The following is a 56,368-nucleotide window of genomic DNA, read 5'->3' on the forward strand; positions in this document are numbered from 1 at the left end:
CCATCGAAACACTGCGCGCCAATCTGCGCGGGTTGATCAGCGAATTGAACTATATGTCGGCCGAGCACGACAAGGGCGACATTGACGTTGCCGTCCGCGCCGACAAGTTCAAGGGCGATTTTGCCACTGTGGCGCAGGGCATCAATGGCATGGTCGCCGGCCATATCGCGGTGAAGAAAAAGGCCATGGCCTGCGTCAAGGCGTTCGGCGAAGGCGATTTCGACGCCCCGCTGGAACAGTTCCCCGGCAAAAAGGCCTTCATCAACGACACCATCGAAACACTGCGCGCCAATCTGCGCGGGATCACCGGCGAGATCAGCCGCCTCATCAGCGCATCGACCGAAGGGCAGTTGAGCGTACGCGGCGACTCAGAACGTTTTGTCGGCGATTTCAGCGAGTTGATTTCCGGCATCAACGGCATGCTGGACGCGATCCTGCTGCCCATCGCCGAGGGCAACCGGGTGCTGGATTTGGCAAGCACCGGCAATCTGACCGAAAGGGTGGAAATCACCTGTCATGGCGACCATCAGCGGATGAAGGATGCGGTCAACCGCCTGATCGACAATCTGCGCAGTTTTGCCAAGGATGTGGGGCAGGCCGCCGATCAAGTCGCGGCAGGCAGCAGCCAGATGGCGTCGAGTTCGGAACAACTGTCGCAAGGCGCCAATGAACAGGCCGCCAGCACCGAAGAGGCCAGCGCCTCGATGGAGCAGATGGCAGCGAACATCAAGCAGAACGCCGACAATGCCGCCCAGACCGAAAAGATCGCCCGCCAGTCGGCCAAGAACGCCGAAATGTCCGGTGATGCCGTGAACAAGGCGGTGGCCGCGATGGGCACCATCGCCGCCAAGATCGGCATCGTGCAGGAAATCGCCCGCCAAACCGACCTGTTGGCACTGAATGCCGCCGTCGAGGCAGCCCGCGCCGGCGAGCACGGCAAGGGCTTTGCCGTGGTGGCCAGCGAAGTACGCAAGCTGGCCGAACGCAGTCAGACCGCCGCCGCCGAGATCGTCGCCGTGTCTTCCGACACGGTAAAGGCCGCCGAACAGGCTGGCGACATGCTCTCGAGCCTGGTGCCTGACATCCGCCGCACCGCCGAACTGGTATCGGAAATCAGCGCCGCATGTCGCGAACAGGACATCGGCGCGGGGCAGATCAATCAGGCGATCCAGCAACTGGACAAGGTCACGCAACAGAACGCTGGCGCCTCGGTGGAAATTTCATCGACCTCCGAAGAACTGTCCTCGCAGGCAGACACGCTGCAAAGCGCGGTCGCGTTCTTCCGCGTCGACGCCAACGCCAGCGGCGCCCCGGTAGCACGTACCGCCCCTGCCCGCAGTCCGCGCAGCTTTGCCGTCGCCCGCACCCGCAAGCCAAAGGCCAATTCGGTGGCGCATCAACAGGAACGTGTGCGCGGCTTCGCTCTGGATCTGATCAACGGTGGCGAGGACGCCGAGGACGCAGAATTCAGCCGCAGCGCCTGATACAGCCCGCAAACGACACAAGGGAGGACCGCCAAACCCGGCGCGTCCTCCCTTGTCATATCTGCCCCACAGAGCAGCCTCAGCGCCTATTACGCCGATAGCGACCGACGCGTCCGCCCGTCCGCGCCCGCATATCAACGATGATGTGAGGAAAATGGGGCGACTGAAGGGGTTCGAACCCTCGACCTCCGGTACCACAAAGCGAGGGTGTACCTCGCACATGCCGCATTTCCGGGGGTTTGGCCCTCCAAACCGGCGCTCCAATTCGCAGGGAACGTGCCTGTTGCACGGTATACCCAGTTCAAGTGAACCTAGGAGCGCCGGTTCTTTTCCAGCTTAGGCGGTGCTTGTCCCTCTGACATACAGTTCGGTCACGTGCCCCGAGCACAATCACCACGCCAGCCGCAGTCAGACCGGACACGTCAAGCTGGTACAAGTGACCACACGGCCCAAGCCCAGCCGACAAGAGCGCAATGGCAGCACACTGATCGGGGTGGTTGGATCAGGGCTAGCAATGATATACGACGCAAGCTTATTGCGAGAGAGCACGACTGAACCAAGTTGCGCGTGCACCAAAACGGAGAAGGTCATTGAGGATTAGGGACGGACTGACTGCGGTGTTGTCTGGGTATCGAGCGGCCTTACAATCTACATTCGGGGGCCACCCCCTGGCAGCACTACTCCGCAACGATCTTCCCCAAGCGATTAGCGCCTATCTACCAACCCACGAGGCACTGCTAAAGGTTGAAGGAAGCGCAGGCGTCGGCAACTGGGCTAAGGGACCGTGGGTAGCAATTCTTAACCGCCTTATCACGGAAACCCCGCAGCGTAAGTTCTATCCGGTCTACCTATTCGCCGAGGACATGAGCGGGGTGTACCTCAGCCTTAATCAAGGGATGACAGAAGTTCGCGAGCTCTACCGCGTCAACCCGAAGAGCGCCCTCAGGACTAGAGCGCTTAACTACCGCGACATGCTGGGCAGTTCGATTGCACCGTTCACCGTGACGGAAATCAACCTGGCCCCCGCGCGGAGTGCAAATCCCACGGCATACTATGAAGCTGGAAACATTTGTTCGGCGTACTACCCTGCCAACGCACTACCCAGCGAAGAGCGCTTGGTCGCGGACCTAATCCGCATGGTTGCGCTATACGAATCTCTCATTGCCACAGGCACCGGGGACGATGGGGCCGAATCTGACACGGAGTTGTTCTTTGAGGGGGGCAGCGAAGCCCGCCGAACCCACTTACGTGTCGAACGCAACAGCAGACTGGCAAAGGCCGTAAAGCAACGCAAGGGCTGCCGTTGCGAGGTCTGCCAGCTTGATTTCCGGGAGACCTATGGGGCGTTAGGAGCGGGGTACATTGAGGCCCACCACCTTGTCCCGCTCGCTCAACTATCCGATGTCGGTAGGCATCTTGACCCGGTGAAAGACTTCGCTGTGCTATGTGCCAACTGCCATCGTATGGCCCATAAGCTAACAGACCCCTCAGACATCGCCGCATTGAAGGTAGCGTACAAAGCCAAGGAATAGCGACCTGAAATCGCCATACCGTCACGCGGGGCGACCCTTGCGACTAGGCACGTGCGTATCCCCCCATACCGCCCCTACCCCGCCCGCTAGCGGGTAACACCCGGGTGGAGGGGCGGCACAAAGCCTACCTGCGTTACAGCCTATGGCGTTGATACCTTGTCACTTACGCAGCGTTTACCCCACGGGGCCTAATGTCGCGGTATGTCCAGCGAGCAAGACCCCACAGCCAGCCGCAATCAGGCACCCCGCCTCCAATTGGTGCATTCCGCCACCCGGCCACCGCAGGCGCGCAAGGGGCGTACAGGGAAGACCTTGATTGCGGCGGCTGGCATCGGCCTAGCGGTCGGCACGTTGAGCCTTGCTCTGCCCATTGCGCCCCCTCAGACGCGCGCTCAGGGCGACCACAAGCGCAGCGCCGCCCAACCCCTTGCTGCCACCGACGACGCGCTCAGCGCCAAGTATGGCCCCATGGGACTGCATACACCCGAAGACACCACCTATGCGGCCACCGCCGGGGAAACGTCAGACGATGTTGTCTTTTGGCCGTCCTGCTCCTCGGCGCGGGCTGCGGGTGCGGCCCCCATCTACAGCGGCCAGCCGGGCTATCGCCCACCCTTGGACCGAGACGGCGACGGAGTGGCCTGCGAGCCAGTTCCAGGCCAATAGCCGCTAACGCTGGGCCGCTTCAGCCTGCCGGGTTGGACGCGACAAGCTCCCTTAGCTGCTCCAGCGTCAGCCAAGGTTTGGCAGTATGCACCATGCGATGGCAGTTGGAGCACAGCAACGCCAAGTCATCCACCGTCGTCTCGTCGCCTTCGACCATGGCATGAACCGGGTTCGTGTGATGGGCTTCGATGTACCCCGTACCGCGCTCCCCATAGATCGCCTGAAAGTCAAAGCCACAGGCTTCACAAGCCAGCGTGCCATGCTGTTTCAGCGCGCTGGCCTTGCGCAGAGCGACAACCTTCGGGTCGCGCTCAAGGGTACGGTGGTAACGATAGCTGACCTTACCTTCCTTCGCCTTATAGCCCAGCACCTCGTCCAATTCGTCCCCGGACATCGTCGCAAGTGCGCTTTGGCGGATCGCCTCAACAGCCACCGCCAAATCTTGGCGCTTACCGTAGAACTCGTCCCACAGCGCACGGTCCAGCTTGCTTGCGCCCTTAAGCCCTGCGCCGCCCTTACTGGTCCATGCCGGGTCAAGGCTGCGGAAATTCATCATCTTCATCTTTACCCCGTTGGGGTTGCGGAAGGTCTCTGTCCCGGCATCCGAGGCCAATTGCCGGAGCAGCGCAGACATCTCTACCACATCCGGGTGGTCCGCGCCCGGGTCACGCCCGCCATGGCGATGATACAGGTCCAGCACCAAGAGTGCCTGCTCTCGGGTCCAAGGCGGGTTGGCCTGCGCCTTCTTGCTAGGCTGGTCCGCGAAACCAAAGCCGAGCCGTTCGAGCAATGACACAACCGTTGCTGTCCCGCCGGTGAACTCTCCTGAGGTTAGGGGTTTGGGCTTCCCGGGTAGGTAACCAAAGGCAGCGCCAACAATGGCCTTGCTGTCATAGGGGCGGCCCTCATACCATAGGGTGTACTTCTTGGCCGGGCCAAAGCCATACTTGTCGAGAAACGCATCACGCCCCAGAGCGTCAAACTCCGCCATCGCGGCCAGTACAGCGGGTCTAGTTACGCGCTGTATGCTCCGTTCGTCTGACACATTTGCCCCCTGTCAGATGCCTCTCAAAGACACCCACCCTCTTGTACCACAAGAGAAAAGCGTGACCTGATAACGCTATACAGTCAAGCACCGGCACCCCTACAACTGGGCGAGCGCGTATTCCCCCGTTACCTGTCCCGCCCTTCTCGCTGGGGCGTAGCACCCCGATAGGGTAGCGGCTGGCCACCTCAGCGGGACACCTCAAACCTGCCGCATAGGCCAGCCGCAAGGCAGCCCCCTCAACAAGATAGCCCCACAGGATCTTACCCTGTGGACACCGCCAAGCGGTTCGGCATCTCTCCCGCCAATGTGAAGCGGTACCGCGCAGACCCGCTGGAGGCGGCCTGCAGGGCAGAGCGAGGGGCGCCTAGGCGACCCGCCAGCCGCACTGTGCGGGCCTCCTGTGGGCTTCTAGCAAGCAACGACAGGCAGGCAGGCGGCAGCGCGTGTATGCGCCAATTCCTTATGGCCCTTAGTCATGGACTAGGGGTTTACCGGGGGAGAACGCCCCCCTCAAATCAACCCGAAATGACGGGATCAAAGCCAACCAAGTCCCTGTAGCTGTCCCGCATAGCCTCCGCCAGTTCCACTCTGGCCGACAAGGGGACAATGAAGCTGTCATGAACAGGCAGAACCGGGACGCCATGGGCCTCCATCCGGGTCAAGACCCCCAGCGCTATGTCACTGTCGAGGCGCTGTAGCGTCATCCCGGCGCCCGTGCCGAAGTGCTCTTGGAATTGATGGAGATGGCCCAGCAGCCGGTCCAGATAGGCTTGGAAGGACAAGCCCTTGGGCAGGACTTGATTGTCGCGCACTTTACCCTTCTTGTCTTTCTTGCCCCCAGCCCGCAGCTTGAGGCGCTTCTCTGGGTCATCCTGCTTGCGGTTGAGCAAGCGGTTAAAGGTCCGCTTGCCGAGGTCGCGGGCACCGGGAAAGTCGAGGCCGGGGACCATGTAAGGATCAACCTCCAGCGCGTACCCGGCCCGGTTGAACAGCAGTCGCGGATGCAGCGAGGCATAGTCCAGTTCGACCGTCTCCTCTCCGTCAAGGTGGATGCGGCTACGGGCCTCTTTGCTCTCGCTCATCCACCAGCCGCCGTAGATGCGCCCACCAAGCCCCCAGCCGCCCTTGAACGAGCGGTAAAGCTGACAGGCAGAGCGATCCCCCTTGAACGCATTGAGCGTCGCGGCCTCCTCTTCGTCAGCCCGGTCATCAACCTGTAGGTCGTGCCCGCCGTCCAAGATCAACATGTCAGTATTGGCCAGCCTCCGGTTGATCGCAATCAGCAGGGCGCGGCTGGCCTCTACATCATCGGGCACCGCAGGCAGATCGCCTGGCGCCTCCTTCATGCGGATGATGGCGCTATCTGGCAGGGCGAAGGACCGACAGGTAATGCCCGCCGCGTCAAACCAATGCTGAAGCTTAGCGCTGCTCCGGATGCGGGTGTTCCTGCCATAGGCACCACCCCTTTCATCTTCCCGCCGATGATAGCCGTCCCATAGCTCAATCAGCCCTTCACGGTTGAGGTAGTCGCGCAGCGCGCGCATTGTCTCGACCTGCATCCCCGTGCCTGCATAGGCCGAATTGTTGAAGCCTACCCCGACCAACCGCTCAGGGTCGTATGTATTCAGGTAAGCAGCGGCAAGGTTGGCGATCAGCGCCTCGACCGTATCGTGATAGCGGGTTTCGTCAGCAGCCTTGCGTGCACGCTCACGCACTTCGCCATGACGAAGTGCCTTGACGATCTCGGCCACCAGCGCCTTACCTTCACGGGTACCGAAGCGCCGCTGAGGGATCAGAGGGAACGAGTTCTCCAACTCCTTGGCGGTAAGGGTTGGGCGGCCAACCTTCTCTTTACTCATCAGTGGCTTGCTGAATGTCGATTGGTTCCGAACGGGGCCATCAGTCATGCCACCGGCCTACAAAGCAAGTCCTTTCCATTTCGCTACCTATTAGGGGAAGGGCGCGAGTTGCGCCGCCCCGCCCGTGTCCATCCGCCAGCCGGGGACATGGGGCGAATTTTGCCCGAAAGGAACCTGTGACACCGCCAGCCGCCCGGCCTCATGGCCCACAATCTGACCCCCGCTTTCAGCTCCATCAGCGCCAGCCACGCGCCGACAAGCTGGACCGCCGCCAGCGCCTTCTATGCAAGGCAGACCAAGCCTATCAGGAAGCCCTGCGCCGCCGCGTCAGCAACGCAGACCGCTTCGCCGCCTTCATGGCAGGTACGCCATCCTACCTCGATTTCGACCGTCCCTGCCCGACCTGTGAAGGCGTGCGCCGCCGCACCCGTGACCGATCCTGCTACGCCTGCCACCTGCGCCGGAGCCAAGCCAACTTCGCCCGCATGAAGGCCGGGATCGCCCCCATCGTCGCCCGCAACTGGGCCAGCCACCTTGACCTGTTACGCCGCCAGAAGGCCGAACGAGAGGGCCAAGGCATCACCCGCACCTTTGGCTCCACCATCGCCACATACTGGCCCACAGGGCGTCTGGAGGTGCGCTTCCCGGATGGCTCCAGCACGCCTGACCTCGCCAAAGCGATGTCCGCCCCAGCCGTCTGGAAAGCCGCCCAGCAGATGCCAGACCTGCGCGCCGCGCTGCAATGGGCGGGGTGGTGCTGACAGCGCCCAGCGGTGGCCAGCCGCACTCAACGGCATAAATTCAACCTTTTCCTGCGCCGCAGCAAACACCCACTGCCACCGTCATGCATCCCCCCTCAGGGTCGCCTAAGAAGCGGTACGCGGCAAAGAAATCCCTCTCGACAGCTCCCGCCGCCCGGTGATCCTATACGCGTGCACGTGCGTGTGTGAGGCCAGCCCTCACCAGCCCGTCGCACACTGACAACTGTGAGGAGCAACAATGCCCGAACCATACTCGATAGGAAAGCTCACCCGGAAGCGCGCCGACGGGACCGATTATTGGTCCTACTGCATCATCTGGTGGAACGAGCGTAAGCGCCAGCGTATCTCACTGGGGACCACCGACCGTTTGACCGCCGAGGCCAAAGCCAGACAAGCATGGTGCACCCTGCGCCCCGCGCTGGACCTCAACACGGTCGGCGCGGTGGTCAACGCTTATCTCGGCACGGACGACGCACCGCGCCCGGTACCAGACCGCAAGCGCAAGGCGGAGGCTTGGCAAGCAGCCCAAACGTACTGGGCGAACATGGCCATAGACGCGATCGACGAGAGCAGCAGCCTTGCTTACCCTGCGTGGCGGCAGCGCTCGGCCAATACCGTTAGGCAGGAGCTATCACTGGTACGAACGGCGCTGAACTGGGCTGCGGGTCAGAAGCTGACACCCTCCGCCCCCAAGGTTACCCTCCCCCCGATGCCCGAAAGCAAGGTGGAGCATCTAACAAAGGCACAGTTCCGCGCCTTCCTTGCTGGCTGCGCAACCCCGCATGTCCGACTGTTCGCCATGCTGGCTGTGACCACTGGTGGCCGCAAGTCAGCGATCCTTGAGGCTAAATGGACGCAGGTGGACTTCGAGCGGGCGCTGTTCTCGCTGAACCCCGAGGGGCGCAGACAGAACAGCAAGTACCGTGCGACCGTGCCGCTCAACGAGTTGATCCTGCCTGCCCTGCGCGATGCGCATAAGGTCGCCACCACCGGCTACATCATCGAGCATAAGGGTGAACCCCTTGCCGACATCAAGAAGGGTATCGGCGCGGCAGCAAGGCGTAGCGGCTTGAAGGTGCACCCGCACATGTTCCGGCACAGCGCAGCGGTGTGGATGGCAGAGGACAGGGTACCGATGCCCGAGATCGCGTCCTTCCTTGGACACCGCGACATCAACGTGACAACCCGCGTGTACGCCCGCTATCACCCCGACTACCTGCGCACAGCATCACAAAGCCTGTCGTGGTAGGCCGGTAGCGGCGCTCCACATCAGGGCACGAAACGGGTCGAGTTTGAGGTTTGACGGGCGGGTCAGGTTCACTTGAACCGACGAGCGCCGTTCTTTTCAGCGCTAAGCCCTTGAAAATAATGGGGCGACTGAAGGGGTTCGAACCCTCGACCTCCGGTACCACAAACCGGCGCTCTAACCAACTGAGCTACAGTCGCCACAAGCCACATGGGGCTGCGTTTCCATCCGGCTCTGACCGTTCTGGAAGAAGCGGCCCGCCGTTGGAGGCGCGCCTTTGCACCAGATTGGCCCGGAAGAAAAGAGAATTTTTTCCACAGGGACCGATTTTTTCGCCCTGCCTGTTCAGGCGGCGAAAGGCGTGGGTGGCAGGTGCCGCCATCCACGCCCCGAAAGCCTCAGGCTCAGCCCTTCTTCAGGCTGAGACCGCCAAAGCGCTTGTTGAACTGCGCAACGCGGCCGCCCTGATCCATCAGACGGGCGTTACCGCCGGTCCAGGCCGGGTGGCTGGTGGGATCGATGTCCAGCGCCAGCACATCGCCTTCCTTGCCCCAGGTCGAGCGGGTCTGGAAGGTGGTGCCGTCAGTCATCTGCACAGTGATGAAGTGGTAGTCGGGGTGGAGATTGGCCTTCATGGCTTTCACTTTCGCTAATGGCCGGTTCCGACCGGCCCGAATGGGAAGCGGCGCCCATAGCTGCGCGCCGCCGCTTTGTCCAGTGTTTTGCGCCGTTTTCGGGCGCTGGCGATCAGGCCTCGGGCGGGTCGGCGACCATGGCGGTGAAGTTCACCTCGCAGGCCACCTTGTCGCCCAGCATCGCCTTGCCCCAGAACTTGCAGACGCGGGCGCGCTTTTGCACAAAACCCACATGCAGGTCCAGCAGGCAGCCTGGTTCGACCGGCGTGCGGAACTTGGCATCCTCGATCGCCATGAAATAAACCAGCTTGCCCGAACCGGCCAGTTCCAGCGTTTCGATCGCAAGGATCGCGGCGGCTTGCGCCATCGCCTCGATGATCAGCACGCCCGGCATGATCGGGCGACCGGGGAAATGGCCCTGAAAGAACTGCTCGTTGAAGGTCACCGCCTTCACCGCGTGGATCTTCTCGCCCAGTTCAAGCGAAGCCACACGGTCAACCAGCAACAGGGGATAACGATGAGGCAGCGCCGTCAGGATCTTGCGGATGTCATAGGCCACGGGCGCGGCCGTGGTCACACTGTCGGAACTCATCACTTATCCCCTGTTACGCAGTTACTTAACGGCCAGCTTCGCCACCGGCGGCAGGCGCCGGAGCCGGCGCGGGCGCGCCACCCTGTTCACGCACAGCGCGCGGCACCCAACCAGCGGGCGGCACCAACTGCGCCGAAGGTACCAGCGCGTTCAGCTCGTTCAGGATCAGCTGGTTCAGGTTATACGCGCCGGTCGAGGCGACCACCGCATCCGGGCCCAGCAGCAGCGTCACGCCGGACTTGGTCATCGCGGCCTGAATGGCAGCGTCGCGCTTGTCCATAATCTGCTCGATCACATAGGCTTCCGACAAGGTGACCGGCTCAATGATCTTCTGCAGTTCGGCCTGACCCTGCTCCTTCAGCTGCTGGATCTGGGTGGCCTGCGCCTGCAACAGCGGCGCGGCGACGCCAGCCTGACGGTCCTTGACGAACTTGTCGATCAGGCCCTTGAGCTGGGCGTTCAGCGCGGCTTCGCGGGCCTTGGCCTGGTCGATCTGCGCCTTGTAGGTCACTTCGCGCTGGGCCTGAGCGGTCTTGAACGCCAGCGAGTTGACGACGACAGCGTCAAAATTGGCAACGGCGATGCCGTTCACGCCACCGGTCGCAGTGGGAGCCGCCGCCGCCGGCTTGGGCGCGGCGGGGGCAGCCATGGCGGTGTGCGACACGCCAGCGGCCAGCGCGACGATAGCGAAAGTCTTCAGGAAGCTTTTCATCAGAACTGGGTTCCCACGTTGAAAGTGAAGGTCTTGGTATCGTCGCCCTCCTCATGCAGCAGCGCATGGGCAAGGTCGATGCGGAACGGCCCGAAAGGCGAGTTCCAGTTGAAACCCACGCCGATCGACACGCGCGGACGCGGACTATCGCCGTAGTAATATTCCTTGAACGGGCTGATATAGCTGCCGATGGCCGTGTTGGCCGCGCCCGTCGAGGTGTTGGTGGCGTTGGTCGTCGTGGTCGTCGTGCCATCGCTGTTGGTCTGGGTGTACAGCGCGTTGCCATTGCCATCGCGCGAGGCGACAAAGATGCTGGAGGTGTAGTCCTGCACCTTTGGCTTGGCCACGCCCCACACCGCGCCGACATCCAGGAACACCGAGGGACGGATGCCCATTTCCTTGGCGCCGGAGCCCAGCGGGATCTCCATTTCGGCATGCGCCATGTAGTAATACCGGCCGCCGATCGCGTCCTCGGTCCACTGGCTCTTGTCGCTCGATGGGACCAGCGTGCCGGTGCTGTCCGACACATACGGCTTGCGCACGACGCGCGGCCCGATGCCCCGGATGTCAAAACCGCGCATCTGCGGTTCGCCCAACTGGAAACGGTCGGTCAGGAAGACGTCATCCACGCCCTCGATGTTGCGGCGGCTCAACGCCTTGATCGCGCCCGCCTCGGCCGAGACCGAGAAGATGAAGCCCTTACCCAACGGCCAATATTGCGACCCATTGGCGCGCAGGCGTGCATAGGACACGTCACCGCCAAGCCCCGCGAAATCGACGCCAATCGAGCCCATCCGGCCACGGGTCGGGCGCACGCGGCTGTCAACGTTCTCATAAATCAACGAGCCGCCGACGATCGAGGACAGGCGGCGACCTTCGGCGTCGCACAGATAGCGACCCGCCAGCAGCGAGTTACACGCGTAATTGCCGTTGGAATCGGTCGAATAGAACTGACTCTTGGACAGCGAAACGTCATCGTAGTTCAGCGTATAGCGCCCTACTACCGACATATATTCCGTCAGCGGCAGACCAACGCGCACCTGAAAACCGGTCGTCGCCTGACTATACAGCGTGTTCGAGCTGCTGCTGTAGTAATTGTAGTTGCTATAGTCCTTGCGGTAGATGTCGACGCCCATCGACACCGCCTTGTCGAACATATACGGCTCGGTAAAGCTGAGCACCACGCTCTTGGAATAGCGCGAGATCGAGCCTGACAGGCCGACCGTCTGGCCACGCCCGCGGAAGTTGTTCTGCTTGACCGACGCCTGGAAAATGAAGCTTTCAAGGCTGGAGTAACCGGCCGACAGCTGCAATTCGCCGGTCGGACGTTCCTCGACATTGGCCTCCAGCACGATGCGGTCGCGCGCGCTGCCGTTCACCTGCTTGATGTCAAACTTTTCCTGGAAATAGCCCAGGCTCTTGATGCGGTTGGTCGAACGCTTAACCTGGATCGAGTTGAACGCGTCCCCCTCGGCCAAACGGAATTCGCGGCGCACGACCTTGTCCTGCGTCAGCGTGTTGCCATTGACGTCGATCCGCTCGACATAGACGCGCGGCACCTCGACCAGATTGAAGACGATGCCCATCGTCAGCGTCTTGGGGTCGCGGTTGTACTGCGGACGCACGTCTGCGTTGGGATAGCCGAAAGCGCCAACGGTCTCGTTCAGCTTGTCGATCGTGTCCTCGACCTGCTTGGCGTTGAACCACTGGCCCTTCTTCATCGGCAGCGCCTTGGTCAGCACCGCCCCGTCAAAGTCGCGCAACTGGCTGGTGACGCTCACATCGTTGAACTTGTAGCGCTGCCCTTCCTCGACCACATAGGTGATGATGAAGTCACGCTTGTCCGGGGTCAGTTCGGCCACCGCCGACACAACGCGGAAATCGGCATAGCCCTGCGTCATGTAGAACTGACGCAGCTTCTGCTGGTCAAAGGCCAGCTTGTCCGGGTCATACGAGGTGTTGCCACGGAAGAAGTGCAGCGGCCGCGCGGTCTTGGTCATCATCACGGTCGAGAGCGTCTTCATGCCGAAGTGCTCGTTACCGATGATGTTGATCTGGCGGACCTTGGACTTGGGGCCTTCGTGGATTTCAAACACGATGTCGACGCGGTTCTGGTCCAGCCGGACCATCTTGGGCTCGACCGTGGCGCCAAAGCGGCCCTGACGCTTGTACAGCTCGATGATGCGGGCAACATCGGCGCGCACCTTGGAACGGGTAAAGATCTGGCGCGGCGCCAGCTTGATCTCCGGGTTGATCTTGTCTTCCTTGAGGTGCTTGTTGCCCTCAAGAACGATGCGGTTGATCACCGGGTTTTCCTTGATGGTGATCGTCACGAGACCATTCTCGTTGCGGATCTGCGCGTCCGAGAACAGCTCGGTCGCATACAGGTCCTTCAACGCCTGGTCGGCGCCCGCCTCGGTCCAGTTCTGGCCGACGCGCAGCTGGATATAGGACAGGACGGTATCCGCCTCCAGACGCTGCGCACCCTCGATCTTGATCTGCTGGATCACCACAACGGGAGCTGGTGCCACCGCGGGGACAGGCGCGGTCGCGGCAGGCGCGGGCGCGGGCTGCGCCTGGGCGCTGGCGATCTGCGGCACACCGGCCAGAATGGAGGTCCCCATCAGGGCCACTCCCAAAGGCCGAATGCGGCCAACCCCGGTGCTGTGAGCCATATTCCGTCCAATCTTCGACACGGTGTTTCCCATCCTAAGTGGCCCGTAGGCATGCGCCCACGGACAAACCACCCCTGTATTATCGCCCCAAGCCGCGCTGATCCCCCGGAGTTGCCCCACGCCCGCACTGCGTGAACTGCCCCATCAGGCCGCGCCTTGCCGCGTCACTCTACTTTCGCCCTCTGCCCCAAGCGGCGATGCCAATCAAGGCGTCATGCCATTGCCCGTCCACAGTCAGGCCATTGCGCCTATCCGTTCCCTGCCCGCGCCCGTTCAGAACAGGTTGCGCGGCAGGATATCGTTCAACGTCACAAACACCATCAACGCCAGCAGAAACGCCATGCCGGTACGAAAGGCCCATTCCTGACTGCGCGCGTCCAGCGGTTTGCGGCGGACCGCCTCGGCCACGTAAAAGGCCAAGTGCCCACCATCGAGCGCCGGGATTGGCAGCAGGTTGATGAATGCCAAATTAATCGAGATAAGCGCCGTGAAATAGACGAATTCCTGCCACCCCATCGCCAAACGCTGACCGGAATATTTGGCAATCTTGACCGGCCCGCCCAGTTCCTCGACCGAGCGCTTGCCGGTGACGATCTGGCGGATGCCCGTGACCATCGTGCCCATGATGCCAAAGCTTTGGTCAAAAGCGTGGGTGACCGATTCCGCCGCCCCCATCTCGATCCGCTGCACCTGACCGGCCGCAATGCCGATCTGGCCGATGCGCGATTCATTGCCGAATTCATCGCGGATCGTGCGGCTGGCAATCGCCACCTGATAGGTCCGCTCGGCCCCATCGCGCAACACCGTCACCGGCACCGTCTCCCCCGGATAGGGCAGGACATTGGCGCGGATATCCTCAAAGCCCTTGATCGGCGTGCCGTTGATCGCCACGATCTTGTCGCCCACCTGCAACCCTGCCGCATGGGCCGCCGATGGCGTGGCGAAATTGGCGATCACCGGGCTGGCCTCGATCCGGCCATAGACAAAGTTGAACGCGGCAAAGATCGCTACCGCCACAAACAGATTGGTCGCAGGCCCCGCCAGCACGATCAGAAACCGTTGCCACAGCGGCTTGCAATGAAAGCTGCGGCTGCGCTCCCACGCGCTTAATTGCGAATGGTCCGCCCCGACCGAAGCCGGGTTCATGTCGCCGGCAAATTGCACATACCCACCCAGCGGCAGGATCGAGAGCTTCCACCTTGTTCCGCGCCGGTCGGTCCAGCCCGCGATTTCGCGGCCAAACCCGATCGAGAACGCATCGGCATGCACCCCGAACCAGCGCCCCACCCAATAATGCCCCAGCTCGTGCACCAGCACCAGCGGCCCCAGCAACAAGGCAAAGGCCAGCAGCGTCATCAGGATCGAGGGTTGCGCCATAAAGGTCAGGCCATCTCCATCAAGGCCTGCGCATGCAGGCGGGCTTGGGCATCCACGGCATACACATCCTCCAGCGAGGTCGGCGGCGGCGGCGCATAGCGCGCCAGCACCTCCTCGACCATCGCGGCGATGCGGGTAAAGCCGATGCGGTTGTCCAGAAAGGCGGCGACGGCCACCTCATTCGCGGCGTTCAGCACGGCGGGGATGCATCCCCCCGCCTGCGCCGCCTGACGGGCCAGACGGGTTGCGGGAAAACGCTCCTCATCCGGCGCGCGGAAAGTTAGTTCCCCAATCGCGGCCAGATCCAGCTGGCTGGCCAGCGGCGTTTCCATGCGACCGGGATAGGCCAGACAGCTGGCGATCGGCACGCGCATGTCGCTGGGGCCCAGCTGGGCCAGCGTGCTGCCGTCGCGATATTCCACCATCGAATGGATGATCGATTGGGGATGCACGATGATCCGCAACCGCTCCAGCCCCACCGGGAACAGGTGATAGGCCTCGATGAACTCCAGCCCCTTGTTGAACATGGTGGCCGAATCGACGCTGATCTTGGCGCCCATGCTCCAGTTCGGGTGCTTGATCGCCTGCGCCGGAGTGGCGGTGTGCAGCTGTTCCAACGTCCAGTCGCGGAACGGGCCACCACTGGCGGTCAGCGTCACCCAACGCACCTCCTCCACACGCCCGCCCTGCAGGCATTGGAAGATGGCGTTATGTTCGGAATCGACCGGCAACAGCGTGGTGCCATGGCGCGCCACCGCGGCGGTCATCACCTCGCCTGCGGAAACCAGCGCTTCCTTGTTGGCCAGCGCGACCGTCTTGCCCTGCTCGATCGCCGCCATGGTGGGCGCAAGGCCCGCACAGCCGACAATCGCGGCCATCACCAGATCGGCGGGACGCGCGGCCGCCTCAACCAAAGCCTCCGGCCCGGCGGCAGCCTCGATCGCCGTGCCGGCCAACGCCTCACGCAGCGCCGGCAGAGCGGCAGGATCGGCGCAAACGGCGATTTCGGCATCAAATTCACGGGCGAGCGCCGCCAGCGCCGCCGCATTGCCATTGGCCGTCAGGGCCACAACCCGCCATGCCCCGCGATTGCGGCGGATCAGATCCAGCGTGGAGGCGCCAATCGAGCCGGTGGCCCCCAGAACGGAGATGCTCCGCATGAACTTACAGGCCCCTTCCCGCCAAAACCATCAGCCCCAGTACGAACAGCACCGCAAGCAATCCGTCAACCCGGTCAAACAATCCGCCATGCCCCGGAATGAGGCGCGAGCTGTCCTTGACCCCGGCGCGGCGCTTCATCCAGCTTTCAAAAAAATCGCCGATCTGGGCGATGACGGCGATCAGCGGGCCGTACAATACGGCGGGCTGCCAATGGTACACGGGCGTCTCGCCAAAGCCGAACCGGCCCAGCGCCGCTGCTTCCTGCCGATAGGTGACATAGAACATCACCGCCAGCATCGCCGCCGAGCCCAACATGCCACCTGCCAGCCCGCTCCACGTCTTGGACGGACTAATGCGCGGCGCGATCTTGGGCCCGCCAAAGGTGCGCCCGGCGAAATAAGCCCCAATATCCGTACCGATCACCGCCAGCACGATGCCCAGCACCGGCGCGATGCTCCACGCCCGCAGCATCAACAGCATTTCCGCCGCCAGCCCGACATAGACCACAGCAAAAATTAGCCAGAGCAGCCGCGACCACCAGCTTTGCGCGATGGCTTGAGCCAGACGGCTCCATTCCCAGCACACGCCAGCCGACACCAGCAGCACAAAGGCCATCCAGACATAGCCGCCCAGCCACAGCGCCCCGCCCGCCACCGCCACCATGACGATGGCCGAGAGCGTGCGCGCCTTGAGATCAGCGTTCTTTTTGGGCGGCGCACCCACCTGCGCGTCAGCGGCCACCGAAACGGCGCTCCCGCTGGCCAAAGCCGTCGAGCGCATCCATCAGATGCTGCGGGGTGAAATCGGGCCACAACACATCGGTGAACCACATTTCGGCATAGGCGGCCTGCCACAACAGGAAATTCGACAAACGCACCTCACCACTCGTGCGGATCAACAGGTCCAGCGGCGGCAGATCGGCGGTGTCCAGCTCCGCCTCGATCGCCTCGGGCGTGATCGGCCCCTTGGCGGCGGCGGCGGCGGCGGCGCGGGCGATTTCCTGCTGGCTGCCATAGTTCAGCGCGATCGCCAGCGTCATCACCGAATTGCCGGCTGTGCGCGCCATCGCATCTTCCAGCAATTCGACAATATCCGCCGACAACGCCTTGTAATCACCGACAATCTTCAAACGCACACCATTGGCGGCGATCTCGTCGATGTCGCTGACGATGAACCGCTTGAGCAGGCCCATCAGGTCGCTTACCTCCTCGGGCGGGCGGCGCCAATTCTCGCTGGAGAAGGCATAGAGCGTCATCGCCTCCAAGCCATAATCGCGCACGCCGCGCACCAGACGGCGCACCGCCTCTACCCCGCGGCTATGCCCCATGGCGCGGGGCAGGAAACGCTTTTTTGCCCAGCGGCCATTGCCATCCATGATGATGGCCACATGGCGCACACCCGATGACGTACCGCCACCGGGTCCTTTGCTGGCAGGAGCAGCCGCGGCGGTCACTTGCCCAGGATTTCCTTTTCCTTGGCGGCAGCGGCCTCGTCGGCAGCCTTGATCTGCTCGTCGGTCAGCTTCTGCACCTCGGTCTCGCTGCGCTTGCGATCGTCTTCCGAGATCAGCTTCTTGCCCTCGTCAGCCTTGAGCGCTTCCATGCCGTCACGGCGCACATTGCGGATCGCGATGCGGGCGCTTTCGGCATATTTGCTGGCCAGCTTTGCCAGTTCCTTGCGGCGCTCCTCGGTCAGGTCGGGGATCGGCAGACGGATGGTCTGGCCATCAACGATCGGGTTCAGGCCCAGCCCCGCCGAGCGGATCGCCTTTTCCACCGGAGTGACAGTGCTCTTGTCCCAGACGGTCACGGTCAGCATGCGCGGTTCGGGCGCGGCGACCGTGGCACAAGCGTTGAGCGGCATGTGGCTGCCGTAAACCTCAACCGTGATGGGGTCCAGCAACGCGGTGTTGGCGCGGCCGGTGCGCAGACCCGACAGATCGCCCTTCAGCGATTCCACCGCGCCCTTCATACGGCGTTCCAGATCGGCCTTGTCGAACTTGGGTGCAGCCATGGCAATTACTCCGTAAAAATCAGCAAACGACCGTCTTGGTCCCCTCACCCGACAGAACGCGGGCCATATTGCCCCGCTCGCGGATCGAGAACACAACGATCGGAATCTTGTTGTCGCGGCACAAGGCGACGGCGCTGGCGTCCATTACCTTGAGATTGTCGGCCAGAACCGTGTCATAGTCGATGGTGTCATAGCGCTTGGCGGCCGGGTCCTTTTTCGGATCGGCATTATAGACGCCATCGACGCTGGTGCCCTTGAACAGCGCGTCGCACTTCATCTCGGCGGCGCGCAGCGCGGCGCCCGAATCGGTGGTAAAATAGGGCGCCCCCACACCGGCGGCAAAGATCACGATGCGACCCTTTTCCAGATGACGCTCGGCACGGCGGCGGATCACCGGCTCGCACACCTTGTCCATCTCGATCGCGGACTGCACGCGGGTGGGCACGCCCAACTGTTCCAGCGCGTTCTGCATCGCCAGCGCGTTCATCACGGTCGCCAGCATGCCCATATAATCGGCCTGCGCGCGGTCCATCCCCTTGGCCGCGCCCGCCATGCCGCGGAAAATATTGCCGCCGCCGATCACCATGCACACTTCCACGCCGGAATCGCGGATGGCGGCCACTTCCTTGGCCATTTCGGCAACAAAGGCCGGATCGATGCCGAACTGTTGATCACCCATCAACACCTCGCCCGAGAGCTTCAACAAAACGCGACGGTACTGGGGCTTGGCCATGGGCTCGACATATCCTCGTATTGTGCAAGCGCCCTTATACCGTGGCGTGGGCGATGCCAAGGGTGCGTTCGCACAATTGCCTTGCGGCGGGCCCGTATGCTGCACCGCACACTATGAACCTGACCTACTAGGTAGAAACATGAATTACCACACTCCCATTATGGTCATGCGGTGCGCAGGAGATCTGAAACATGATGAATCGTAGTGTAAAATTGGCGCTGGGCGCCGCTGCCATCGTCCCCCCCCCTTGCCGCTGCGTCTGCGATGGGCGTGCCTTTTGACGCCCTCACGGTGCAAGGCGCCCGTTCGTAGGCCGCATTGCCGACGAGCCCGATGACCATGCGCAGCATCACGCAGGCGGACAAGAAGGCGCTGACCCCCGAAGAGGTCGCGCGCATTCAAGGCGTTCTGGACCAGCACCTGCCTGCCTACAATGCGGCAGTCCAAAAGTTCCGCCCAGCCCAAGATGCCTATGATGCCATTGCACACCACCCCGCGCTTTATGCTGGCTATCAGGGCACAGACACAGACGCGATAATTGCCAAAGCCAATGCGCTTCAGCAGGCGCAGGACGCTGCGCAACAAGAATTCGTTAATGCAAGAATCAATCTGGAAGATGGTCTCCGCAGCCTCCAAGCACCGGGAGCGTCGCCCAATTTGACCAAGGCCGTGAACAGCATGGTAAGCACCACTTATCAACTGACCAATTACGTCTATAGTGGCGGCACTGCTGGAACGCACACCACCAGCTTCATCGACAGCCCGATTACGAAAATGGTGGCGACTTTCTCGTCAATCGGCACGCTGGGCTTTGCGATCGAGAACGCGGTGAACAAGGATCCGGTGTCGCCGCTCTAAGGCTGCGCAAACCGATCCATAAACAGGAAGCGCGGATGGGCACACATCCGCGCTTTTCCTTTGCCCGGCGCACAGCAAAAAGGCCCGAGGTTTCCCCCGGGCCTTTCATGCATTGCCGTAATGGCCAAACCCTTGCGGGTATGCGCCTTACTTCAGGCCGGCAGCCGCAGCGACTTCGGCGGCGAAGTCCGAGGCTTCCTTTTCGATGCCCTCGCCCAGCTGGAAGCGGACATAATCCACCAGCTTGATCGAAGCACCAGCAGCCTTGGCAGCAGCGGCCACCACGTCAGCGACGGGGGTCTTGCCATCCATCACGAACAGCTGCGAGAGCAGCGCGTTTTCCTTGGCATACTTGGCCACGGCGCCCTCGACCATCTTGGCCTGCACGGCTTCGGGCTTGCCCGATTCAGCGGCCTTTTCAGCGGCGATCTTGCGCTCACGCTCGATCAGCTCGGCGTCCAGACCATCGGCCGACAGCGCCAGCGGGAACGCGGCAGCGATGTGCATGCCCAGCTGCTTGCCCAGCGGCTCCAGCACGTCAGCGGCAGCATCGCCTTCCAGCGCGACCAGCACGCCGATCTTGCCCAGGTTGGGGGCGGCGGCGTTGTGCATGTACGACACGACCACGCCCTGCGACACAGCAACCTGCTTCAGGCGGCGAACCTGCTGGTTCTCGCCGATGGTGGCAACGTTGTTGGTCAGCTTCTCGGCAACGGTGCCGCCGTCCGGATAGGCAGCCGCCTTCAGCGCTTCGATGTCGGCAGCGCCGGTGGTCAGCGCCACTTCGGTCGTCTTGCGCACGAAGTCCTGGAACTGCTCGTTCTTGGCAACGAAGTCGGTTTCCGAGTTCACCTCGACGGCCACGCCCTTGGTGCCCGAAACGGCGATGCCCACCAGACCTTCAGCGGCGGTGCGGCTCGACTTCTTGGCGGCGGCGGCCAGACCCTTGGCGCGCAGCGCGTCAACGGCGGCTTCGAAATCGCCATCGGTTTCCTTGAGCGCCTTCTGGCAGTCCATCATGCCAGCGCCGGTGCGTTCGCGCAGGTTCTTCACGTCGGCGGCGGTGAAAGCAGCCATGTCGATATTCCTTTTGAAAGGGGCCAATTTTGCATGTGCCTCGCGCCGAGCCCATGGACCCGGCGCGCTGCGTTTTTGTGACGGCGCGCGAATGAACGCAGCGCCGCCAATAAGGATTAGGCCTGAGCCACGTCCTCGGCGATCGGCTCGGCCAGAGCGCCGAAGTCCGCACCCGAGTTCACCACCGCCTCGCGGTTGCCCTTGGTCGCGGCGGCCGCAACGGCCTCGCAATACAGGCGGATGGCGCGGCTGGCGTCATCGTTCGCGGGGATCGGGAACGCGATGCCTTCGGGGCTGACGTTCGAGTCCAGAATGGCGACGACCGGGATACCCAGAACGTTGGCTTCCTTGATCGCCAGCTCTTCCTTGTTGGCGTCGATCACGAACATCACGTCGGGGATGCCGCCCATGTCACGGATACCGCCCAGCGACAGCTCGAACTTGTCGCGCTCGCGGGTCAGCTGCAGGACTTCCTTCTTGGTCAGACCAGCGGTGTCACCCGACAGCTTCTCTTCCAGAGCCTTGAACTTTTTGATCGACTGCGAGATCGTCTTCCAGTTGGTCAGCATGCCACCCAGCCAGCGGTGGTTGACATAGTGCTGGCCGCAGCTGCGGGCGGCTTCAGCGATCGGCTCCTGGGCCTGACGCTTGGTACCGACGAACAGCACCTTGCCACCGGCCTGCACCGTGGCCGAGATGAAGTCCAGAGCACGCGCCATCAGCGGAACGGTCTGCGACAGGTCCAGAATGTGGACGCCATTGCGCGCGCCGAAGATGTACGGCTTCATGCGCGGGTTCCAGCGGTGGGTCTGGTGGCCGAAGTGAGCGCCGGCCTCGATCAGTTGCTGCATGGTGACGACGGGAGCCGCCATAGATAATTCCTTTCCGGTTGTTGTGCCCCGTTCGCGGGGCGTCCTCTGGATGGCTGGAACCCGTGCGGGTCAATCCGCTGCGGGCACCGGTGCATATGCGCCGTCCATGTGGGTTACCCGCCGGGAACAAAGGCGACGAAATGCCGCGACTCGCCCGAAGGGATGCGCGCCTCTAACGCCATTGCCCCGCCAAATCCAGCGAAATCCGCGACGGGCAAACGCAAAAACGCAAGCCCCGCGCGGACATCGATGCGGCCGGATGCGGGCCAATTATTCAACCTATGCAGGGAATTAGCCGATAGCGCTGATGGGCGGCATGCGCATTTGACGCAGCAGACCAGGAAAAGTTGCAATTTGCCGCTTGACAGGGCGGGAACAAAAAGAGAACATTGTTCCTGTCAGGTCGATCCAAAGCGGATGCAGAGGCAATATCTCAGCTTTTCCACAGGCTGTATACGGCTTTCTACTGGATCGAACAAAAAGGGGACGTCGCATGCTGGGTATCGTGATCAACGCGCTGATTGCCACCACCGCCCTGCTGGTCGTCGCCAGCCTGACGCACAGCCTGCGCCGCTTTGGCCGCGCGTGGCAGTCACTGCAGGCACAAATGGTTGAGTGTGAACGTCCGGTGCAGGTGCGCGTGACCTATGTCGAACGGCAGACGCCGATGGGCGCTGGCCCCCGCGGCGGGGCGCAGATCCTGCGCCCATGCTTTGGCCATGATGGCACGGTAAAGGGTGAGGTCACGGCACACGGCGCACAACGCGCCGCGGCCTGACGATGCTCACCTCGGCGGGTTAGGCCCCGCGACGCTTCGCCTTGGCATAGGCGATGATGCCAAACGGAATCATCGCCAGATAGACAGCGCAAATGCCCGCCAACGTCAGCCACGGTTCCGACAACAGCGCGGCAAACACCAGCGCGAACAGCGCGATCAGCTCCAACCGGACATTGCGACGCGGCCGCAGCGAATTCCAGCTGAACGTGGCCACGCTGGAAATCATCAGGAACGCATTGAGCACCAGCCATCCGCCCACCAGTCCCGGTTCGCGGAACAGATCGTTGCCAGTGACAAACCACACATACATCGGCAGAAAGGCCAGCCCCGCCCCCACCGGCGCGGGTACGCCGGTCAGAAAACCGGCGGATTTGTGCGGCTGATCAGGCATATCGATGCGGGCGTTGAAACGCGCCAGACGCAAGGCGCAGCAGATGGCAAAAGCCAGCGCCGCAAACCAGCCCAGACGCGGTGCCTGTTGCAGCGACCACAGGAACAGGATCAACGAAGGGGCAACGCCAAAAGAGATCGCGTCCGACAGGCTGTCCAACTCGGCACCGAATCGCGACTGCGCCTTGAGCAACCGGGCGATCCGGCCATCAATGCCATCCAGCAACCCGGCCAAAATCACCGCCAGCACAGCCTTTTGCCAGTCATCCAGCGGCAGGCTGGCCCCGATTCCCTGCGCGGGAACGGCAACCGTCCCGCCAGAAGCGGCGGTCACCGCGAACCGGATCCCCGTCAACCCCGAAGCGAGCGCGGCCGCGGTGATCGCGTTGGGCACCAATGCCCGCAGCGTCAAACCGCCCGGCAACACGCCGCCAGACAGCCGCCCTCGCCCGAACCGCCGCGCGCCGCGCGCCGCGTCATGATGCGACGCCGCCTCGAACACGGCCTCGTCAGAGGTTTCAGGCTGTTGCGGCGCGGGATCGGTCACTGCGCGACACCCTCGATCATGGGCGCCTGACCGATTTCGGCCAAAACGGTTTCACCCGCCACGGTACGCTGGCCCAGAACAACCATCGGTTCAGTATCTTCGGGCAGATAGACGTCAACGCGGCTGCCGAAACGGATCAGGCCAATGCGCTGCCCCGCACCGATAATGTCGCCCGGCTTGACGAACGGCACGATGCGGCGCGCCACCAGCCCGGCGATCTGGGTAAAGCCGACCATCACGCCATTGCCGCGATCGACCAAAATGTGCTGGCGCTCGTTCTCTTCGCTCGCCTTGTCCAGATCGGCATTCATGAACTTGCCGGGGATATAGATCACCCGCGTCACCGTGCCCGCGATCGGCGAACGGTTGATATGCACGTCGAACACGCTCATGAAAATCGAGATTCGCGTGACGGGGGTGGTGCCCAGTCCAGCCGTGCCGCTGCCATCATCCATCACCAGTTCGCGCGGGGGGATCACCTTTTCAATCAGGGTGATCAAACCATCCGCGGGCGCCACGACCAAGCGGTCGCCGCGCGGAGTGACGCGCTGAGGGTCACGAAAGAAGGCGCAAATGCCATAGGTCAGGATGCCCAGCGGCCATGCCAGCAGGCTCCATCCCATGATTGCGCTCAACACGCAGGCAACGGCGCTGACCGCTGCGAATTTACGTGCTTCGGGGTGAACAGCGGGCCAGTGCCACGATGCCGTGCCACGCCCGCGATTGTCTGAAATTTCTCCGGCCATGACGATCCTCTAGGCGCTATGCGCAAAACCCACAAGCGCCCTTCGCAGTCGCGTCATACGCTTTCCCGCAATTACCACAGGCACGCCCCCGCTGCGTTAACCATACTTCCTTGCGATAGCCCCTAGGCCGGGCTGGCCGGAGGCTTAGGGCGGGCGGCGTATAGCCTCCTCGGCATCCCCCATTTCTATTTTGCAGAGACCGCATGGTATCGACATTACTTCTTTTCGGTGCCGGTTTGGGCGCGCTTGCCGTTCAGCCCGCCGCCGTTCCGGACCCTACCGTTGCCGCCGACGGGCCAACCGCGCCCGATCTGCGCAGCCTCTCGCTGGAGGAACTGTTGGCGCAGGAGGTGACAACCGCCGCCAAAAAGCCGCAACGCATCGCCGACACCGCAGCAGCGATCTACGTCATCACACAAGAGCAGATCGCCCATTCGGCCGCGCGCAACCTGACCGATGTGTTGCGCATGGTCCCCGGCCTTGAGGTGTCCGACGTGCAGGGATCAGGCTCGGCGGTTTCGGCGCGGGGTTTTTCCTCGCGCTATGCCGGGAACATTCTGGTGATGGTCGATGGCGCGGCGATCTACGGCAGCTCGGTATCGGGAATCTTCTGGGATCAGGCGATCTTCCCCTTGCAGGACATCGAACGGATCGAGGTCATCCGTGGCCCCGGCAGCGCGCTATGGGGCGGCAATTCGGCCAATGGGGTGATCAACATCATCACCCGGCAAAGCGTCGACACGCAAGGCTGGCGCAGCACCGCGCAGGTGGGCCCGCTGCAACAACGTGTCGAGGCAGGTTATGGCCGCGCCCTGTCGGACAAGGCGTTCCTGCGGGCCTATGGCACCTATCGCCACGCCATATCGACCGATTTCATCGGCACGCACCCGTTCCATGTCGATTGGCAGGGCGGATTGGGGGGGCTGCGGCTGGACATCGCGCCGTCGAACCGCGACGCGGTGGTGGTGGTGGGCGAATATTCGGCGGGGCAATTCGGTGACGTCTTCGTCAACGCCGCCCCCTCGCCCTATGTGCCCAAAACCATCGTGACCCCGCTCGACAACCAGTTCGCCTCGCATCACCTGCTGGCGCGCTGGCGGCACGCCTTGTCAGACGATCTGGATGTGACGGCACAGGGCTATTACAACTATCTGATGCGCGACGAATGGGGCGGCCGCATTGCCCGCCAATTGTACGACGCCAGTGTGGAAAGCCACTGGCGCGCCAACGCCACGCATGAATTCAATCTGGGCGTTTCGGGGCGGATCATCCGCGAATTCGGCCACGCAGGCCCGCATTCGACGCTGTCCACGCCAACGGCGGTCGACCGGCAATTGACCGCCTATGGCCAGGATGACATCTGGTTGATCGCCGACCGGCTGCGGCTGACGCTGGGCACCAAATTCGACGCGTCCAATTTCGCCAAAAGCAGTTGGCAGCCCAACGCCCGCCTGTTCTGGCGCCTGTCGCCCACCCATGCGGCATGGGGCTCGGTTACGCGCAGCGTGCGCAGCCCTTTGCTGATCATGCGCGGCATGCGCTATGACTATGGCCTGCTGGTGTCGCCCGCGCCGGGCGCGCCGCGCGGCTTTTACCAGACGCGCGTGGCTGGCACCCCCGATGTCGACAGCGAACGCATGACCGCGATCGAGGCGGGCCTGCGCGGCACGATCGCGCCTGGCTGGACCTATGACCTCACCTTGTTCGAGGACCGCTATGAAGGCGTTTCGACGCTGAACCTGATCGACAGTTCGGCCTATATGGTCAACACGCCGGCCGGGCCGGTGCCGGTGGGGGCGAATGTCTCTTTCGTCTATGGCAACCGGGCCAAGGCGCGCGCGCGCGGGTTTGAACTGCAACTGGCGGGCCACATCCGCCCGTGGTGGAAGGTGGAACTGTCCTATGCGTGGCTGGACCTGACATCGGCCTTTGATCCGGGGGCCATGACCACGACGCTGGAAATGGTGCCAACCGGCCTGTCCTCGCCGGGGCAATGGCGGTTTTCCAGCACGATGGAGTTGAACGAACGCTTGTCGCTGAGCACCTATGTCCACCGGGTCAGCCAGTCGCGCGATGGCACGCGCGGCGCCTATGCCAAGGTGGACCTGCGCGCCACATGGCGGCCGCGCCCCAATTGGGAACTTTCGCTGGTAGGGGCCGACCTGCTGGACGAACACCGGGTCGAGTTCAACTATACCCAGGTGCCCACGCCGCAGGTCTATGTCACCCGCTCGGTCTTTGCCGAGGTGCGGTTGCGGCTGTAGCACTCCGCTTTTGCGGATGGTGCCACAGCCACCCCGTGTCGCTTACATCCGCGGCTCGGCCGAGCCATAGGAAACCTGACCAACCAGCGTGATATAGGTGGGCGTTGGCGCATTGGTCCCCATCGTCACCGTCCGTTGCAGCGGGCCGCCACGGCCGGTCGAATCAAACGTGAAGCGCAATGTGAACTTGCGACCGGGCATGATCGGTTCGCGGGTGAATTGCACCTTGATGCAGGCGCACCCGGTCGAGATATTGGAAATAACCAGCGGCCCCTTGCCGTCGTTCATCATCACCAGGTCGCGCACGACCTGCTGACCGGCAACCACCGAGCCAAAGTCAACCGGCGTCAACACCGGTTCAACATGGGCGGAGTCGGCGTTGATGCTGGGCACAGACTGCGCCATCACCGGCACCGCCGCGCCCAGCGACAACCCGGCCGCCAACACAAGCATCATTTTGCGAGTCATACCTTACCCCCAAACAGAAACATCCTGATCACGGCATAAACGCCATGATCCGCCCGACAAGGGGCAAATCGCCACAGTCCCGTCCGGCTTGGCCCATTCACGCCAGACAGCCTGAACGGCCGCTGTACGCCGCAAATGACACAAGACCACCCATCCGGCTTTACGCGTTTCTTACGCGCCGGGGCGACAATTCGCATGGCGCATTAATGCCCCTTGGCGCGATGGCCGACTGCATCACGGAAGGACTTTTGTCATGCAGACACACAGCCATGTCGACACCACCTCGCTGCGCATCCGGACGCTGGGCGCGATCGGGGTGGTGTATGGCGATATCGGCACCAGCCCCCTGTACGCCCTGCGCGAGGCCTTGGCCCAGACCAGCGCCGAGGGCATCTCCCGAGCGGAAATTCTGGGCGTGCTGTCGCTGGCGCTATGGGCGCTGATCATTGTCGTGAGCGTCAAATATGTCGCCTTTCTGACGCGCATGGACAACAATGGCGAAGGCGGCGTGCTTTCGCTGATGGCGCTGGCGCGCCGGGCAACGGGCGGGACATGGGTGATCGTCACCCTGCTGGGCGCGAGCGGGGCAGCGCTGTTCTATGGCGACGCGATCATCACTCCCGCGCTTTCCGTACTCTCGGCGGTAGAGGGGCTGCGCACCATTCCGGGCGTGGGCGGGATGACACAGCCGGTCATTCTGGGCATCACGCTGGCGATCCTGCTGGGGCTGTTCGCGTTTCAGGCGCGCGGCACGGCGGGCGTGGCGGCGCTGTTTGGCCCGGTATGCCTGTTGTGGTTTGCCGTGCTGGCGGCGAGCGGCCTGTGGCAAATCGCGCAACACCCCGCCATTCTGGCCGCGTTCAACCCGTTGCAGGCCGTTGACTTCCTGCTCTCGCACGGGGCGGTGGGGCTGTTTGTGCTGGGCGCGGTGTTCCTGACGGTCACCGGCGCCGAAGCGTTGATCGCCGACATGGGCCATTTCGGCCGCCAGCCGATCCAGCTGGGCTGGCTGGTGCTGGTGTGGCCGGCTTTGACACTGAACTATCTGGGTCAGGGCGCATTGGCGCTGGGCGCGCTGGACGCCGCCTCGGCCCAAGGCCACACGCTGGCCAATGCCGACTGGTTTTTCCTGATGGTGCCTGATGCATGGCGCGCGCCGCTGGTGCTGATCGCCACGCTGGCCACGATCATCGCCAGTCAGGCGGTGATCACCGGAGCCTATTCGCTGACCCACCAAGCCATCGCGCTGGGCCTGTTGCCACGCATGGACCTGCGCCAGACGTCGGCGCAACAGATCGGCCAGATCTATATGCCCGGCGTCAACTGGCTGTTGCTGTTTGGCGTGGTGGTGCTGGTCTTTGGTTTCCGCGACAGTTCGTCGATGGCGGCGGCCTATGGCATCGCGGTGACAGGCACGATGGTGGTCACCACCTGCCTTGCCTATGTCATCGCGTGGCGGCACTGGCGATGGCAGCCGATCTGGGCGGCGGTGCTGATCGCCCCCTTTCTGGCGCTTGACCTGTTCTTTTTCGGCGCGAACATTCTGCGCGTGACCGAGGGCGGCTGGGTGCCGCTGGTAGTGGCCGGGCTGATGGGGCTGGTAATGGTGGCATGGCTGCGAGGCCGCCGCGCGACACAGGAACGCACGAGCGCATTGGGCGTGGACATGCGCGACATCGCCCGGGCGCTGGCCACCCGCCCGCCGGTACGGATCGAAGGCACGGCGGTGTTCCTGACGCAAAATCTGGACATCGCGCCCGCCGCTTTGCTGCACAATCTCAAGCATAACAAGGCGCTGCACCGTACCTCGATCCTGCTGCGGATCGAAACACGCCCCCGCCCCTGGGTGGAACCGGCCGACCGTCTGGTGCTGGAGCGGATCGACGACAATTTTGTGCGCGCCCATCTGCGCTATGGCTATATGGACAAGGTGGACGTGCCGAGCGATCTGGCCCGCAGCGAAGGGCTGCTGGCTGGACCGGGGGGCACCTCGTTCTTTGTGGGACGCAGTGCGATCCGCTTTGCCACAAAGCCCTATCTGCCGCGCTGGGTGACAGTGCTGTATACCTTCCTGCACCGCAACGCCGCCGACCCCACCGCCTATTTCGCCATCCCCCCCAACAGGGTGGTCGAACTGGGCAGCCAGATCGAGCTATAGTCGCCCCATGACCCGCACCCCCGCCCTGATGATCGAGGCCTTGCTGGCGGTCGCCGCCGTCGCTTGGCTGACCGCGACGCTGTTGCCGGTGCTGGGGCTGGCGTCCTGCGCGTTGCTGTTCCTGCTGCCGGTGCTGTTGGCGGCCACCCGCGGCGGGGTATGGCCGGGGCTGAGCGCGGCGCTGGCGGGGGCGGCTGCCTACAACTTCTTTCTGCTGGAGCCGCGCTATTCCTTTCGGGTGCATGAGCTGGACAATCTGATCAGCGTGATCGTGCTGGGGCTGGTGGCGGTGGTCACCAGCCGTCTGGCCACCCGCCTGATGCGCCGCGAAGCCGAAGCCAACGAGCGCGCCCACGCCAGCGAGGAGGCCGCCACGCTGGCCAACCTGCTGGCTGGCGGCCCTCCTGACGAGGCGCTGGGGCGCGGGCTGGGTTTTGTCGGCGCGCGCTATGGCGATGTCCGGCTGCTGGACGAAAGCGATCTGACGCGCGGCGATGCGGCCTTCCCCTCACTGGACCTGTCGGCGGCGGCTTGGGCCATCCACAATGGCGATATCACCGGCCATGGCACCGAAACCATGACCCCTGCCGAATGGACCTTTGTCCCGCTGGCCGCGCGCAGCCGAGCGGACAATGCGGTGGCCGCCTTTGCCCGGCCCGCCGATGGCCGCATCCGCACGCCTGCCGAATTAGGCCAGATGCGCCAATTGTGCCTGTTGCTGGGCCAATGCCGTGATCGCGCCTGTCTGGAAGCAGAGCGCCGCGAGCGCGAGATGGTCGACGCCCGCGACCGCCTGCGCCGGACACTGCTGGCCTCGTTGGCGCATGATTTCCGCACACCGCTGACGGTGATCGGCGGGCGGCTGGAACTGTTGGCCGCGCACAATCCAGAGGCTCACGACGCCTTGCTGGCCGCGCGCCGGCTGGATCGCACGATGACCGATCTGATCGGCCTGGCCCGAATCGAGGACGGTTCGCTCCACGCCTGCCGTGACAGTCTGGACGTGGTGGATGTGCTCGCGGCAGTATGCGAGGGCTGGCCCATGCCCGCCGGGATCGCCTTGCACCGCGCCATCGCCCCCGACCTGCCGTTTGTGATGGCTGATCCGGTGCTGTTGCACCATGTGATGACCAATCTGATCGACAACGCGCTGCGTCACGCCAAAACCTGTGTGACGGTCTCGGCGGCGCAGCGTGAGGGTAGATTGTGGTTGATGGTTGACGATGATGGCCCGGGCGTCCCCCCGGCCGATCGTCAGCGCATCTTTGAACGCTTTCGCCAGATCAAAGGCTCCGACCGCAAGGCGGGTAGCGGCTTGGGGCTGGCCATCGTCAAAGGCTTTGCAGAGGCGATGGACATCACCGTATGGATCGAGGCCGCTCCACACGGCGGCGCGCGCTTTGTCCTGTCGCTGCCCGTCTGCGGCGCCCCTGAAGACGGAGAGCCGGCATGAGCCGCATCCTGTGCATCGACGATGAACCCGCCATCCTGCGCCTGCTGGAGGTGATCCTGCGGCGCGAGGGGCATCAGGTACTGACCGCGGCTGACGGGCGCAAAGCGCTGGCGGCGCTGAGCGCGGGCGGGATCGACGCCATCCTGCTGGATCTGGGCCTGCCCGACCGTGACGGGCTGGAAATACTGGCCGCCATCAACGCCCATGCCGCCATCCCGGTCATCGTCCTGTCGGCCCGCAGCGAAGTGGATGAAAAAGTGGCGGCGCTGGATCTGGGCGCGGTGGATTATGTGACCAAACCATTCGACGGTGACGAATTGCTGGCGCGGCTGCGGGTGGCGCTGCGCCGTCATGGCCCCGCCACAGTTCAGCCCGACATGCTGGAGCACGGCCCCTTTCGCATGGACCTTGGCCGCCATGAAGTGACCGTGGCCGGCCGGTCAGTGGCGCTGACGCCCAAGGAATATGCCTTGCTGCGCGCCCTGATCACAGCGGGCGGGCGCATCCTGACCCACAGCGCCCTTTTGGAGCAGGTCTGGGGCAAGGCGCACAGCCATGACGTGGAATATCTGCGCGTGACCATCCGGGCGCTGCGCCTGAAGGTGGAGGACAACCCCTCCGAGCCAAAGCGCATCCGCAACGAACCGGGCATCGGCTATCGCCTGAGCTGACCGCATCGCGGGGCAAGGTCTGGACGCCTCACCAAAGGAGGCAAACGCCGCAGCCCAAACGCCGGATCTACCGATCGTCCCAGGGCATCGCAGGCGGTGCGATGGCAGACAAAGGCATATGGCGCGCGAAATAGGCGCCTTTGGAACGCTGCGCAAAGCCTGTGCTGTTGCGCAGCATCCCTGACCGTTCAATCCAGCAATGCGCGCAGCTTGTTGATCAGGCCGCCGATACGCTCGGCCGCTTCCCCGAAGGTCTTGACGTCCTCGCGATTGCTGTTGCCCCGCGCCTCTTTCGCGGATTCCAGATAGCCTTCCATATCCGCTTCCAAGGCATCCACGATCATTTCGGCCTCGTCTTCGGTAAGTGTCAACTTGATCGCCATTTGCCTCATTTCCTGCTGTTGCGGCGCGCTCATAGGCGCGAGGCTGGCGGCGCGTCCAGTCCCACCGGGCATCGCTCCCCAAGAACGTCTGCCGCGCGCTTCGCACCAGACCGGCAACGGGCGCCCTGTGTCAGACCACACGCCCAACCCGGATATGTCACCTTGCCGGTGGGGTCGCGTTTCTGACCGGATAGAGACCCGCTCAGGCCTGCTCAGGCCTGCGCGCCGGTCAAGGCACCCACACCAGGCACGCTCCACGCGTTGTACGCGGCGTTTTGCGCCTGTGCGCAGCGGCGCCCGCCCACAAGCGGCAATCGCGCCCAGCAAGGGCTCCCTTTCGGGAAACCTTATCAAATCAGAGGAGTAAGTTGCTGATGTTTCCGAAGAAACAAGGAAACGGTGGTGGACAGGGCTAGATTCGAACTAGCGTACGCTCACGCGGGCAGATTTACAGTCTGCTGCCATTAACCACTCGGCCACCTGTCCACACCGTCAGGCCTCTTGCGAGGCATTCAAGCTTGGGGGTCTCCCCCCGAATGGCCCCGTTTGTGTGGGGCCGTTCAGCCGAGGACCGCGCCTATGAGCATCTTGGCCTTGCCTGTCAACACTCTGATTGGCAAAGGCCAGAAAATTTTTCGTGAAAGGAAATGCAATGAGCAGGCATGGCGACGAGTCGGAAGGGCGCGAACCCGCAGGACGCCGCGGAAAAGCGCTGCGTGGGCGCGCTGGTCGCATGCAGGGCGGGCGCGGCTCGGGCCGGGCCGGCAAGGGCGCGGTTCGGCTGTGGGGACACCATGCGGTCGAAGCGGCATTGATGAATCCGAATCGCTCACACCGAAAATTGTGGGCAACACGCGAGGCGATTGCGAATCTTTGTGGCGATTTGCCCGCTGATTTTACGGTCGAATATGCGCAGGCCGTGGATCTGGCGCGTCTGGTCGCGCGCGATGCGCCGCATCAGGGGCTGGTGCTGGAATGCGATCCGCTGGACGATGTCTTTCTGGACGACGTGCTGGATAGCGATCCCGAACGCCCGATCATCGTGCTGGATCAGGTGACCGACCCGCACAATGTCGGCGCGATCATGCGCTCGGCGGCGGCGTTCAATGCCTGCGCGATTGTGACGCAGGATCGTCATGCGCCGCCCGAATCGGGCACGCTGGCCAAATCGGCATCGGGCGCGCTGGAGATCCTGCCATGGGTGCGGGTGGTCAATCTGGCCCGCGCGCTGGAGGAAATCGCCGAAGCGGGCTATTGGCGGATCGGCCTGGCGGGCGAAGCGCAATCGACGCTGGCCGAGGCGCTGCCGGCGGGCCCTGTCGCGCTGGTGCTGGGCGCTGAGGGCGATGGCATGCGCCACAATATCACCCAGCATTGCGACGCGCTGGCCCGCCTGCCCATCCACGAACAGATGGAAAGCCTGAACGTATCCAACGCTGCGGCCATCGCACTGTACGCGGCGGCCGCGCGCGTGTTTGACTGACAGCCGCCGGGGGAGGTCCGCCCTCCCCCGCACGCACGCCGCACAGGCACAGAAAAAGCGCCGGGTGGGCATCCCCACCGCGGCGCTTTTTTCATCCTGATGGGCCGCGAGGCGTGGCGACCCATGGATCAGGACAGAGACGCTCTTAGTTGACGGCGTCCTTCAGGCCCTTGCCGGCCTTGAACTTGGGCTGAGCCGAAGCCTTGATCGGCATCGGTTCGCCGGTGCGCGGGTTGCGGCCGGTCGAAGCCTTGCGCTTGGCCACCGAGAAGGTGCCGAAGCCGACCAGGCGCACTTCGTCGCCGGCCTTCAGAGCGGCGGTGATGGCGTCAAACACGCCTTCCACAGCCTTGGTAGCATCGTTGCGGGTCAGGCCGCTGGCCTCGGCAACGGCGCCGATCAGTTCGTTCTTGTTCATTAGGAAACCCCTGGCTTCGGTGAAAACTGAAAATTTTTGAATCGCCTCGAAAAGCGGGGCGGAATTGAGCGAGTTTTGCCCGATCTGTAAATGCCGAAAATGCGTCAATCCGGCCAATTATCCACGAATTGCGGCATTTCAGGGGATAAGCTGGCCTGATTGAGCGCCTTTGCCCCGCGCAGCGCGGCGTTTCGCGCAAGCATGGCGCAAACGGCCGGGCTGGACATGCCAACCCGGCCGCGATTCGCCGCGATGCAGCGTTATCGGTCTGCGATCAATGCGCCGTGGCGGCCGCGCCCGAACCGGGCAAACCGCCATTCGCGCCCGGCTGACAGGCCAGTTCGTCCGCCTCGGTCCACTCGATCGGTTCGGGCACCTGAACCAGCGCGCGGGCCAGAACCTCCTCGACATGGGCGACTGGCACGATCTCCAGCCCTTCCATGATGTTGGCGGGGATCTCGGCCAGATCCTTCTGGTTTTCCTCGGGGATCAGCACGGTCTTGATGCCGCCGCGCAACGCGGCCAACAACTTCTCCTTCAGCCCGCCAATCGCCAGCACCCGGCCACGCAGCGTGACCTCGCCGGTCATCGCCACATCGGCGCGCACCGGGATGCCGGTCAGCGTGCTGACCATCGCGGTGACCATGCCGATGCCCGCCGACGGCCCATCCTTGGGCACCGCGCCTTCGGGCAAGTGGATGTGCAGATCCTTGCGATTGAAGATCGAGGGCTTGATACCATAGGCAGGGCTACGCGCCTTGACGAAGGAGAACGCCATCTGGACGCTCTCGCTCATCACCTCGCCCAGCTTGCCGGTGGTCTTGACCGCGCCCTTGCCGGGGACGGTGACGCTTTCAATCGTCAGCAATTCGCCGCCCACCTCGGTCCAGGCAAGGCCGGTCACCGCGCCGATCTGGTTTTCCTCATCGGACACACCATGGCGGAACTTGCGCACGCCTGCATAGTCGGACAGGTTTTCGGGCGTGATCGTCACGCTCTTTTCCTTGCCTTCCAGAATGGCGCGCAAGCTCTTGCGGGCCAGCCGGGCGATCTCGCGCTCCAGCGTGCGGACACCGGCCTCACGCGTGTAATAGCGGATCAGGTCGCGCAGACCCGCTTGCGTCAGGATGAACTCCTCGGCGCTCAGGCCATGGGCCTCCATCTGCTTGCGCACCAGATGGCGCTCGGCAATCTCGACCTTCTCGTCCTCGGTATAGCCCTCCAGCCGGATGATCTCCATGCGGTCCAGCAAAGGCTGGGGCAGGTTCAGGCTGTTGGCGGTGCAGACGAACATGATGTCCGACAGATCAACGTCCAGCTCCAGATAGTGGTCCTGGAACTTGGCGTTCTGTTCGGGGTCCAGCACCTCCAGCAGGGCGCTGGCCGGATCACCACGGAAGTCCTGACCCAGCTTGTCGATCTCGTCCAGCAGGAACAGCGGGTTTGACGTGCCAGCCTTCTTCAGGTTGGCGACGATCTTGCCCGGCATCGAACCGATATAGGTGCGGCGGTGGCCACGGATCTCGGCCTCGTCGCGCACGCCGCCCAGCGACTGGCGGATGAATTCGCGCCCACAGGCCTTGGCGATGCTCTTGCCCAGCGAGGTCTTGCCCACGCCCGGAGGCCCGACCAGACACAGGATCGGTCCCTTCAGCTTGTTCGTGCGGGCCTGCACCGCCAGATATTCGATGATGCGGTCCTTGACCTTGTCCAGCGCATAGTGGTCAGCGTCCAGCACCTCCTGCGCGGCGGCAATGTCGCGCTTCAGCTTGGACTTCTTGCCCCAGGGCAGGCCCAGCAGCACGTCCAGATAATTGCGCACAACGGTCGCCTCGGCGCTCATCGGCTGCATGGTGCGCAGCTTCTTGACCTCGGCCTCGGCCTTGGCACGCGCTTCCTTCGACAGCTTCAGCTTCGAGATCTTCTCCAGCAGTTCCTGGATCTCGTTGCCCTCGCCGTCCTCGCCGCCGCCCAGCTCGCTCTGGATCGCCTTCAACTGCTCGTTCAGGTAATATTCGCGCTGGGTCTTTTCCATCTGGCGCTTGACGCGGCCACGGATGCGGCGCTCGACCTGCAACACGCCCAGCTCGCCTTCCATGAAGCCATAGACCATCTCCAGCCGCTTGAGCGGATCAGCCTCGGACAACAGGGCCTGCTTGTCGGCCACCTTGGCGCTGATATGCGAGGCGACGCTGTCGGCCAGCTTGCTGGCGTTGTCGATGTCGGCCAACTGGTCGCCGGCCTCCTGCGACAGCTTCTTGTTCAGCTTGGCATATTCCTGGAACTGCTCGACCACGCCGCGCATCATGGCGGCCACTTCGGTGCCGTCGACCTCCAGATCCTCGACCATCTCGATCTGCGCGCGCAGCATCTCGGTCTCGTCGATGATGCTGGCCATGCGCGCCCGGCTCTGCCCCTCGACCAGCACGCGCACCGTGCCATCGGGCAATTTCAGCAGTTGCAGCACGCTGGCCACCACGCCCACGTCATACAGATCGTCGGCATGGGGATCGTCACAGCCCGGGTCCAGCTGTGCCAGCAGGAAAATGTCCTTGTTGCCGGCCATCGCCGCTTCCAGCGCGGCGACCGATTTCTCGCGGCCGACGAACAACGGCACGACCATGCCGGGAAAGACAACAATGTCGCGCAGCGGCAACAGGGGGAGTTCGTTCACTGTCATATCCATCCATTATAGAACGCACGCGGCCGAAACCGGGCGCCTGCCGCAAGGAATTTTCCGGATGCGGCCTTGATTGCTGACGATATGGGGGCAAATGCGCAGGGCGCAATGGGTAATCCACTGCCTTCTTGCATCCCTGTGACAGACCAAGCCCGCCCCTACTGCGCCGCCTCGACCAAAGCGCGCAGCCGCGAGGGCGGCACCGCCATCCCCACCAGATCGCCCCGATCCACCCCGCCGCCCAGATGCAGGCCAACCACCTGCCCCGCGGCATTGACCACCGCCGCGCCACTGGACGCCCGCAACTGCAACGTCGCGTCGACAAAGACATATTGCAGGGCGTTGTCGCCGACATAGATCACCCGCGCGGCATGACGCCGCACCCGGCCATCGGCCGTCATCGCGGCCACCACCCACACATCATCGCCCACCGCTGGCGGCCTATCGGCCAGCCGCAACCGCTCAGCCCCAGCCACCCCCACAGCGTCGGTGGCAAAACCCGCGACATCGCGAAAAGGCATCGCCATGGGCACCGCCCCGGCGATTGCCAGCGTGCGCCGCGCGGTCCACGCCTGCCCCTGCGCCCCGCGACAGGTGGTCAGCCCCACATGCTGCGGCAGGTCCGCAGACAGGATCTGTGCCGGCAATCCGCCATTGGGCCCAAACAGATGCAGCGCCGTCACCAGCATCACCTGCTCCGCCCGGGGGGCAAGTGGATTGTCGGGACGGGGCGGCGGCGTCAGATCCAGCACAAAGGCGGTTCCAGCCGCTATCGCCTGCCCGTCCACCGCGAATTGCGGGCGACAAGTGGCAGCCACGGGATCAGGCGCGACGACCGAGGCGTCACTCTGCGCACAGGCCACCGCCCCCTGACCCGCCAACAGCACAGCCAGTCCGGCCGCGAACGCATGCCGCACCATACGCCCCGTTCCGTTCAGAACGGCAGCTTGAAGCCCGGTGGCAAGCCCATGCCGCTTTGCGCCTTGGCCAGTTCGGCCCCGGCGACTTCATCGGCCTTGGTGCGCGCATCGTTGAACGCGGCGGCCACCAGATCCTCCAGCATGCCCTTCTCGCTGGGCGCCAGCAGACTGTCGTCGATCGCCACGCCGATCACCCGGCCCTTGGCGCTGGCGCGGATCTTGACCAAGCCGCCACCAGACACGCCCTCAACCTCCAGCGCGTCCAGCTTGTTCTGCGCCTCGTTCATCTGCTTCTGGATGGTTTCAGCCGCCTGCTGCGCGGCCTTGATCATCTCTTCCATCGACTTCATCATCTGCTCCAATTGCCCTGCCGGCGCGGATAGCTGCCGGCGTTGCGCTCTTCTTCCACGATTTCGGCCTGCGGGAACGCGGCAAAGGCCGCCTCCACCAAAGGCGATTTGCGCAGCGCAGCCTTGTCCTCGGCCTCGCGCTGCTCACCCACCTCGACCAGTGACGGCTGCCCGCCATCGGCATGGCGGACGACCTCCCAATGGATGCCGGTCGCCTGTTGCAGCGCGGCCTTTACATGGGGGGTGATGTCCTCATGAAACCCCGGCGGCTGGGCGAATTCCAGCCTGCCCGGTGCCAGTGTGATCAGCCGCACCTGCATCCGCAACATGCTGCCCGCCGACATCGAGCCATGCTCCACCCGGTCCACCAACGCGCCCCAATCGGCGCGCATCGCCTCGGCGGGATCGGCCACTGGCGCCGGCGCGGCGGCCATCGGCGCCCCGCCCGACGGCGCGGCAGACGCACTCGCCAGCGCGCCACTGGCAGCCAACCCCTCGATCCGTTTAACCAACTGCGCCGGATCGGGCATGTCGGCGGCGTGCAAACATCGCAACAGCGCCATTTCGGCCGCGGCCAGCGGGTCGGGCGCGGTGCGCACCTCGTCATGGCCCTTGAGCAACAATTGCCACAGCCGGTGCAACTGCCCCGCGCCCAGCGCCTTGGCCCAGTCCTCGATCGCCTGCCGTTCCTCGGCCGAGACCGCCTGCGCGTCCCCCCGGCCCACCTTGGCCAAAGTCACGCGGTGGCACAGTTCCATGACCGAACGCATCAGCGCCAGCGGCTCGATCCCCAGCGCGAATTGCCCCGCCACCAGATCCAGCAAAGCCCCGCCATCGCCCGCCAACAACGCGGCAAACAGACGGCGCTGCGCGGTCTTGTCCGCCAACCCCAGCATGTCGCGCACCTGCGCGGCCGACACCCGCGTCGCGCCATCGGCCCCGCCCTCGCCCGCCAGATCGGCATGGGCAATCGCCTGATCCAGAATCGACAGCCCGTCACGCACCGAACCTTCGGCCGCCTCGGCCACCATGGCCAGCGCCTCTGCCTCGGCGTCGACGCCCTCGGCGGTGCAGATCCCGGCGAAATGCTGCGCCAACAGCCCGGCCGAAATACGCCGCAGGTCAAACCGCTGACACCGCGACAACACCGTCACCGGCAGCTTGTCCACCTCGGTCGTGGCGAACAGGAATTTCACATGTGCGGGCGGTTCTTCCAGCGTTTTGAGCAGCGCGTTGAACGCATTGCGCGAAAGCATGTGCACTTCGTCGATGATATAGATCTTGTAACGCGCCGAGACGGCGGCATAACGCACCGCCTCGATGATTTCGCGCACGTCATCAACGCCGGTGTGGCTGGCCGCGTCCATCTCGATCACGTCGATATGACGGCCCTCGGCAATCGCCACACAGGGCTCGCACTGGCCACAAGGGTCGATCGTTGGCCCACCCTTGCCATCCACGCCCACACAGTTCAGCGCCTTGGCAATCAGGCGGGCGGTGGACGTCTTGCCCACCCCGCGCACGCCGGTCATCAGGAACGCATGGGCCAGTCGGTCGCGACTGATCGCATTGGCCAGCGTCTGGACCATGGCGTCCTGCCCGATCAGCGCGGCAAAGGTCTGGGGCCGGTATTTGCGCGCCAACACGCGATAGGGCTGTGCCGAGGCGCCGACCGGCGCGGGTGCGGCGGGCGCAGGCGCGGGCGCGGCGGGCGCCGGTTCGGGCGCGGCCGCCACCGGCGCGGGTTCGCCAAACATGCTGGACTGCCCCGCCGCTTCCAGTTCGGCCGCGCTGGGGGCGTCATCGTCCCACGGCAGATCGTCGTCCGCGCCATTGCCGCCGGTCATGTCGGGTGAATCAGCCATCATGCCGCCGTGTTAGGCCAGCGCGGCGCACTTGTCGAATGGCCAAAGCCCGCAAGCCACCGCCCAAAGGGGCGCGCGTCGATCAAATTGTGTGGAAAATAGGAGCCGGCCGACCCGCCGCAATTCCGTTGTGGCTGCTGCCTTCCGGCCCTGACCAGGTTGGCGGACGCAAACGTCCGACCGACTCCCAAGCGGGCCTATGGCGAGGGATCGCCCATTGCACAAGAGGCAAACTGGCCCTGTGGATCAGTTTTTCACCCCATCCACCCCCGCCGCTGGCAAAAACCCGGCCCGCCAGACAGCAAAAACCCGCGCCTGCCATATGGCAAACGCGGGCCGCGTGCGGGCCGATCAGGCCGCGCAAACGCCAGTCAGCTTAACGGAAATTGTCGGCGTAGGCCTGCAACTTCAACCGGCGCGGCGGGGTGGCATGCACCACGGCGTCAATCCCGTGCTTGTCGGCATAGGCCTGCGCCTCTGCCTGCGAGGCAAACTTCAATGTCACCTGCGCCTGCGTGTCGCCAGAACCAGCCCAGCCCATCAAAGGCTCGGCGCGGCGGGCCTCGGCGGGGGCGAATTCCAGGATCCACTGGTCCAGCAGGGCCTTGCCCGACTGCATGGCGTTCTTGGGGCGCTGATAGATACGTGCGGTCATAGGCCGTGCCCATGCATCCGAATCACCCCCGAAATCAAGAGGCCATCACGGCTTTCGCCCCGCATTGAACGCGTTTTTCGTCTTCAGGCTGGGATCTTCGGCCCAAGGCTCGTCCGGCCAGCGGTGTTTGGGGTATCGCCCCTTCATGTCCTTGACCACATCGCGCCAACTGCCGCGCCAGAATCCGGGCAGATCGCGGGTGGTCTGGATCGGCTTGCCGCCGGGCGATGTCAGCTTCAGTAACAAGGGCTGCGGCGGTTGGCCAAAGGTGGGGTGCCGCTCCAGCCCGAACAATGCCTGCACACGGATTTCGATACTGGGGCCGCCCGGATCGTCATAGTCGATGGGGTGCGAGCTGCCCGCCGGACTGGTAAAATGGGCGGGCACCAGCCGGTCCAGCGCCTGCTGTTCGTTCCAGCCGATGCGGTTCTGCAACGCCTGATGCAACGCCTGCGGCTTGACCTGATCCAGCCGCCGGGTCAGATGGGGACCTGCCCACTCCTCCAGATCGGCCAACAGCGCGGCCTCGGACAGGCTGTCGATCCCGGCAAAACGGGCGCGGCGCAACAGGGCCTGCGCGCCCTTGCCCAATGGCAACAGGTCCAGGCCATCGGCGCGGATGCGTTCGCACAAAAACGCCACCAGCGCGGCCGGATCGGGCGCCGGATCAGAGCCACGGGCAAAGACAATCGCCCCCAGCCGCTGCTCCAGCAAAGCCTCGGCCCGCGTCTCGTCCGCGACCCAGCGCAAAGTGGGGCGCCGCGCGATCCGGTGCGAGAGGTGGCGCAGCACGTCGGCCTCGGTCAGGGCGATGGCGCCGGTGATGCGGGCGCCCTTGGCCTGCCCCTGCGCCTCGCCCACGGCCAGAAATTCGGCGCGGGCCAGTGGCGAGATGGCGTCCAGAATGAACCCCCTGCCCCCCGCCGCGATCCAGTTTTCGCCCGATGCATCGCGCCGCTTGGCCAGATTGTCAGGGAAAGCCTCGGCCAACAGGATGCCGGGCGGCGGCGGATCATCGCTGATCTGGTCCACCAGCCCCCGCGCCCGTTTGGCCCAATTGCGCGCCATCGCCCGCGCCGCATCTGCCCGGCTCGACCGGTCGGCGCGCCAGCGGCCCAAACGCGCCTCCAGATCCTCGCCACGGCCGCCCAGCGCGCGTTCCTGCAGCAACAGCGCCAGCTCTGCAGCCACATCCTGCGCCCCGCGTTCGGCGGCGAACAACAGCATATGCGCCTGTTCCGGCCCCATCGGCAGGCTGGCCATGGCGCGGCCATGCGGCGTAATCCGCCCAGTTGCGTCCAGCGCTCCCAGCGCGGTCAGCTTTGCCCGCGCCGCCTCCATCGCGGCGGCAGGCGGCGGATCGATCCACGCCATCGCGCCCACATCGCCCGCCCCCCATTGCGCCAGCGACAGCGCCAGCGGCGCCAGATCGCTGGTCATCACCTCTGGCGGGTCAAAGGCGGGGCGGCCGACATGGGCTGCCTCTTCCCACAGGCGATAGGCGATGCCCGGCCCCTGCCGCGCGGCGCGGCCCGCGCGCTGGGCGGCGCTGGCCTGACTGGCGCGGGTAGTGATCAGGCGCGTGACGCCCGCCGCCTTGTCAAATTCGGGGCGGCGCGACAGGCCGCAATCGACCACCACCGACACGCCGTCCAGTGTCAGCGAGGTTTCGGCAATGCTGGTGGCCAACACGATCCGGCGGCGGCCATCGCCATCGCGGCGGATCGCGGCGCGCTGCGCCTGCGGCTCACACTGGCCATGCAGTGGCAGGATCGGGGTTTGCGGCAAACGTTCGGCCAGCCGGTCGGCCACCCGGGAGATTTCCCCCACGCCGGGCAGAAAGGCCAGAATATCGCCCTCCGTCTCGCGCCATGCGGTAAGGACGGCGGCGGCCATCGCCTCGTCCACCCGCTGTTCGGCGCGCATGCCCAGCCAGCGGATGTCCAGCGGATAGGCCCGGCCCGCGCTTTCGATCACCGGCACATCATCGCCCAGCAAGGCGGCAAAGCGCGCGCCATCGATGGTCGCCGACATCGGCACAATGCGCAGATCATCGCGCAACACGCTGGCGCTTTCCACCGCCAGAGCCAAGCCCAGATCGCTGTCCAGATGGCGCTCATGCGCCTCGTCGAACAACACCGCCGACACGCCCGCCAGTTCCGGATCGGCCAGAATGCGCGCGACAAAGATCGCCTCGGTCACCACCAGAATGCGGGTGCGCGCGCTGCTCTTGCTGTCCAGACGGGTCAGATAGCCGACCGTCTCGCCCGGCTTTTCGCCCAGCATCTCGGCCATGCGTTCAGCTGCGGCACGCGCGGCCACACGGCGGGGTGACAGAACGATCACCTGCCCGCCGCACCATGGTTCACGGATCAGCGCTGGCGCAACGGCGGTGGTCTTGCCAGCGCCGGGCGGCGCGATCAGCACCGCGCTGGAGCGGACGCGCAACGCCGCCAACAGTTCGGGCAGCACCGCGTGTATGGGCAGATTGTCAGCCATCAGCCCAAATCAGGCCAGCCGCCGCCGATCAGTACCGGCGGGCAACGGCGAACAGGGCGGCTTCTTCCATGGCCACGCGGATCGGGCTGGGCGGGAAAATCGACAGGGCGGCGATCGCCTTTTGCGCATATTCCTCGGCCCGCTGGCGCGTGGCGGCGACGGTGCCATGGCGCGCGATGATCGTCACGGCGCGCTCGAGATCCTCGTCGCTGTTCAGGAAACCGGCGATGGCGTCACGCCAGAACTGCCGCTCCTCCTCATCACCTGCCGCATAGGCCAGGATCACCGGCAGCGTCATCTTGCCGTCGCGGAAATCGTCACCCTTGCCCTTGCCCATCTCGGCGGCCTCGGAGTCATAGTCGATGGCATCGTCCACCAACTGGAACGCCACGCCCAGATAGCGGCCATAATCGTCCAACGCCTGTTCCTCTTGCGCGGGGCGGTCGGCGACGACAGCGGCCACGCGACAAGCCGCGGCAAACAGCGCGGCGGTCTTGGCCGCGATGATGTCCAGATAATGCGCCTCGGTCGTCTCGACCTTGCGCTGGGCGGTCAGCTGATCCACCTCCCCCTCGGCGATCACGGCCGAAGCGGTGGCCAGAATGTCCAGCACCCGCAGATTTTGCGCGCCGACCATCAATTGGAACGCGCGGCTGAACAGGAAATCGCCCACCAACACCGTGGCCGGATTGCCATAGATGATATTGGCGGCCGCCTTGCCCCGGCGCAGGTCCGAGCCATCGACCACATCGTCATGCAACAGCGTGGCGGTGTGGATGAACTCAACCGCCGCGGCCAGCTTGTACTGATGCTCACCGGCATAGCCGACCAGTTCGGCACCAGCGACCGTCAGCATGGGACGCATCCGCTTGCCCCCGCCAGAGATCAGATGGCCAGCCAGCGCGGGGATCAGGGGAATGTCGCTCTGCATGTGCGTCAGGATCACGGCGTTCACGCATTCCATACCCGGCGCGGTTAACGCCAGAATGGAATCAAGCGAGGGTGCGGCCAGCATGTCTGACGAGCGCTGCACGCGCGAAGAGGCGATTTGGGCAGTCATTCTGGCGCCCATTGCGCGCAAGGGGCCCTGAACGCAAGCCCTAAGCAGGGCCTAAATCCGCCAAAACCCGATTAATCCGCCACACCGTGCCGCGTTGGCGACAGGCCTTGCCCCCAATCCGCCGCATTGGCGCGCGCGCCCCCTTGGAATCGGCGCGCAGTCTATGCTAGCGCGCGGCCATGGCAGACAACGCAAACATCCCCGCGCCCGCAGGCGCTCCGGACCCGGTTCTGGCCGGATATCGCGCCAGCATCGACAATATCGACGCCGCGCTGATCCACATGCTGGCCGAACGGTTCCGCATTACCAAGGCGGTGGGCGAGCACAAGGCGAGCCACGCCCTGCCCGCCAGCGATCCGGGCCGCGAGGAGCGCCAGATCGCCCGCCTGCGCCGTCTGGCCGAGGATGCGCAACTGGACCCCGACTTTGGCGAGAAGTTCCTGCGCTTCATCATCGACGAGGTGATTCGCCACCACAAGCAGGCCAAGCAGGCGGGCTGATCCCTCACCTATTGACCAGCTACGCCGATGGTCGCGCCCCGGACTAGGATGATGCCAAATCATAAAGTCCGGGAGACTCTGCTTGGCCGATAGCGCCCCTGCCGCCTGCGCCCCTCCGCCAGAGGAAACGCCGCCCTTTACCGTGCTGGCCAGCGGCTATGGCTTTGTCGAGGGGCCGCGTGTCGAACCCGATGGCACGCTGTGGTTTTCGGACCTGACCGGGGGCGGCTATTATCGCGTCACGCCTGATGGCACCGCCACCGCCTTTGCCCCGCAACGCCAATGGATCGGCGGTGCGGTCATGTGCGGAGATGGCGCGCTGATCCTCTCGGGCCGTGGCGGATTGGCGCGGCTGGACCCGGCCGATGGCGGCCTGACGCCGATCGCCGTGCCGCTGACCGCGCCATGCGAACTATGCATCAACGATATCGAGGCCGCCCCTGATGGCAGCCTGATCGGCGGCAGCATCGATTTTGCCGCCATCATGGAACGCGGCGAAGCGCCCGCGCCCGGCACACTGTTCCACCTCTCGCCCGATGGCACGCTCACGCTGCTGCGCGATGATGTCCATGCCTCGAACGGGCTGGGGTTCAGCCCCTGTGGGCGATGGCTGTATCATTCGGAAACCAGCCGGGGCGTCTGGCGCTATCCGTTGGGCGCCGATGGTGTGCCAGGCGCGGGCACCCTGTTCGCCGAACTCGAGGACAGCGATGGGCTGATTGTCGATGCGGGCGGCGGCGTATGGGTGGCCTGCTGGGCCAGCGGCACGCTGCGGCATTATACGCAGGATGGCGTGTGGGACCGGCTGATCCGCCTGCCCTTTCCCCATCTGGTCAGTCTGGCGGTGGGCGGGCCGGACCTCCACGATTTGTATGTCTCGACCGGCGGCAACGCCGATCACCCCGGCATGGGCGGCGTGGTGCGCATCCGCATCGATGTCCCCGGACAGCGCGATTACATCACACAGGTGCCCGCATGACCGCCCCGCTGATCCGTCATGACGTGCTGGAGGGCGGGATCGCCCACATCACCCTGTCGCGACCCGCCGCGCGCAACGCCCTGACACTGGCGATGGTGAGCGACCTGCGCGCCACGCTGGCTGCGGTCGAGGCCGATCCGGCCGTCCGCGTCGTCGTCCTGTCGGGCGAAGGCAAGGCGTTTTGCGCCGGGCTGGACCTGAAGGCAGTGATCATGGGCGATGAGGCGCCACAAGGCGCGATGGCCAACATGGCGCTGCAGGAGCTGTATGCCGGGCTGATGCTACAGGTCCACCGCCTGCGCCAGCCGGTGATCGCCGCCGTGCAGGGCGCGGCGGTGGGGGCCGGCATGGGGCTGGCGCTGGCCGCCGATGTGCGCGTTGCGGGGGATACGGCGCAATTTCTGGTGGGCGCGGTGCGGCTGGGCCTGTCGGCGGGGGAATGCGGCATCTCGTATCACCTGCCCCGGCTGATCGGCGCGGGCCGCGCGTTTGACATCATGCTGACCGGCCGCCCGGTGCTGGCCGACGAAGCCGCCGCCATCGGCCTTGCCAGCCGCGTGGTGGCCGATGACGCCCTGCTGGACGCGGCGCTGGACACGGCGCGGATGATCGCGGGTAATGCGCCCTTCTCGATCAAGCATACCAAGCAGGTGATGTGGGCCAATCTGGAAGCCCCCAGCCTGCAAGCCGCGATCGAGCTGGAAAACCATGTGCAGGTGACAGGCCTGCTCTCGGCCGATTTTGCCGAGGCCTGCGCCGCCTTTGCCGCCAAGCGCCCGCCTGTGTTCCGGGGAGAATGACGATGCGTTTCGACACACCGCTGACCCGCCTGACAGGCATCCGCCTGCCGATCGTGCAGGGCGGGATGCAATGGGTGGGCCGCGCCGAACTGGCCAGCGCCGTCTCCAATGCGGGCGGTCTGGGCATGCTGACCGCGCTGACCCAGCCCACACCCGAAGCGTTGAGCGCCGAGATCGCCCGCTGCCGGGCGCTGACCGATCACCCCTTTGGCGTCAACCTGACGGTGCTGCCCACGCGCAGCCCCCCGCCCTATGAAGCCTATCTGGATGCGGCCATCGCGGCGGGCGTGCCGGTGCTGGAAACGGCGGGGCTGGTCCCGGCCGACTTCTTTGCGCGGGCCAAGGCGGCGGGCATGGTGATCCTGCACAAATGCACCACGGTGCGTCACGCCCTGTCGGCGCAGAAACGCGGGGTGGACATCATCTCGATCGACGGGTTCGAGGCCGCCGGTCATCCGGGCGAGGAGGACATCGGCGGGCTGGTGCTGGTGCCAGCGGCGGTGCGCGCGCTGTCGGTGCCGGTGATCGCCTCGGGCGGGATTGGCGATGGCGCGGGGCTGGCCGCCGCGCTGGCGCTGGGGGCGGCGGGGGTCAACATGGGCACCCGCTTTTGCGCCACGGCCGAAGCCCCGATCCACCCTGCGATCAAATCCGCGCTGGTGGCCGCAGCCGAAGGCGACACCAACCTGATCTTTCGCCCTTTGCGCAACACCGCCCGCGTGTTGAAAAACGCCGTGTCGAACGAAGTGGTGGCCATCGAGCGCCGCCCCGAAGGCGCGACATTCGAGGACATCGCCCATCTGGTCGCGGGCAGCCGGGGCCGCGCCGCGCTGGAGGGGGGCGATACCGATGCGGGGCTGATCTGGGCCAGTCAGGCGGTGGGCTTGATCGATGACATCCCCACCTGCGCCGAATTGCTGACCCGCATGGCGCGCGAATGCCGCGACCGACTGAACGCGGCGGCGGCGGCCTGTCACGACGCATAGACCTTGGCAGGGGGGCGCCGATGTTGGTAGACGCGCCGCCCCAACCCCAAGGCAGGAACCCGACACATGCTGGCCACCATCACCCCCACCGACAGCTTCAAGGACAATCTGGCGCTGTTGCCCGCGATCGCCGGGGTTGAACGCATCGACGTGATCGCCGCCGATGGCGCGATTGCCGCCACCATCCCCAATGCGCCGGGCAAGCAAGGCTCGCTGGCGGTGTACCAATATCTGTTTCAGGCCTTTGGCGGACTGAACGCGGATGCGGCCGCGCATGGTCTGGCGGTGTTTGCCGAACATACCGCCGACGCGCGCAACCGCCCCGGCGCCCATCCCAATATCGATCTGTTGCTGAACGTGGTCGATGGCGGCGCGGCGCTGACCATCGTGGTCATCCCGGCGGCCTGATCCCACAGCCCCCGCGCGCCGTTACCCGGCGGCGCGCGGCAGACGCAGTTTCACCAGCAACCCGCCCAGATCCTCGCTTTCGCCCAGTTCGACCGTGCCGCCATAGATTTCGGCCACATCGCGCACGATCGCCAGCCCCAGCCCGGTCCCCGGCTTGCCCGAATCCAGCCGTACACCCCGGTCGAATATGCGGATACGCTCGGCCTGCGGGATGCCCATGCCATCGTCCTCCACCCAGATTTCGGCAAAGGCGGGGTCTTGGGGCGCCACATCCACCGTGACGAAAACGCTGCCACCACCATATTTGGCCGCGTTCTCGATCAGATTGCCCAGCAATTCGTCCAGATCCTGCCGCTCGATGGCGACGGTGGCATCGCGTTCGCCCGCCACGTCCAGCCGCACATCGGGATACAGCCGCAAGACCGCCCGCTGCACCCCATCGGCGCAGTCATGGATATTGGCCCGCGCCTGACTGGTGCCGCGCCGCCCCACCGCCCGCGCGCGGGCCAGATGGTGGTCCACCTGACGGCGCATGACGGCCGATTCGCGGATCACCGCCTCGGCCAGATCGTCGGATTGGGCGGTAGCGGCATTGGTCAGCACCGTCAGCGGCGTCTTCAACGCATGGGCCAGATTGCCCGCATGGGTGCGCGCTTCCTCGGCCTGCTTTTCGATATGAGCCAACAGCGCGTTCAATTCCTCGACCAGTGGCTGGACCTCCAGCGGCAGGCGGTCGGTCACCTGATTGGCCCCGCTGGCCCGCATCCGCGCAATCGCCAGCCGCACCCGCCGCAAGGGCGAGAGGCCATACCAGCTTTGCAAGCCCGCCATCAGCACCAGCCCCAGCCCCAGCACGGCAAAGCTGACCACCAGAATATGGCGGAACCGCTCGACCTGGTTGTCCAGCTGGGCCCGGCTTTCGGCCACGGCAAAGCACCACACCGTCGGGCTGCCCGGCAGGATCACCGAGCGCACCACAACCCGCAGCGGTTCGTCGTCAAATTCGTTTGAATTGTAATGGCGCGGCGCGGTCGGCTGATGCGCCACCGGCAGGCGCAAACTGCGATCCCACAGCGATCGGCTGGGGAAATCCTCGTGCCCCTTGCCACTGATCTGCCAATACAACCCGCTGTTCGGCTCCAGAAAGCGCTGATCGCCCGGCGCGCGATTGAACAACACCTCGCCATCGGGACCGATTTCGGCGCTGGTGACCATCGCGGTCAGATTGTTGTCCAACTGCTCGTCAAAGCTGCGGGTGACCAGATTGGCCATCGCCTGATCCAGCGCCAAACCGCCCGCCAGCAGCAGGACCATGATCCAGCCCGCCGCGATCAGCATCATGCGCTGTGCCAGCGATCCGGCGCCGCTGCGGACAAACACGCCCGCGCGCCGCCAGCCCATCGCCAGCCCCCGCCGCAACCGCAGCCAAGGCCCGGCAACGCCCGACCGCTGCGCGCTCATCGTCGGGCCAGACGCGGCCATCCCTCGTGCGTCCGGTCTCAGCCGCGCTTGGCGGGCATGGGATCGTCCAGGCTATAGCCCAGACCGCGGATGGTGGTGATCACATCCGGGCCCAGCTTTTTGCGGATGCGGGTGACGAACACCTCGATCGTGTTTGAATCGCGGTCGAAATCCTGATCATAGATGTGCTCGATCAGCTCGGTGCGGGACACGACCTTGCCCTTGTGGTGCAGCAGATAGGACAGCAGCTTGTATTCCTGCGCCGTCAGCTTGACCGGCTCGCCGTCCAGCGTGACCCGCCCCGAACGCGTGTCCAGCCGCACGCCGCCCGCCGTCAGTTCCGACGAGCTGTTGCCCGAGGCGCGGCGGATCAGCGCGCGCAGGCGGGCGATCAGTTCCTCGGTCTGGAACGGCTTGGCCAGATAATCGTCCGCCCCCGCGTCCAGCCCCGACACCTTGTCGCTCCATGAATCGCGGGCGGTCAGCACCAGCACGGGGAACTTGCGCCCCTCCTTGCGCCACATGCCCAGCACCGTCAGACCGTCGATTTCCGGCAGGCCCAGATCCAGCACCACCGCGTCATAATCCTCGGTGCTGCCCAGAAAATGGCCGTCCTCGCCATCGGTGGACAGATCCACGGCATAGCCGTTCTGCTCCAGCGTGGTCTTCAGCTGGCGGCCCAGAGTCGGCTCGTCCTCGACGATCAGGATACGCATGTCAGTCCCCTCCTTGGCATCGGCGGCGCATGGGCGGCGCATGGGTGCGGGATAGGCCCGCAAAGATGAACGGGAGATGGTGGCTGCCGCGCGCCACGTCAAGCCAGAGCCACCCCGCGTCCACCGTTCAGAAACTGCGGCGGATCACCTCACCAGTGCGCGCGTCGATGTCGATGAACATCACCCGCCCGCGGATGATGAATTTCAACCGGTAGGCAATGGCCGCCGGGTCATATTCCGGCCCCAGATATTCGGTGCCGGGCGGCAACATCGGCACCACGCGCCGCTCGATCTCACGCAGGGGCAGCACGCGGCCCATGCGCAGTTCCAGCCGCATCATCCCCTGCGAGCGGTCAGGCCCGGCCTGTGCGGCAGCAGGCGCGCCACCGGCCAGCGCCAGCGCGCCCGCCAGCCCAACCGTGGCCATCATCCGGCACCAAAAGGATCGAAGGAACATCATGGCTCCTGCAATACGCTGCAACATTTGAATGCCGAGTGAATATGTCCGACAGGCAGGCGACAGCCGTGATGCCCGGATTGCCGCAATGTTGCAAGCGGACCGCGCCAATGCCTCCTGCGGCCCCGCCCTTGCGGAACGCGCCGCCCCGGTCTAGGGCGCGCCCATGGCAGCTGCACCCATTCTCAGTTGGGAGGGGCTTGGTCTCACACAGGGATCGGGCTGGCTCTTTCAGGACCTCGACATTCACATTGCCCCGCGCGACCGTCTGGCGCTGATCGGGCGCAATGGGGCGGGCAAATCGACGCTGCTCAAGCTGATCGCGGGCACGGTCGAAGGCGACCGTGGCAAGCGCAGCGTCCAGCCCGGCACACGCGTGGTCGTGCTGGAACAGGAACCGGACGTTGCCGCCCATCCCACGCTGCTGGACTATTGCCTGTCGGGCAAGGACGCGCCCCCCCGGCACGAGGTCGAGGCCATCGCCAGCCAGCTGGGCATCGACCTGTCGCGCGGGTCGCAGGGCGCCAGCGGGGGCGAACGCCGCCGCGCCGCCATCTGCCGCGCTCTGGCCAGCGAGCCTGATCTGCTGCTGCTGGACGAGCCAACCAACCACCTGGACCTGTCGGCCATCGACTGGCTGGAAAGCTGGCTGATGCGCTATACCGGCGCCTTTGTGGTGATCTCGCACGACCGCACGTTCCTGACGCGACTGACGCGGGCGACCTTGTGGCTGGACCGCGGTTCGCTGCGCCGCCGCGAGGTGGGCTTTGGCGGCTATGAGGCGTGGGAAGAGGAGGTCTATGCCAATGAGTCCCGCGCCGCCGAAAAGCTGGACGCCAAGCTGAAGATCGAGGAGCATTGGAAAGAGCGCGGCGTCACCGCCCGGCGCAAGCGCAACATGGGCCGTCTGGAAAAGCTGTACGAGATGCGGGCCCAGCGCGCCTCGATGATCGGCCCACAGGGCATCGCCAAAATGGCACTGGCCAGCGATGATAGCAAAACCAAATCGGTGATCGTCGCCGAACATATCTCCAAGTCCTATGGCGACCGCCCGATCATCCGCGACTTTTCGCTGCGCATTCAACGCCGCGACCGCATCGGTCTGGTGGGCGGCAATGGCGCGGGCAAGACGACCTTGTTGAAAATGCTGACCGGCGAATTGGCGCCCGACACCGGCGAGGTCAAACTGGCCCAAACGCTGACCAGCGTGATCATCGACCAACAGCGCAGCCTGTTGCACCCCGACAAGCGCGTGCGCGACATCGTGGCCGAGGGCGGCGATTGGGTCGACGTGCGCGGCGAGCGCAAGCATGTCCATGGCTATTTGAAAGACTTTCTGTTCAACCCCGGACTGGTGGACGCACGTGTCGGCACTTTGTCGGGCGGTGAACGGTCCCGCCTGTTGCTGGCCCGCGAATTTGCCCGTCCTTCCAATCTGTTGGTTCTGGACGAACCGACCAACGATCTGGATCTGGAAACGCTGGACCTGTTGCAGGAAGTGATCGCGGACTATGACGGCACGGTGTTGATCGTCAGCCACGACCGCGATTTTCTGGACCGCACGGTGACGATCACGCTGGGTCTGGACGGATCGGGCCGCGTGGATGTGGTGGCTGGCGGCTATGCCGATTGGCAGCGCCAGCGGCAGGCCCGCGCCACCAGCAACGCGCCCAAACCCAAACCCGCGGACAAGGCCGATGCCCCCGCCCCCGTCATGCCCGCCCGCAAGGCCAAGCTGTCGTACAAGGACCAGCGCGATTACGACCTGTTGCCCGCCCGCATCGAGGCGCTGGACGCCGAGATCGCCAAGCTGGAAGAGGCGCTGCATGACGCTGATCTTTATACCAAAAATCCGCAACGCTTCGCCGCACTGACCGCCGCGCTGGACAAGGCCCGCGCCGACAAGGACGCCTCCGAAGAGCGCTGGCTGGAACTGGCCGAGATGGTCGAGGGCTGACGCCCGCCTGCCACCATCCCCGCCAAAACGCAAAAAGGGGGCCCGGCTTGACCCGGTGCCCCCCTTTTTCATCCCGAATGTACCGGGCGAATTAGTTGATGCGGTAAAAATCGGCCACCCGGTCCAGTGCCAGCTTCAACACCAGCTTGCCCGAGCGCGAAGGCCACGCCAGCGCCTTCTCGGCATCCTGCAAAGCCTCGCCGGCGCAAACCACCCGCCACAGGATATCACTCAACCCCTTGCCCGCATGGGCGATCGCCCCGTCAAATCGCGATTTGGCGGCAATCTGCCGCTCCGTCGCGTTCAAACCGTCGTGCCGCGCACCGCCGCGCCCGACCACAGGCTCCCAACGCATGGTCATGCCGGGGCTCAATCCAGCCATCTCCCAATCGGCACGCAAGCGTTCGCCAGCGTCATTTTCGCGGTCGGAAATGTGCCCGCGCGCATGCAACCAGGTGATCGGCGATTCACCAAGATTAACCATCACCGTGCGCCGCGCCGCTCGATTCGTCGCGCCAACCGCCTCCCGAATCGGCCCTTCCTCGGAGATTTCCCGTTCAACAAATTGGCGAAGCATGGTATTTTCCCCTAATTCTGTTGTCGAATTGACGGTTGCAGATTGCCAAAGACTACAGAATGTAGGAAAGTATAAAAACCGTTCTGGTTAAAAAGGTTCGATTCGCATGATTAGCCGAATCCGCGATATCCGCCGCCAAAAAGGCATGACCTTGGCCGATGTGGCCGCGCGTTGCGTTCCGGCAACGACGGCTCAGACAATCGGGCGGCTCGAGACCGGTACGCGCAACCTCTCACTGGTATGGATGAACCGGATCGCTGCCGCGCTGGAAGTGGACCCGGAATTGCTGGTGCGCGGCGAAGCGGTGGAAACGGCCAAGATGGTCGCGCGCCTGACCGATGCGGGGGCAGAGGCATTGACGGCCCCACGCGACGCGATCCTGCCCAGCGCGCTGGTGGGCGATGGCGTGCAGATGGCGATCAGCATCGAGACGTCCGCCGGTGATTATCGGTCTGGCGACCAGATCTGGCTGCGTCAGGTGGAACCCGATCAATTTGCCAAATTGGTAAATCGTGACGTTTTGGCCCCGCGCCCCGGCGGCCGATTCGTTTTTGGTCGCCTGATTGACCGCGACGATCATCGCATCGCCTTGCTGCCGCCCGGCATCGGCCACCGCCAATTGGTGATCGACAGTCCGCCGTGGCTGGCCGTTGCGGAAATGTTAGTACGTAAGCTGTAACCATGCGCGCATGATGCGCGTTCTGTCCTTATCCACGCTGTTCCCGGCTCCGCCACGCCCGGCCTTTGGCAAATTCGTCGCCAACCAAATGGGTGCGGTGGCACGTAATGGCAATACCGATCTGGTGATGATCAATCCCATCGGCCTGCCGCCATGGCCACTGCGGACCCGCGCGCCCTATGCCGCACTGGCCACCTGCCCAGCCACGTCCGACTGTGGCGGGATCACGGTTTACCACCCGCGCTTTACCCTGTTTCCACTGATCGGCGGTGACAGCAATCCCGCGCGCATTGCTCGCGCGGTCCTGCCACTGGTGCGCCGCCTGCACGCGGAAAAGCCGTTCGACCTGATCGACGCCCAGTTCTTTTTCCCCGATGGCCCCGCCGCCGCGATCATCGCCCGCGCTTTGGGTTTGCCGCTGACGATCAAGGCCAGGGGCAGCGACATTCACTATTGGGGCACGCGCCCTGCTGCCCTGCGCCAGATCCGCGCGGCCGCCGATCAGGCCGCCACCGTTCTGCCTTGTTCGGCGGCGTTGGGGCGCGACATGGCGGCACTGGGCATCGATCCAGACAAAATCCGCCCACATTACACGGGCTTGGACCGTGCCCTGTTCCGCCCCACGCCACGCGCAGACGCCCGCGCGGCGATTGCCGATCTCTTGCCCGCCCTGCCCGCGCCCGCGCCGCTGCTCGTGTGCCCGGGCGCGCTGATCACGATCAAGGGGCAGGCGCTGGCCATCTCCGCACTGGCCGACATTCCTGCCGCGCATCTGGCGCTGGCGGGGGTCGGGCCGGAGGAGGCTGCCCTGCGCGCGCTGGCGGCGGCCTCTGGTCTGGTCGATCGGGTGCATTTTCTGGGGCAGGTCAGCCATAACCGCCTGCCGGTGCTGATGTCGGCAGCCGATGCCGTGGTCCTGCCCAGCGAGCGCGAGGGGCTGGCCAATGTCTGGGTCGAGGCGCTGGCCTGTGGCACGCCGCTGGTGATCCCCAATGTCGGCGGCGCCGCCGAAGTGGTCACCACGCCCGCCGCCGGTCATCTGGCCGAGCGCACGCCGCAAGCCATCGCGCAGGCGCTGAACGCGCTGTTGGCCGCCCCGCCCGCGCCCGAGGATGTCGCCGCCACGGTCGCCCACTTCAGTTGGGAGGCCAACGCCGCCCGCCTGATCGCCGTCTGGCAACAGGCCGCGCGCTGATGCGCCGGCGGATCGACGCGCTGGGCTGGCTGTGGTTTGCCGGTCTTGGCGCGGCGCTGACGCATACACAGGTCACCACGCGCTGGACCTATCCGGCCTGTGACGGCCGCGATGGCATTGCCGCGGCCGTCCACGGCCTGATCCTGCCCGAACGGCAATTTACGTTGGTGTCCTCGCTGGAATATGTCGTGTGGTGGCCCGCCTATGCCGCCAATCTGGTGCTGCTGTGGGCGGTGTTTGCGGCGCTGTGCTGGCCGCTGCGCCGCGCGCAATGGCCGCGCCGCAATGCGATCAAGGGGCTGGTTGGGCTGATCGCCTGCATCGGCCTGGGGCTCATCATGCCGGGGCAATTCTGGCATGGCGCGCCGCCGTTTGACGCGCCCCTCAACGCAATGAAGCCGGTGGGGTTGACGACCCGCACCGGCTCCTATTTCTGCACCGATCCGCTCTAAAAACGTTAGGGCAGCGCGCCTTCCCGTGCCAGACGCTCCTGCCGTTCCAGCGCGGTTTCGGTGGGGACGAAACTGCCGCTGGTCACGCGCAGCCACACCAGGATCGGCGCCGACATATAGACCGAGCTATATGTGCCGACGAAAATGCCCAGCGTAATCGCCGCGGTAAAGCCAAAGATCACCTTTGGCCCGAACAGCAACAGCGCCACCAGCGTGATCAGCATCATGCCAGACGTCATCACCGTGCGGCTCAGCGTCTCGTTGACCGAGAGGTCGAGCAGTTCGGGCAAAGGCATCTTGCGGAACTTCTTCAGGTTTTCGCGGATGCGGTCGTAAACGACGATCGTGTCATTCAACGAATAGCCGATGATCGTCAGGATGGCCGCGACGATCGTCAGGTCAAACTCCATCTGCGTCACCGCAAACAGGCCCATCGTCAGCGACACGTCATGCACCAGCGCAAACAGCGCGCCGATGCCGAACTGCCATTCAAAGCGATACCAGATGTAGATCGAGATCGCGATCGAGGCCAAACCCAGCGCCTGGAACGCGGTCCAGCCCAGTTCCTTCGACACCTTGCCCGAAACCGAATCGACGCCATCGACGCGCGCGTCCTGATGGGCGGCGCGAATCGCGGCTGACACCTTCTTGGCCATGGCATCGGCCAGACCCGCGTTCTTGTCCGAGCCTTCGGGCAGGCGCAGGCGCACCGACACAGCGTTTTCCGCGCCGAAGGTCTGGATGATCGGCTCACCATAGCCCAGCTTGGCGATTTCCTCGCGCAATTGGGCCACTGGCGCTGTCGCGCTTTGCGTGAAGGTCACGCGGATCATCTGGCCGCCGACAAAATCGACGCCCATGTTCAGACCATGGGTGAACACCAGCGCCCAGCTGGCAATCATCAACAGGCCCGACACGATGAAGAACGGCAAGCGCCACTTGAGAAAGTGGATGTTCGTATCGTCGGGGACGAGCTTCAAGAGTTTCATCTGCCTGTCCTCGATCAGATGTTGATATCATTGGGGCGGGTGCGGCGCAGCCATCCGGCCACCCACATGCGCGTCATCGTCACGGCGGTGAACACCGATGTCACGATGCCGATCACCAGCACCACGGCAAAGCCCTTGATCGGGCCAGAGCCAAAGGCGAACATCAGCGCGGCGGCGATGACATTGGTGATATTGGCGTCAAAGATGGCGCGGCTGGCCTCCTTGTAACCCAGTTCGACCGACTGGAACACGCGGCGGCCGCGCTTGCGCTCTTCGCGGATGCGTTCGTTGATCAGCACGTTGGCGTCCACCGCCGCACCGATGGTCAGCACGAAACCGGCGATGCCCGGCAGCGTCAGCGTGGTGCTCATCACCGACATCACGCCCAAGATCATCAGCACGTTGATGACCAGCGCGGCGTTGGCATAGAGGCCAAAGCGGCCATAAACCAGCGCCATGAACAGCACCACCAGACCGGTGCCAACGCCCATGGCGATCATGCCCTTGTTGATCGAATCAGCGCCCAGATCGGGGCCGACCGTACGTTCTTCCACCACCTTCAGATCCACCGGCAGCGCGCCCGAGCGCAGCGAAATCGCCAATTGGTTCGCGCTCTCCACGGTAAAGCTGCCCGAGATTTCGGCGCTGCCGCCGATGATCGGGGTGTTGATGGTCGGGGCCGACAGCACCTTGCCATCCAGAATGATGGCGAAACGCTTGCCGGTGTTTTCGGTGGTCAGGCGGGCGAATTGTTCGCCACCCTGCGTGTCGAAACTGATGTTCACCACCGGGATGTTGTTCTGGTTATAGCCCTGCTTGGCATCGGTCAGGCGGTCGCCCTTGATGCCGCCCAGACGCTTGACCGCGATGGGGGGCATCCCCGCCTCGGCATAGGGGACGATTTCGTCACCCGGAGGCGCAATGCCCTGCGCGATGTCCGTGGCCGAGGCCAGCTCGTCCACCAGCTTGAATTCCAGCTTGGCGGTCTGCCCCAGCAGCGCCTTGAGCGACGAAGGATCCTTCAAGCCCGGCACCTGTACCACGATGCGGTCGGCGCCCTGACGGATGATCGTGGGTTCGCGCGTGCCCAGCGCGTCGATACGCTTGCGCACCACCTCGATGG

The 56,368-nt window shown here is 64.5% G+C and carries 53 protein-coding genes, 2 tRNA genes and 1 other RNA gene (1 of these 56 cut by a window edge); 21 read left to right on the plus strand and 35 right to left on the minus strand.

Annotated features, from left to right (window positions below; genetic code table 11):
• From GTZ99_RS15745 to GTZ99_RS16935, 3 genes are all read left to right on the plus strand, one after another.
• The coding region (locus GTZ99_RS15745; RefSeq protein WP_161720618.1) for a methyl-accepting chemotaxis protein at positions 1-1,484 on the plus strand (1,484 nt) is incomplete at its 5' end.
• A gap of 590 nt (positions 1,485-2,074) precedes the next feature.
• Positions 2,075-3,016 carry an MrcB family domain-containing protein gene (locus GTZ99_RS15750; RefSeq protein ID WP_161720620.1) on the plus strand — a complete coding sequence of 314 codons (942 nt, stop codon included), beginning with the start codon at positions 2,075-2,077 and terminating at the stop codon, positions 3,014-3,016.
• Positions 3,017-3,484: 468 nt separating this feature from the next.
• Positions 3,485-3,682, plus strand: coding sequence for an excalibur calcium-binding domain-containing protein (locus GTZ99_RS16935; RefSeq protein ID WP_227711427.1), 198 nt, complete (start codon positions 3,485-3,487; stop codon positions 3,680-3,682).
• A 19-nt stretch (positions 3,683-3,701) separates the two neighbouring features.
• Here GTZ99_RS16935 and GTZ99_RS15760 read toward each other — a convergent pair whose 3' ends face one another.
• The gene (locus GTZ99_RS15760; protein ID WP_161720624.1) at positions 3,702-4,673 is read right to left on the minus strand and encodes an HNH endonuclease; all 972 of its coding nucleotides are present in this window, start codon (positions 4,671-4,673) and stop codon (positions 3,702-3,704) included.
• Positions 4,674-5,245: 572 nt separating this feature from the next.
• Positions 5,246-6,637, minus strand: coding sequence for a hypothetical protein (locus GTZ99_RS15765; RefSeq protein WP_227711428.1), 1,392 nt, complete (start codon positions 6,635-6,637; stop codon positions 5,246-5,248).
• A 308-nt stretch (positions 6,638-6,945) separates the two neighbouring features.
• On the opposite strand from GTZ99_RS15765, the gene GTZ99_RS15770 reads away from it, so the two are divergent.
• Positions 6,946-7,350 (plus strand): hypothetical protein, encoded by a 405-nt coding sequence (locus GTZ99_RS15770; RefSeq protein ID WP_161720628.1) that lies wholly within the window; start codon positions 6,946-6,948, stop codon positions 7,348-7,350.
• A 238-nt stretch (positions 7,351-7,588) separates the two neighbouring features.
• Entirely contained in the window at positions 7,589-8,599 is a 1,011-nt protein-coding gene (locus GTZ99_RS15775) for a tyrosine-type recombinase/integrase (RefSeq protein ID WP_161720630.1), read from the plus strand.
• Between the two features lie 120 nt (positions 8,600-8,719).
• On the opposite strand, the gene GTZ99_RS15780 is transcribed toward GTZ99_RS15775, so the two are convergent.
• The 11 genes from GTZ99_RS15780 to pyrH form a co-directional block, all read right to left on the minus strand.
• A tRNA-His gene (locus tag GTZ99_RS15780) sits at positions 8,720-8,796 on the minus strand.
• Positions 8,797-9,000: 204 nt separating this feature from the next.
• Positions 9,001-9,231 (minus strand): 50S ribosomal protein L31, encoded by a 231-nt coding sequence (gene rpmE, locus GTZ99_RS15785; protein WP_161720632.1) that lies wholly within the window; start codon positions 9,229-9,231, stop codon positions 9,001-9,003.
• A gap of 112 nt (positions 9,232-9,343) precedes the next feature.
• Entirely contained in the window at positions 9,344-9,823 is a 480-nt protein-coding gene (gene fabZ, locus GTZ99_RS15790; RefSeq protein WP_161720634.1) for a 3-hydroxyacyl-ACP dehydratase FabZ, read from the minus strand.
• Positions 9,824-9,848: 25 nt separating this feature from the next.
• Positions 9,849-10,535, minus strand: coding sequence for an OmpH family outer membrane protein (locus GTZ99_RS15795; protein WP_161720636.1), 687 nt, complete (start codon positions 10,533-10,535; stop codon positions 9,849-9,851).
• The gene (gene bamA / locus GTZ99_RS15800; protein ID WP_227711429.1) at positions 10,535-13,159 is read right to left on the minus strand and encodes an outer membrane protein assembly factor BamA; all 2,625 of its coding nucleotides are present in this window, start codon (positions 13,157-13,159) and stop codon (positions 10,535-10,537) included. Before bamA ends, GTZ99_RS15795 begins: the two co-directional genes overlap by 1 nt.
• 324 nt (positions 13,160-13,483) lie before the next feature.
• Entirely contained in the window at positions 13,484-14,587 is a 1,104-nt protein-coding gene (gene rseP / locus GTZ99_RS15805) for an RIP metalloprotease RseP (protein WP_227711430.1), read from the minus strand.
• Positions 14,588-14,592: 5 nt separating this feature from the next.
• Positions 14,593-15,747 carry a 1-deoxy-D-xylulose-5-phosphate reductoisomerase gene (locus tag GTZ99_RS15810; protein WP_161720640.1) on the minus strand — a complete coding sequence of 385 codons (1,155 nt, stop codon included), beginning with the start codon at positions 15,745-15,747 and terminating at the stop codon, positions 14,593-14,595.
• Between the two features lie 4 nt (positions 15,748-15,751).
• Positions 15,752-16,528 (minus strand): phosphatidate cytidylyltransferase, encoded by a 777-nt coding sequence (locus tag GTZ99_RS15815; RefSeq protein ID WP_201742580.1) that lies wholly within the window; start codon positions 16,526-16,528, stop codon positions 15,752-15,754.
• Positions 16,479-17,123, minus strand: a complete 645-nt coding sequence (uppS, locus tag GTZ99_RS15820; protein WP_161720822.1) for a polyprenyl diphosphate synthase — start codon at positions 17,121-17,123, stop codon at positions 16,479-16,481. The genes GTZ99_RS15815 and uppS overlap by 50 nt, the downstream gene beginning before the upstream one ends.
• 74 nt (positions 17,124-17,197) lie before the next feature.
• Positions 17,198-17,761 (minus strand): ribosome recycling factor, encoded by a 564-nt coding sequence (gene frr, locus GTZ99_RS15825; protein ID WP_161720642.1) that lies wholly within the window; start codon positions 17,759-17,761, stop codon positions 17,198-17,200.
• Between the two features lie 19 nt (positions 17,762-17,780).
• Entirely contained in the window at positions 17,781-18,494 is a 714-nt protein-coding gene (pyrH, locus tag GTZ99_RS15830) for a UMP kinase (protein WP_161720644.1), read from the minus strand.
• A gap of 333 nt (positions 18,495-18,827) precedes the next feature.
• Here pyrH and GTZ99_RS15835 point away from each other — a divergent pair, with 333 nt between their 5' ends.
• Complete coding sequence (locus tag GTZ99_RS15835) at positions 18,828-19,352, plus strand: hypothetical protein (RefSeq protein WP_161720646.1); 525 nt, start codon at positions 18,828-18,830, stop codon at positions 19,350-19,352.
• Between the two features lie 147 nt (positions 19,353-19,499).
• Here GTZ99_RS15835 and tsf read toward each other — a convergent pair whose 3' ends face one another.
• Positions 19,500-20,429: a translation elongation factor Ts gene (gene tsf, locus GTZ99_RS15840; protein ID WP_161720648.1), complete on the minus strand. Its 930-nt coding sequence runs from the start codon at positions 20,427-20,429 to the stop codon at positions 19,500-19,502.
• Between the two features lie 116 nt (positions 20,430-20,545).
• Positions 20,546-21,301 (minus strand): 30S ribosomal protein S2, encoded by a 756-nt coding sequence (gene rpsB / locus GTZ99_RS15845; protein ID WP_161720650.1) that lies wholly within the window; start codon positions 21,299-21,301, stop codon positions 20,546-20,548.
• Positions 21,302-21,794: 493 nt separating this feature from the next.
• On the opposite strand from rpsB, the gene GTZ99_RS15850 reads away from it, so the two are divergent.
• Entirely contained in the window at positions 21,795-22,079 is a 285-nt protein-coding gene (locus GTZ99_RS15850) for a hypothetical protein (RefSeq protein ID WP_161720652.1), read from the plus strand.
• Between the two features lie 19 nt (positions 22,080-22,098).
• Here the strand turns inward: GTZ99_RS15850 and GTZ99_RS15855 are convergent, their stop codons facing one another.
• Positions 22,099-22,908, minus strand: a complete 810-nt coding sequence (locus tag GTZ99_RS15855) for a CDP-alcohol phosphatidyltransferase family protein (RefSeq protein ID WP_201742584.1) — start codon at positions 22,906-22,908, stop codon at positions 22,099-22,101.
• A gap of 104 nt (positions 22,909-23,012) precedes the next feature.
• Entirely contained in the window at positions 23,013-23,762 is a 750-nt protein-coding gene (locus GTZ99_RS15860) for a phosphatidylserine decarboxylase (protein ID WP_161720656.1), read from the minus strand.
• A gap of 203 nt (positions 23,763-23,965) precedes the next feature.
• On the opposite strand from GTZ99_RS15860, the gene GTZ99_RS15865 reads away from it, so the two are divergent.
• A complete protein-coding gene (locus GTZ99_RS15865) occupies positions 23,966-26,026 on the plus strand; it encodes a TonB-dependent receptor plug domain-containing protein (protein ID WP_161720658.1) in 2,061 nt (686 codons plus the stop codon).
• Positions 26,027-26,068: 42 nt separating this feature from the next.
• Here GTZ99_RS15865 and GTZ99_RS15870 read toward each other — a convergent pair whose 3' ends face one another.
• Positions 26,069-26,494, minus strand: a complete 426-nt coding sequence (locus GTZ99_RS15870; protein WP_161720660.1) for a DUF1573 domain-containing protein — start codon at positions 26,492-26,494, stop codon at positions 26,069-26,071.
• A gap of 253 nt (positions 26,495-26,747) precedes the next feature.
• Between GTZ99_RS15870 and GTZ99_RS15875 the strand changes: the two genes are divergently transcribed.
• From GTZ99_RS15875 to GTZ99_RS15885, 3 genes are read left to right on the plus strand one after another with little or no spacing between them, the layout of a single operon-like run.
• Positions 26,748-28,652: a potassium transporter Kup gene (locus GTZ99_RS15875; protein WP_161720662.1), complete on the plus strand. Its 1,905-nt coding sequence runs from the start codon at positions 26,748-26,750 to the stop codon at positions 28,650-28,652.
• A 7-nt stretch (positions 28,653-28,659) separates the two neighbouring features.
• Positions 28,660-30,105 (plus strand): sensor histidine kinase, encoded by a 1,446-nt coding sequence (locus GTZ99_RS15880; RefSeq protein WP_161720664.1) that lies wholly within the window; start codon positions 28,660-28,662, stop codon positions 30,103-30,105.
• Positions 30,102-30,776, plus strand: a complete 675-nt coding sequence (locus GTZ99_RS15885) for a response regulator transcription factor (protein ID WP_161720666.1) — start codon at positions 30,102-30,104, stop codon at positions 30,774-30,776. Before GTZ99_RS15880 ends, GTZ99_RS15885 begins: the two co-directional genes overlap by 4 nt.
• Positions 30,777-30,964: 188 nt before the next feature.
• Here the strand turns inward: GTZ99_RS15885 and GTZ99_RS15890 are convergent, their stop codons facing one another.
• Both GTZ99_RS15890 and GTZ99_RS15895 read right to left on the minus strand, forming a co-directional pair.
• Entirely contained in the window at positions 30,965-31,159 is a 195-nt protein-coding gene (locus tag GTZ99_RS15890; RefSeq protein ID WP_161720668.1) for a hypothetical protein, read from the minus strand.
• Positions 31,160-31,559: 400 nt separating this feature from the next.
• A tRNA-Tyr gene (locus tag GTZ99_RS15895) sits at positions 31,560-31,645 on the minus strand.
• A gap of 166 nt (positions 31,646-31,811) precedes the next feature.
• Here GTZ99_RS15895 and rlmB point away from each other — a divergent pair.
• Positions 31,812-32,642: a 23S rRNA (guanosine(2251)-2'-O)-methyltransferase RlmB gene (gene rlmB, locus GTZ99_RS15900; RefSeq protein WP_161720670.1), complete on the plus strand. Its 831-nt coding sequence runs from the start codon at positions 31,812-31,814 to the stop codon at positions 32,640-32,642.
• A gap of 145 nt (positions 32,643-32,787) precedes the next feature.
• Here the strand turns inward: rlmB and GTZ99_RS15905 are convergent, their stop codons facing one another.
• The 9 genes from GTZ99_RS15905 to GTZ99_RS15945 form a co-directional block, all read right to left on the minus strand.
• Complete coding sequence (locus GTZ99_RS15905) at positions 32,788-33,060, minus strand: HU family DNA-binding protein (protein ID WP_161720672.1); 273 nt, start codon at positions 33,058-33,060, stop codon at positions 32,788-32,790.
• Between the two features lie 274 nt (positions 33,061-33,334).
• Entirely contained in the window at positions 33,335-35,740 is a 2,406-nt protein-coding gene (lon, locus tag GTZ99_RS15910; RefSeq protein ID WP_161720674.1) for an endopeptidase La, read from the minus strand.
• A gap of 158 nt (positions 35,741-35,898) precedes the next feature.
• The gene (locus GTZ99_RS15915; protein ID WP_227711431.1) at positions 35,899-36,657 is read right to left on the minus strand and encodes a hypothetical protein; all 759 of its coding nucleotides are present in this window, start codon (positions 36,655-36,657) and stop codon (positions 35,899-35,901) included.
• Positions 36,658-36,674: 17 nt separating this feature from the next.
• A complete protein-coding gene (locus GTZ99_RS15920; RefSeq protein WP_161720678.1) occupies positions 36,675-37,010 on the minus strand; it encodes a YbaB/EbfC family nucleoid-associated protein in 336 nt (111 codons plus the stop codon).
• Positions 37,010-38,878 carry a DNA polymerase III subunit gamma/tau gene (locus GTZ99_RS15925; protein ID WP_161720680.1) on the minus strand — a complete coding sequence of 623 codons (1,869 nt, stop codon included), beginning with the start codon at positions 38,876-38,878 and terminating at the stop codon, positions 37,010-37,012. The genes GTZ99_RS15920 and GTZ99_RS15925 overlap by 1 nt, the downstream gene beginning before the upstream one ends.
• Before the next feature lie 92 nt (positions 38,879-38,970).
• Positions 38,971-39,066, minus strand: an RNA gene (ffs, locus tag GTZ99_RS15930) — signal recognition particle sRNA small type.
• 185 nt (positions 39,067-39,251) lie between these two features.
• Complete coding sequence (locus GTZ99_RS15935) at positions 39,252-39,530, minus strand: ETC complex I subunit (protein ID WP_161720682.1); 279 nt, start codon at positions 39,528-39,530, stop codon at positions 39,252-39,254.
• Between the two features lie 45 nt (positions 39,531-39,575).
• A complete protein-coding gene (hrpB, locus tag GTZ99_RS15940) occupies positions 39,576-42,029 on the minus strand; it encodes an ATP-dependent helicase HrpB (RefSeq protein WP_161720684.1) in 2,454 nt (817 codons plus the stop codon).
• Positions 42,030-42,057: 28 nt separating this feature from the next.
• Complete coding sequence (locus tag GTZ99_RS15945; RefSeq protein WP_161720686.1) at positions 42,058-43,089, minus strand: polyprenyl synthetase family protein; 1,032 nt, start codon at positions 43,087-43,089, stop codon at positions 42,058-42,060.
• Positions 43,090-43,268: 179 nt separating this feature from the next.
• Here GTZ99_RS15945 and GTZ99_RS15950 point away from each other — a divergent pair, with 179 nt between their 5' ends.
• The 5 genes from GTZ99_RS15950 to GTZ99_RS15970 all read left to right on the plus strand — a co-directional run bounded on the left by GTZ99_RS15950 (position 43,269) and on the right by GTZ99_RS15970 (position 46,762).
• Entirely contained in the window at positions 43,269-43,589 is a 321-nt protein-coding gene (locus tag GTZ99_RS15950; protein WP_161720688.1) for a chorismate mutase, read from the plus strand.
• Between the two features lie 82 nt (positions 43,590-43,671).
• Complete coding sequence (locus GTZ99_RS15955) at positions 43,672-44,568, plus strand: SMP-30/gluconolactonase/LRE family protein (RefSeq protein ID WP_161720691.1); 897 nt, start codon at positions 43,672-43,674, stop codon at positions 44,566-44,568.
• Positions 44,565-45,368, plus strand: coding sequence for an enoyl-CoA hydratase/isomerase family protein (locus tag GTZ99_RS15960; protein WP_161720693.1), 804 nt, complete (start codon positions 44,565-44,567; stop codon positions 45,366-45,368). The genes GTZ99_RS15955 and GTZ99_RS15960 overlap by 4 nt, the downstream gene beginning before the upstream one ends.
• Positions 45,369-45,370: 2 nt before the next feature.
• Positions 45,371-46,354, plus strand: coding sequence for an NAD(P)H-dependent flavin oxidoreductase (locus GTZ99_RS15965; protein ID WP_161720695.1), 984 nt, complete (start codon positions 45,371-45,373; stop codon positions 46,352-46,354).
• 66 nt (positions 46,355-46,420) lie between these two features.
• A complete protein-coding gene (locus GTZ99_RS15970) occupies positions 46,421-46,762 on the plus strand; it encodes a DUF2322 family protein (RefSeq protein WP_161720697.1) in 342 nt (113 codons plus the stop codon).
• A gap of 21 nt (positions 46,763-46,783) precedes the next feature.
• Here the strand turns inward: GTZ99_RS15970 and GTZ99_RS15975 are convergent, their stop codons facing one another.
• From GTZ99_RS15975 to GTZ99_RS15985, 3 genes are all read right to left on the minus strand, one after another.
• The gene (locus GTZ99_RS15975; RefSeq protein ID WP_227711436.1) at positions 46,784-48,163 is read right to left on the minus strand and encodes a sensor histidine kinase; all 1,380 of its coding nucleotides are present in this window, start codon (positions 48,161-48,163) and stop codon (positions 46,784-46,786) included.
• 98 nt (positions 48,164-48,261) lie between these two features.
• A complete protein-coding gene (locus GTZ99_RS15980; RefSeq protein WP_161720699.1) occupies positions 48,262-48,939 on the minus strand; it encodes a response regulator transcription factor in 678 nt (225 codons plus the stop codon).
• A gap of 127 nt (positions 48,940-49,066) precedes the next feature.
• Positions 49,067-49,396, minus strand: coding sequence for a PepSY domain-containing protein (locus GTZ99_RS15985; protein WP_227711432.1), 330 nt, complete (start codon positions 49,394-49,396; stop codon positions 49,067-49,069).
• 166 nt (positions 49,397-49,562) lie between these two features.
• On the opposite strand from GTZ99_RS15985, the gene GTZ99_RS15990 reads away from it, so the two are divergent.
• A complete protein-coding gene (locus GTZ99_RS15990; RefSeq protein ID WP_161720701.1) occupies positions 49,563-51,353 on the plus strand; it encodes an ABC-F family ATP-binding cassette domain-containing protein in 1,791 nt (596 codons plus the stop codon).
• Between the two features lie 91 nt (positions 51,354-51,444).
• Here the strand turns inward: GTZ99_RS15990 and GTZ99_RS15995 are convergent, their stop codons facing one another.
• The gene (locus tag GTZ99_RS15995; RefSeq protein ID WP_161720703.1) at positions 51,445-51,930 is read right to left on the minus strand and encodes a DUF6456 domain-containing protein; all 486 of its coding nucleotides are present in this window, start codon (positions 51,928-51,930) and stop codon (positions 51,445-51,447) included.
• Between the two features lie 106 nt (positions 51,931-52,036).
• Between GTZ99_RS15995 and GTZ99_RS16000 the strand changes: the two genes are divergently transcribed.
• From GTZ99_RS16000 to GTZ99_RS16010, 3 genes are read left to right on the plus strand one after another with little or no spacing between them, the layout of a single operon-like run.
• Positions 52,037-52,609: a helix-turn-helix domain-containing protein gene (locus GTZ99_RS16000; RefSeq protein ID WP_161720705.1), complete on the plus strand. Its 573-nt coding sequence runs from the start codon at positions 52,037-52,039 to the stop codon at positions 52,607-52,609.
• A gap of 13 nt (positions 52,610-52,622) precedes the next feature.
• A complete protein-coding gene (locus tag GTZ99_RS16005; RefSeq protein ID WP_161720828.1) occupies positions 52,623-53,804 on the plus strand; it encodes a glycosyltransferase in 1,182 nt (393 codons plus the stop codon).
• Entirely contained in the window at positions 53,804-54,256 is a 453-nt protein-coding gene (locus tag GTZ99_RS16010; RefSeq protein WP_161720707.1) for a hypothetical protein, read from the plus strand. Before GTZ99_RS16005 ends, GTZ99_RS16010 begins: the two co-directional genes overlap by 1 nt.
• Before the next feature lie 5 nt (positions 54,257-54,261).
• On the opposite strand, the gene secF is transcribed toward GTZ99_RS16010, so the two are convergent.
• Positions 54,262-55,245: a protein translocase subunit SecF gene (gene secF, locus GTZ99_RS16015; protein ID WP_161720709.1), complete on the minus strand. Its 984-nt coding sequence runs from the start codon at positions 55,243-55,245 to the stop codon at positions 54,262-54,264.
• 14 nt (positions 55,246-55,259) lie between these two features.
• Positions 55,260-56,368 carry the 3' portion of a protein translocase subunit SecD gene (gene secD / locus GTZ99_RS16020; protein WP_161720711.1) on the minus strand. 469 nt of this gene lie beyond the right edge of the window, so only the last 1,109 of its 1,578 coding nucleotides appear in the window; its start codon lies off the right edge, out of view; the stop codon is at positions 55,260-55,262.

It is taken from the genome of Novosphingobium ovatum, from assembly GCF_009909235.1.
GTDB classification, from domain to species: Bacteria; Pseudomonadota; Alphaproteobacteria; order Sphingomonadales; family Sphingomonadaceae; genus Novosphingobium; species Novosphingobium ovatum.

Excerpts from the sequence above, each read along its gene's own strand:
- bamA (WP_227711429.1), bottom strand. The coding sequence starts at position 13,159 with ATGGGGACCTCCATTCTGGCCGGTGTGCCGCAGATCGCCAGCGCCCAG.
- GTZ99_RS15810 (WP_161720640.1), bottom strand. The coding sequence starts at position 15,747 with ATGCGGAGCATCTCCGTTCTGGGGGCCACCGGCTCGATTGGCGCCTCC.
- GTZ99_RS15875 (WP_161720662.1), top strand. The coding sequence starts at position 26,748 with ATGCAGACACACAGCCATGTCGACACCACCTCGCTGCGCATCCGGACG.
- GTZ99_RS15835 (WP_161720646.1), top strand. The coding sequence starts at position 18,828 with ATGACCATGCGCAGCATCACGCAGGCGGACAAGAAGGCGCTGACCCCC.
- GTZ99_RS15775 (WP_161720630.1), top strand. The coding sequence starts at position 7,589 with ATGCCCGAACCATACTCGATAGGAAAGCTCACCCGGAAGCGCGCCGAC.
- rlmB (WP_161720670.1), top strand. The coding sequence starts at position 31,812 with ATGAGCAGGCATGGCGACGAGTCGGAAGGGCGCGAACCCGCAGGACGC.
- rseP (WP_227711430.1), bottom strand. The coding sequence starts at position 14,587 with ATGGCGCAACCCTCGATCCTGATGACGCTGCTGGCCTTTGCCTTGTTG.
- GTZ99_RS15890 (WP_161720668.1), bottom strand. The coding sequence starts at position 31,159 with ATGGCGATCAAGTTGACACTTACCGAAGACGAGGCCGAAATGATCGTG.
- GTZ99_RS15880 (WP_161720664.1), top strand. The coding sequence starts at position 28,660 with ATGACCCGCACCCCCGCCCTGATGATCGAGGCCTTGCTGGCGGTCGCC.
- GTZ99_RS15965 (WP_161720695.1), top strand. The coding sequence starts at position 45,371 with ATGCGTTTCGACACACCGCTGACCCGCCTGACAGGCATCCGCCTGCCG.
- GTZ99_RS15770 (WP_161720628.1), top strand. The coding sequence starts at position 6,946 with ATGGCAGGTACGCCATCCTACCTCGATTTCGACCGTCCCTGCCCGACC.
- GTZ99_RS15760 (WP_161720624.1), bottom strand. The coding sequence starts at position 4,673 with ATGGCGGAGTTTGACGCTCTGGGGCGTGATGCGTTTCTCGACAAGTAT.
- GTZ99_RS15815 (WP_201742580.1), bottom strand. The coding sequence starts at position 16,528 with ATGCGCTCGACGGCTTTGGCCAGCGGGAGCGCCGTTTCGGTGGCCGCT.
- lon (WP_161720674.1), bottom strand. The coding sequence starts at position 35,740 with ATGACAGTGAACGAACTCCCCCTGTTGCCGCTGCGCGACATTGTTGTC.
- GTZ99_RS15905 (WP_161720672.1), bottom strand. The coding sequence starts at position 33,060 with ATGAACAAGAACGAACTGATCGGCGCCGTTGCCGAGGCCAGCGGCCTG.
- GTZ99_RS15950 (WP_161720688.1), top strand. The coding sequence starts at position 43,269 with ATGGCAGACAACGCAAACATCCCCGCGCCCGCAGGCGCTCCGGACCCG.
- GTZ99_RS15995 (WP_161720703.1), bottom strand. The coding sequence starts at position 51,930 with ATGCTTCGCCAATTTGTTGAACGGGAAATCTCCGAGGAAGGGCCGATT.
- GTZ99_RS15920 (WP_161720678.1), bottom strand. The coding sequence starts at position 37,010 with ATGAAGTCGATGGAAGAGATGATCAAGGCCGCGCAGCAGGCGGCTGAA.
- uppS (WP_161720822.1), bottom strand. The coding sequence starts at position 17,123 with ATGGATGGCAATGGCCGCTGGGCAAAAAAGCGTTTCCTGCCCCGCGCC.
- GTZ99_RS15985 (WP_227711432.1), bottom strand. The coding sequence starts at position 49,396 with ATGTTCCTTCGATCCTTTTGGTGCCGGATGATGGCCACGGTTGGGCTG.
- secF (WP_161720709.1), bottom strand. The coding sequence starts at position 55,245 with ATGAAACTCTTGAAGCTCGTCCCCGACGATACGAACATCCACTTTCTC.
- tsf (WP_161720648.1), bottom strand. The coding sequence starts at position 20,429 with ATGGCTGCTTTCACCGCCGCCGACGTGAAGAACCTGCGCGAACGCACC.
- GTZ99_RS15945 (WP_161720686.1), bottom strand. The coding sequence starts at position 43,089 with ATGACTGCCCAAATCGCCTCTTCGCGCGTGCAGCGCTCGTCAGACATG.
- GTZ99_RS15970 (WP_161720697.1), top strand. The coding sequence starts at position 46,421 with ATGCTGGCCACCATCACCCCCACCGACAGCTTCAAGGACAATCTGGCG.
- GTZ99_RS15850 (WP_161720652.1), top strand. The coding sequence starts at position 21,795 with ATGCTGGGTATCGTGATCAACGCGCTGATTGCCACCACCGCCCTGCTG.
- GTZ99_RS15960 (WP_161720693.1), top strand. The coding sequence starts at position 44,565 with ATGACCGCCCCGCTGATCCGTCATGACGTGCTGGAGGGCGGGATCGCC.
- GTZ99_RS16000 (WP_161720705.1), top strand. The coding sequence starts at position 52,037 with ATGATTAGCCGAATCCGCGATATCCGCCGCCAAAAAGGCATGACCTTG.
- GTZ99_RS15925 (WP_161720680.1), bottom strand. The coding sequence starts at position 38,878 with ATGATGGCTGATTCACCCGACATGACCGGCGGCAATGGCGCGGACGAC.
- GTZ99_RS15935 (WP_161720682.1), bottom strand. The coding sequence starts at position 39,530 with ATGACCGCACGTATCTATCAGCGCCCCAAGAACGCCATGCAGTCGGGC.
- GTZ99_RS15795 (WP_161720636.1), bottom strand. The coding sequence starts at position 10,535 with ATGAAAAGCTTCCTGAAGACTTTCGCTATCGTCGCGCTGGCCGCTGGC.
- GTZ99_RS15990 (WP_161720701.1), top strand. The coding sequence starts at position 49,563 with ATGGCAGCTGCACCCATTCTCAGTTGGGAGGGGCTTGGTCTCACACAG.
- GTZ99_RS15765 (WP_227711428.1), bottom strand. The coding sequence starts at position 6,637 with ATGACTGATGGCCCCGTTCGGAACCAATCGACATTCAGCAAGCCACTG.
- GTZ99_RS15980 (WP_161720699.1), bottom strand. The coding sequence starts at position 48,939 with ATGCGTATCCTGATCGTCGAGGACGAGCCGACTCTGGGCCGCCAGCTG.
- GTZ99_RS16010 (WP_161720707.1), top strand. The coding sequence starts at position 53,804 with ATGCGCCGGCGGATCGACGCGCTGGGCTGGCTGTGGTTTGCCGGTCTT.
- pyrH (WP_161720644.1), bottom strand. The coding sequence starts at position 18,494 with ATGGCCAAGCCCCAGTACCGTCGCGTTTTGTTGAAGCTCTCGGGCGAG.
- GTZ99_RS16935 (WP_227711427.1), top strand. The coding sequence starts at position 3,485 with ATGGGACTGCATACACCCGAAGACACCACCTATGCGGCCACCGCCGGG.
- GTZ99_RS15870 (WP_161720660.1), bottom strand. The coding sequence starts at position 26,494 with ATGACTCGCAAAATGATGCTTGTGTTGGCGGCCGGGTTGTCGCTGGGC.
- rpsB (WP_161720650.1), bottom strand. The coding sequence starts at position 21,301 with ATGGCGGCTCCCGTCGTCACCATGCAGCAACTGATCGAGGCCGGCGCT.
- GTZ99_RS15865 (WP_161720658.1), top strand. The coding sequence starts at position 23,966 with ATGGTATCGACATTACTTCTTTTCGGTGCCGGTTTGGGCGCGCTTGCC.
- GTZ99_RS15860 (WP_161720656.1), bottom strand. The coding sequence starts at position 23,762 with ATGGCCGGAGAAATTTCAGACAATCGCGGGCGTGGCACGGCATCGTGG.
- GTZ99_RS15885 (WP_161720666.1), top strand. The coding sequence starts at position 30,102 with ATGAGCCGCATCCTGTGCATCGACGATGAACCCGCCATCCTGCGCCTG.
- fabZ (WP_161720634.1), bottom strand. The coding sequence starts at position 9,823 with ATGAGTTCCGACAGTGTGACCACGGCCGCGCCCGTGGCCTATGACATC.
- hrpB (WP_161720684.1), bottom strand. The coding sequence starts at position 42,029 with ATGGCTGACAATCTGCCCATACACGCGGTGCTGCCCGAACTGTTGGCG.
- GTZ99_RS16005 (WP_161720828.1), top strand. The coding sequence starts at position 52,623 with ATGCGCGTTCTGTCCTTATCCACGCTGTTCCCGGCTCCGCCACGCCCG.
- GTZ99_RS15975 (WP_227711436.1), bottom strand. The coding sequence starts at position 48,163 with ATGGGCTGGCGGCGCGCGGGCGTGTTTGTCCGCAGCGGCGCCGGATCG.
- rpmE (WP_161720632.1), bottom strand. The coding sequence starts at position 9,231 with ATGAAGGCCAATCTCCACCCCGACTACCACTTCATCACTGTGCAGATG.
- frr (WP_161720642.1), bottom strand. The coding sequence starts at position 17,761 with ATGGCTGCACCCAAGTTCGACAAGGCCGATCTGGAACGCCGTATGAAG.